This is a genomic window from uncultured Shewanella sp., from assembly GCF_947501665.1.
Lineage (GTDB): Bacteria > Pseudomonadota > Gammaproteobacteria > Enterobacterales > Shewanellaceae > Shewanella.
In genome coordinates this window covers 1-56,419 of sequence record NZ_CANMWS010000021.1, presented here as the reverse complement: position 1 = coordinate 56,419, position 56,419 = coordinate 1, and the positions used below count along the sequence as shown (strand labels likewise).

Here is a 56,419-nt window from a genome sequence, read left to right as displayed (position 1 = left end):
TCGTTAATACGATAAAAGCGCTCTGATTCGACTTTTTGTCCACCAAATGACAGCACATTTTTATGACCCTTGATCATTTGCTCCGTTGCTGCGGTCACGCCTCCCATTGCGGCTTGGATTTGTTTTGACACTTTTCGAAAACGTCGGCTCACCACAGTGATCACAAGACCAATTATGGGCCCTATGACTAAAATGCATAACGATAATTTCCAAGAATAATAGAACATCAAACACAGCATTCCTAAAACGGTGATACTGTCTCTCACAATCGTAATTAACGCACTGCCTGACGCGCGAGCAATTTGCTCTGTATCATAGGTCACTCGAGAAATTAAATTGCCGGTATTTTCTCTGTCCATGTAGCTTACAGGCAATTTCAAATAATGTTCAAATACCTCTTGGCGCATATCTTGAATGAGTCTTGCACTCATATAAGCCACACAATAGGTTGAAGCAAAGTTAGCCAAACCTCGTAACGTGAATAAACCAATAACCACCAATGGGGCTATCATTAACACGTCATTACTGGCATTAAAGCCACCGCTGGTACCAAAATCTAACTGGCTACCCGGCGTGCTGACATTACTGGCTGCTCCGCCAAATCCTTCATCAATAAAAGGTTTAATCACAGCAATAAAAGCGGCATCCACTAATGCATAAACCATTAGCGCAATAATGGCACAAACAAAGACGGTTTTTAATGGTTTTAAATAGCCTAATAATCTCTTAAAGACCACCCAAGTTTCATTTTTATTAGATGTTGTCATTGACCCAAGCTAGCAAATGGAAAAAGAGCATTCTACTCTGCTTTACTCGCTTCGCCAAATCCAAACAAGCGGTTATACCAAAAAGGGGCTAAATCTTGACGATATGTTACCCACTCCCATGACATTTGATGAAAAAGAATACTAATTTGCCCCATTTTCCCCGTTGTGGCCACTTGACTGCCTTGATCGATATAACGAGTAACAACGTCTGATTTTGGAAAGCCATAGCGATTATTTAGCCCAGCAGGAAAGATGGTTAATTGTGGTGACACCGCTTGAACAAACCCCTCAATCGATGAGGTTAAACTGCCATGATGAGGTGCGATAAGCACTGTGCTCTCCAACGCAGTCGAGCCCTTAAGCAGTAATCTTTCTCCACGACGTTCAATATCTCCAGTGAGTAACACACTCTGATAAGCATCACTGACTCTTATAACACAAGAGCCATTATTCCCTTTCATCTTTTGATTGGGGCCCAATATGTCAATTTGTAAACCTTGCCAATTTATCTTATCAGGGCGACAAGTCTGACCATCATAAGTCGATAGATCCGTAATGAGCCGTACATTGGGGTACGCATTCATTATATCCCTCGCACCACCAGCATGATCGTTATCCCCATGGCTTAAAATTAAATAATCCAATTGCCGAAGACCTTTAGCATCTAGAAAAGGGATAATCACTCTATTTGCATAACTAAAATGCTCACCATAAGCCGCACCGGTATCGTACAATAACCCACGGCCCGACTTTTCAATCACTACGGCTAACCCTTGTCCCACATCTAGAACATGGATACGCCAATCATTTGCTTTAGGCGGGAACAACCAAGTACTCACTTGCAAAATAAGTGGTAAGAACAATAATAAGCAGCAAATCTGCCACTTTTTATCTGTCACTCGAAAAAAAATGACACCGCCCAATAGCGCCACCATGGCGGCATAAATAACACGTTCAGGTAACACAATCCAACGTCCGATAAAGTGAAAACTTAACGCTAATAGCTCGCTAACAGGCCTTAAGCTCCAATCAAACAGTAAGAAAACAGCATTTAAATCAATATTAAATAATTGCCCTATTCCCCAAACCAGCACAGTCAATACCATAACGGGAATGACCACAAGACTAAACCAAGGAACCAAAATCAAATTAATCCAAAGACTGTGTAACGTAATCCCCCCGAAAAACAGGGCTTGCAATACCCCCAAACCTAAAGATAAACGCCATTGAATAGCCCAAAACAACACACACTTTGCTTTAACGCTCCCCAAAAGAATCGAATGAGATCTAACCTCAGCGTTAAAATCATGGTGCTCGGCTTGAATAACATAGCTTTGAATCGTTAATAAAATAATAGTTAACGCACTAAAAGATAGCCAGAAGCCTGCACTGAGCACCGATACAGGATCCACAAGGAGTACAAAAAACAGTGCATAAAGTAATCGTTCCCAAGCTGAGGAAAAACGCTTAAATAAAGCCAACCCCATAACCAGCAGTAACATGATAAGTGCACGCTGTGTCGAAATAGAAAAGCCTGCGAGATAAGCATAAAACACGACTGCAACAATACTAGAAAAAGTGGCCACATAAAGGTGACTACGGCCAAAAGGTGGACAACACTGCCTTAATAGCCAAAACACTGATATAAACACCCACATGCCAACAACACTTAAATGTAAGCCTGAAATCGCCATTAAATGCCCAGTGCCAGTTTGCCGTAATGCTTGCCAACGCTGAGCTGAAATGTCTTGTTTGTCGCCAGTGATTAACGCAAGCATAAAATCATTATTGTTAAAGTGCTCCAAAATAGGTTTGAGAGTATTAATCAATTGTGCCCTTAGCGGCACGCTTTCTTCCAATAAACGCCCAGAAAGCACTTTTCCTTTAGCTATGATATGCTTACTTAACAAATTTTTTTGCTGATTATAGCCACCTTGATTCAGCACACTCGATATCGACTTTGGTCTAACCTCAAGTTGCCAAGTTTGGCCTATTTGTAAAGGAGGCGGTTTCGACCAAGTTAATCTTAACTTTTTAGTTACCCAATGGAATGAATTTACACCTGTTAGCTCAATGTCTAAATTTATCCAGTCGCCGTTTGTGTGAACTAATGCTATTATTTCGCCCTCTAATTTAACAGACGTTGAGTGGGCAGGCACATTCCACGACATAAGTTGATGGTAAAATAAGCCCAACCAAGCCACCGCAAATACGCTGCCTGAAAAAAGTGGTGACAGACGAAAGATAAAACCTGACGCAAGCAGTAAGAAAAAGACATACGAAAAAGGTGGCAACGCAGGCCACACAATAGCTGAAATAATGGTTACACAAAAACCCAGTAGAAATCGATTCATCAAGAATAAGTTAAGGCTGTAAAGTACAGATATGCCAAAAAAATTAATAGAAAGGTTTATGCCAAAGCCTGAAGTGTTGCAAAATCATAAACATTTACGCATCTTTGGCAAATTGCTTCATAAAACCAATTTATGGGCATTAAATCGACGCTCAGCCCCGGGTGCATTTGCAGTGGGCCTTTTTGTCGGCTGGATCCCAATGCCTTTTCAAATGGTACTTGCAGCAGCACTGGCGATTGTATTCAATGTCAATATTCCGGTGGCGGTTGCACTGGTATGGATAACCAACCCGTTAACCATGCCCTTTATGTTTTATGGGGCCTATATTTTAGGCACAAAAATTTTAGGCTATCATGAACGCCCCTTTGCTTTTGAAGCCAGCTGGCATTGGATTGAATCGTCTCTGAGCACCATAGGCCCACCTTTCCTTGTGGGCTGTTTAACTTTGGGTATTATTTTTTCTGCTAGTAGCTATATATTGATCAAAGGCATGTGGCGTTATTCTATTATTTTGAAATGGAAAAGCCGCAACAGTAAAATTTTATATACGAGAAAATAAAGCACATAAAAAAACCAGCACAAATGTGCTGGTTTTTTTACTCTTTCTTTGCTAACACACTCGCCATTGAAGGGACAATCGTCGTGGGATCAAGCCGCATTTGATACCAATTGACTCGCCAATCTAAGTGTGGACCAGTGGCTCTACCTGTCGCCCCCACCTCTGCAATCGGTTGCCCTTGTTTGACCTTATCGCCCACCTTTACATACAGCTTACTTAAATGCAGAAAACTTGAACTGAGACCATAGCCATGATCAATAATTAAGGTCCCGCCAGAATAAAACATATCATTCACAGACAAGCTAATCTGGCCATCTGCAGGGGCTACGATAGGTGTGCCGGTTTTTGCAGCAACATCAACACCATAATGAGGTGTACCAGGTTTACCGTTGTACACTCGTTGGCTGCCATACACACCAGAAATACGCCCGGTTAAAGGCCAAATAAAATCTTGTGCAAATGCCCCGCTAGGAGTAAATATTGCTCTTGCCGCTCTCACCTCTTGGCTATCTTTAGCCGAACGGGCTTGGGCTTTAGGATTGGGCTTCATGATTTTCTTACTGATCCCGTTCACCTTTTGAATACGATACTCACGCTCATTCAAGGTAAAGGGCACTAATTGGGATAATCCATCTGGATAGACTAAACGTAAGGATTGGGATAACGCAGGCTCTCTTGCAAAACCAAAAACAAATTGCCCATCAGGCGTCACTTTAATCGCTTCATCATTTAAAAAAACCGCTGTGCCCGGTGTGGTTTTAGCGCGGATCACCGCGCCAGGTTGCATGTCGCCAAAAAATTGCACCCCAGCAAACACGGTTTGGATTAAGCACAGGTTCATCAGTATAAAAAAGCCCAATCGACGCATCCTATATCCCCTTATTATTTAAATCGACTATCAAACAGATTTTTTTTCAACAATCGCCCCTTTACCCACACCTTCAAATGCGACGACTTTAAAATGACTCGTCGGCACTTTATCACTGAGTGTATTCGCAATAAAATCCGCGAGTAACTCAACTGTCGTATCATGGGGGATCATGTCGCAACACGTTTTTGGCATCGCCAATTGAAAATCCCCTTGCGGCGCTTGGTAATGAAAACCAAAATGTGTTTTATCAGATACTTGTGTTTGTACTGACAAAGATAACGTTGCCACAGGGACAAGATCTTCTTCCGTGCCTAAATAGATATCCTGCCAACGATCGGCCCAATATTCATCCCATTGGGTTGCAGCAACACCATTTTCATAAATATGGATCGGGCTACGGTGCCCATGAGCGATACGCTGACAATTCCCATCATGTTTTTTAAGGCCATGGCTATAGTGATAAAAAGGAGTTGCATGCTCCTCGTTACGTAATACCAATGTGATCCCTTCGACATTGTCAGGCAAGACTTCAGTTAAGGCTTTCTTTAAAAAAGTATCAACACTCTCAAACGTAATGTTCTCCGCAGGAATAAGCGCGAAGGCCTGTGCGGGACACGCAAGATGAATATTTCCTTTTGAGCTTGAAAAGTCCATCCATACTCTGTCACCTTGTTGCTGCCAACGCACTTCACTGCATGCAGTAGGCACAAGCAAGCGATGATCAGCAATATCATCAATGGTATCTTTAATGGTGCGTTTGACTTTAGCGAAGTCTAACACCATATTTTGCTCATCGAGCCCACCACTGAGGATCACATCCACAATCCAACTTTCCCCAACCATGCCACGTTCTGCACACAAATACGAAAAATCGATGACGGTTAAATCTTTAACAAACAATTGCATTGAAACTCCCAGGCAGAAAAACAGTCTACCTATTCACGCCCATTCAGCAATGGCCGAAAGGCAAAAAAATGTTAATATACTGACCTCATCCTTGAAAAACACAGCATCATTGCAACAAATAATGCCATTGTTTTAGAGCACGAAGACGAATCCCCCATTTTAATATGATCCTCCCCTTCTTTTCGAGTATTATATGAATGTCTTAGACATAAAAATTAACTCTTCAACTCAGGTATCCTATGAAAACCCTTATTTGCAATGCTCAATTGGTTAACGAAGGTACAATCACAGCGCAAGATCTGTTAATTGAAAACGGTCGGATCAGCCAAATTGCCCCGCATATTTCACCGACAACAGAAATGAAAGTCATCGATGCAGCAGGCAAATACTTATTACCCGGCATGATTGACGATCAAGTTCACTTCAGAGAGCCCGGTTTCCCGAATAAAGGCACCATAGCCACAGAATCTAGAGCGGCTGTTGCTGGAGGGATCACCAGTTTTATGGAAATGCCTAACGTCAACCCACAAACAACCAATTATCAAGCCTTACAAGATAAGTATAATCGAGCTCAGCAAAGCTCACTTGCAAATTTTAGTTTTTATCTTGGGGCTACCAATGACAACTTAGATGAAATTAAAAACTTAGATCCTAATGAAGCCTGCGGGGTCAAAATTTTCATGGGGGCATCAACAGGGAACATGTTAGTCAACAACCCTGATACCTTGGAAGGCATTTTTGAACATTCGCCAGTGCTCATTGTCACTCACTGCGAAGACTCTCCGATGATAGCCGCCAATGAAGCCAAAGCTCGAGAGCAATATGGAGACAATATTCCCATGGCCCTTCACGGTGAAATACGCTCTCGTGAAGCCTGCTTAAAATCCTCTCAATTGGCCACAAAATTAGCCTTAAAACACAAAGCAAGGTTACATGTTCTGCATCTCACCACAGCCGATGAATTATATCAATTTAAAGCCGGTAAAACCTTAAGCGAACTCAAAGAAGCTAACATTACGGCAGAAGTCTGTGTGCATCATTTAACTTTTAATGATGGAGATTATGAACGTCTAGGGACGCAAATCAAATGTAACCCTGCGGTGAAAAAAAAGAGCGATCAAGATGCTTTGATCCAAGCCGTTAAAGATGATGTGATTGATATCATCGCTACCGATCACGCTCCACATACTTGGGATGAAAAACAAGCAGAAAGTTATTTTAAAGCTCCTGCTGGCGTACCTTTAGTGCAACATGCCCTATTATCTTTACTGGATTTACATGCTCAGGGTCATTTCAGCCTTGAAAAAATAGTACAAAAAACCAGTCACGCCGTCGCGGAGCGCTATCAGGTTAAAGATAGAGGTTATTTACGTGAAGGCTATTTTGCCGATTTAGTCTTAATTGATCTTAATAGCCCCTTTACCGCCACCAAAGAGAATACTCGATATCACTGTGGTTGGAGTCCTTTTGAGGGACATGCTTTTGCAGGGAGCATTGCCGGCACTTGGGTAAATGGTAACCATTTGTTTGATGGTGAAAAGTTTATCGACAACACCTTTGGCCAAAAGCTGACGTTTAATCGATAACACACAAGCTAAATCATAAAAAGCACTCAACGGAGTGCTTTTTATATCGATGTCAGTTAATTGCCCCCCGTAACCACTTACTCACCTTTTAAACGGCGGTCCAGCTGATCTTTTAAATTGGCAGGCACACCCTTTATCATAATGGTGTCAGAAATAGGGTCATATATTACCCGCTCCCCTAAATGTGTACCATCAAAACTCAAGGTCACACCGCCGCCGGTACCTGAGAATTTTTTCAATTGCCTTAAAGTCGGTTTATCAGCAGGAAATTCATCCTCTAGTGCATAATCCCCCCCTTGAGCAAAATCATAAAAAGACTCCATCCCTTGATCGGCTAATTCATCAGCTAAATCTTTAATTTCAATATCGGCGCCACTGTCACAACGCTCACTGCAATAATCAAAAACCCGCTCACGAGTTTGCTGACGCTCATCCTTTGTAAGCTCACTACTGGCCACAAAATCTTCAACCGCGGTTAATAAAGATTTATTTTGTGCTTTGGTGTTCACACCTTCAACACAACCCATAAAATCAAGAAAGAAGTCAGCAACTTTACGCCCTGCTCGTCCTCGCACAAAGGAAATATATTTACGTGAACTTTTATCCGCCTGCCACTCTGTTAAATCAATACGTGCCGCCAGCTGCACATTATTTAAATCTAAATGCGTATTTTCCGACAACTCCATATCATCTAACACTGTCATCGATGATTTAGCGTTAAGTAACGATACAAAAAGATAGTCACTGGTCATGTAGGTATAACAAGATAACAGTAAAAAGCCGCCTTGACTGAAATCGTATTTCGCGAGTTCTTCTTGTAGTAATTTACTGGCAAGACCAGAAAATTCAACAAAACCTAATTCACCACTGCGGTAATCCGTTAAGGCATTTTCAAAGGCGGGATTGGCTTCACCATCTTCCCCTGAAATGCCAAAATGCCCGAAACCTTTTCCTGCTTTACTGGTATAAGTTTGATGTAGCTCATCAAGCATGGTTTCAACCGCTTGACTGTTTAATAAAGGTTGTGGACGCAATCGACAACTGAGTTGTCCCTCAGTATTTTGAGAAATTGCGTGAATAATTGCTTGTTCGACGTGAATACTCATAAGCCTCGATAGTGATAATGGAAGAAATCCGTTATTATATGCCGCTAATTGAATTAAAAGTGAAACATTTTTATATTATGGCTATCCAATCAAAATATACTAACACGCAAGTTGAGTCGATTATTGCCGAATTATTAGCAGTACTTGATAAACATCAATCACCTACTGACTTGTCACTGATGGCTCTGGGAAATTGTGTAACCCACTTACTATCAAGTAAAGTCCCAGCTGAAGCAAGAGATGAAGTCGCAGAGCAATTTGCAAAGGCACTATCAAATTCAGTGAAAAATAACTAATATTAAGTACATATGTGAGACTGGGTAAGTTATTACCGTATCCGGTCCTCTCATTTTATATAACTTAAGCGGATGAATATGGTCGAGCGAGAAAAACAAATAGGACGTGATCGCGTCTCACATTTAGTCAACTGGGGACATTGGTTTGCTTTCTTTAATGGTTTTCTAGCCATGATAGTCGGCCTACGTTATCTTGACAGTGTCGGTTACCCAGAGACGATAATAGGATGGGGCTACTTATTCTTACTCACAGTAGGACAGTTTAGCTTTTTAGCCTTTATTGTGTATTTAGTGTGTTTATTTCCTATCACTTTATTGTTGCCCTATTCTAAAATCCTTCGAGGGCTGGCTGCCGTTCTTGCAACCTTAGGCCTTTGTCTACTGTTATATGATACTATTATTTATGATGACTATGGCTTGCATCTCAGTCCCTTCGTATTTGATTTAGCCTGGGCCAATCTGCACGCCTTGTTACGCGGCACCTCCTATATAGTGACTCCCATTGGCATATTAATTTTAGAGTTAGTCGCCGCTAACTATATTTGGAAACGCATTCACAAAATCAGTAAAAAGAATATGGGCAATAAAGTGGTTGCCTTTGTGGGGATTTGCTTTATTGGCAGTCACTTAATTCATATTTGGGGCGACGCTACCGATATCACTGAAATTACCCGTTTCGATGATGCCTATCCACTGTCATACCCTGCCACAGCGCGTTCTTTGATGGAAAGTTACGGTATTGAAAGTCGCTCAGTTCACAATTCTAAAAGTCCACGCCAAAGTAGTCTTGCCTACCCCATCAACCCATTACAGTGTCAAAGTGCTGGAGCAAATTACGGCCAAAAAAATGTACTATTTATTGCAATAGACAGTTTTAGAGCGGATATTGTCGATAAATACTCTATGCCTTTCTTTACCCAATATCGTCAAAACAACCAAAATTATACCCATCACTTAAGTGGCGGTAATCAATTTGACAGCGGAATGTTCTCACTGCTGTATGGTTTGCAAGGGAATTATATTACTGCCAATGATCTGCACTATCAAAGCCCGCTATTGACCCAGACCTTTAAAAAACAAGGCTACCAACTCGGCCTCTTTAGTGGGCGCTCTCTCAATATTCAGCCACAAGCTATTTTTGATGATTTTACTATCGTCCCCTCAAGTAGCATAAACGGCGCCGCTGAAGCCGATTTAAGCACCATAAAACACTTTAAACAATGGCAAGGTAAACAAACCCAACCTTGGTTTGCTTTAGTTAACTTAACTGCCCCCGATAGCTATGATACCCCCGTAGGGTTCTTAGGTATTAAAACAGTCAAATCAGATGTCGCACTGAAACCGGCTCAAAAAGTGCTATTTAATCAATACCGTCAATCTCTCAATTTTATTGACACTCAATTGACCGCATTACTGAGTAAGGTGCCCAAAGATACCTTAGTCGTCATTACTGGCGCCACGGGGAAAATGCTCACCAGTAACAGTAATGAAGCCAGAATGAACTTAATGCCACAAAGTGTTGAAGTGCCCTTCGTGATCCATTGGCCGGATCAAAAAATGCCAAACACCATACCCTACCGAACCAGCCATTATGGCCTTGCTCCCACACTCATGTCTCAAGTCTTAGGTTGCACTAACCCTGCCAGAGATTACAGCGCTGGTCGCACGTTAACACACCCCAGTAAAGAGCCTTGGGTATACGTCGGAGATAGCCGTATTTTTGCTATTTATCAAAAAAATGAAATCACAGTAATCAACCGTCATGGTAAATACCGTATTTATGACAAAAATTACCAATCAAGGCTGGATAAAAAAATGCAAGCACAAGACTTAATTCAAGTCATGAACGAAAGCCAACGTTTTCATAAGCACTAACCCTGCAATCATGACCGATTTATCATGACTAAGGACTAAAAATACGGCGTAAGATTACAAACTAAGCAATTGAATCGATAATTTACATTTATGACTTGCGCTACTATGCGGCTCTTGATAAAGTGCGTTTCACACCAACACAGCCCCCATTACTAGCAATAGTATCTGATGTGTTGGCAGTAAAATCGGTATGTAGCGCAGCCCGGTAGCGCACTGTCATGGGGTGTCAGGGGTCGGAGGTTCGAATCCTCTCATACCGACCACATTCAAATAAAAAAGCCTATCTTATGATAGGCTTTTTTATTGCCTCCTCGTCCTATTTTTCTGTAGCGGATCGCATGAAATGAGACGGAAGTTCGCATGAAATGAGACGGATTAAAAGCACCACTACATGCTTTATTTTTCTTACTAAACATAAACTTATCGTTTAAAGTAAACCAAAAAAATCTTGTATTTACTTTCTAGTTAAAAAATATCTCTCCACAACATAAATAAACATAACCACATGATTATTAAATACATTCCCTAACTAGAAAGTGGAAAGTTAAACTAGAAAGCTACTTTCTAGTTAGCGTGCTTAAACTAGAAAGTAATTTTCCCTCTTTGTTACAAATTTAAACACTTCTCCTTGAACTGTTTATCATCAAAAGCCGTTTAATGATGAATTAAACAGCTTTTAAATAATAATCAAATAGTGATTAAACAGGTTTAAATCGTAGTGATCTCCGTGCAATCAATGGCGGTGCTGTACTCGTCCAGCGTTTTTAAGTACGAATACGCTGCCTCTCTTGGCGTCATGTCGGTGTATAGCTCGTCCTCTAATCTAATTTGATAAATATGAATGTTATAGCCGTCACGCACCTGATCAATCGGTGGCCTGTCCTCACTAATCGCTTGCTCGCTGGCAAACACGCTTAACTGAAAGGTACATATGTGTGCCCCGCCTTCGACAACCGCTAACTCATTACTATTGTCGAGGGTTTCACTCAATGACAAATTATTGCTGGTTGATAACTGACTAATGACTAAACAAGGATCAGTGACCGTTATTCCACTGGCCATTTCAATACTGGGCATATTTAGCGCCATGTTGCTCTCCTTTTATTGCTCTATTGCTATGATGGTTAGATATTGCTTAGTGACACTGCTATCTCCGTGATGGCGAGCATAGCTGGTCACTTTGATTCGGTATGTAAAATCGCTAGTACTGGTACTGGTGTCTGTATAGGTGGTTGAACCGCTGCAAGACTCATATGTTCTGTATTTGCTAAATTCAGGCATATAAACTGACCCACTCGTACCATTAAAAGTGCCACTGGTTACCGTTGACCAGCCACCAGTACCTAGACGGCGTTGTAACTGCCAGCCTAATTTTGGCGTGGTCACACTGCTTGATGTGGAATACCCCGCCCCAGACATATCATAAGAAAACACCACCGATTTACGACTGCCCGATGTTGAGAACGGCCCCACAGTGAGCGGATATGAGTTCACTGTATAGCGGGTTTTAACGCTGGTTGTGCCTTCATTTTTCAATGTGCCTGACGACAAAGTGCCACCAAAGTGACAGTTGCCTCTGTCGTCTTTGTAATTAATGGCGTTGGATTTTTTAAGGGCATTCCAATTCGGGTTTGAGCCACTCATGAGCTTGGGGCCATACCATTGAATGAGATTATCTGGGCCAAACGAGTTCGCCGCTGTCACTTCCATGTGTGTACTGCCGATTAAGCGAATTTCCCCCCCTTCTAATATGGGACTGGTGAGTTTTTCACCCGCTTTGATGTGCTCACCCAATATAGCACCCGCTGAAATACTGTTGGCCGTGAGGCCGCCGAACGTGGCGAGGCGGGCTTGTAGACTATTAAATAAGGCACTACTGCCCACCAATTTATTGATGAGCGCACTGTCGGCTTGTATTTCGTTCGCCGTCAGACCGCCAAAGCTGGCCAATTTGGCTTTTAGGGTATTAAATAAACCTTCGTTTGCCAGTAATTGATTGGCGGATATCACTCCGCTACCCATTTCAGTGACTGACGGGTTCGCCCAAATATCGACGCTTTGAGTACCGTTATTACTCCAATTGAGCATACGAAGACACACTTGAGTTGTATCTGATTGTAACTGCACAATGTAAGTTGTATTTTCTGTATCTGGCACTGTCAATGGATCAACATTAGCTCCTACAAAGTACGACCTCATAACACGCCATTGTCCATCCTCAAGTTCACCATGCCAAAAATAGGGATATGTCGTTTCAGGATAAGGATCTCGACTAATAGCATAAAAACGCATGACCGTCTCTTTAACACCAGCATTTCCTCTTGCAAGCATACCAAAATAGCGCCGCCCAGCATCACCACCTGATTGGCGATAAAAACTAATATTCACTTCATAAATCTTGTTATGATCAATATCAAAATAATCTGAAAGTTCCTCTGTATTGCCATTAGAGACACTCTGTACTCCTTTTACCTCCCTCCCTAAATAGGTCACTGGCGTTAACGTACTATCATCAAATGACCACCCCTCACAATGCCCTGTCATGGTAAAGTTATTCACCAGATTTCGAGCCGTCACATGGAGCTTTTCAGTGGTAATGGCATTCGCCGCAATCGCCTGCGCAGCTAAGCCGCCAAACATGGCCAATTGCGCTTGTAATGTTAAAAAGAGGCCATTTTCAGCAATAAGCTTTTCAATCAACGCATTATTAACGTACAACTGCTCAGCCGCGATCACATTGGACTCAACCATACCCGCGCGAACAATATTAGTAGACACACAATCCCATTCCATCGCTACAGAAATTCGATACGTACTGTTATGCCAAGTAGCGACCACAGGCACCTCACTACCATTGACGATAATACGTGGATGATTTGAGGTCGAGCCTAACGCTGAAATCAATGTCCATTGCCACACCGTCCCCGTCCATGACAAAACGCCCACGGCTTTAGTAACAGTACCCGTTCCCATCGTCACTAAGGTGACTGAATATTGCGCCTTCACATTATTGGTATCAGGGTAAATGGTGGGCAAACTACTACCATCATGAAAAAGCAATGGATCATGGTTCGTTAAAGACGCACGATACTCTCGCGTCCATTTTTTTGTCATTTCATAGGTATTAGCAATCGCATTAGTTTGCGCTGTATCCGCTTTCTCTGTGGCATCTAAAGCAGCGGCTGTTATGGCCTGCGTTTTCGCCGCTTCCGCTTTAGCTGTCGCATCCGCTATCGCTCGAGCTTCTTCGGCATCCACTTTGCCGTCGGCATGGGCTTTTGCTGTGGTTTCAGCAAGTTCAGCTTTAGCTAAGGCATAACTTTCAGCGGCAGCTTGTGCAGCATTAGCCTTAGCGGCAGCATCTAACGCCGCAGTATCGATGGCGGCTTGTTTGGCCGCATCGGCCTTGGCGGTTGCATCGGCAATCGCTCGAGCTTCTTCGGCGTCCACTTTGCCGTCGGCATGGGCTTTAGCCGTCGTTTCGGCCAAGTTGGCTTTGGCAAGCGCATAGCTTTCAGCAGCGGTTTGCGCCGCTTGCGCTTTGGCCTCGGCATCTAACGCAGCAGCATTAATGGCGGCTTGTTTCGCCGCATCGGCCTTAGCTGTGGCATCGGCAATAGCCCTTTGCTCCTCGGCATCCACTCTGCCGTCGGCATGGGCCTTGGCTGTGGTTTCAGCAAGGGCCGTTTTTGCCAGTGCATATTCTTGGGCCTCAATTTTGGCCGTCTCCGCCTTAGCGCTAGCATCATCCTTAGCAGTACTAATCGCCGCTTGTTTTGCGGCCTCAGCCTTGGCTGTCGCATCGGCAATCGCCCTTTGCTCTTCGGCGTCCACAATGCCATCGGCGTGGGCTTTCGAGGTAATTTCAGCAAGTTCTGCTTTGGCAGCCGCGTAACTTTCTGCCGCACTTTGGGCTGCTTGGGCTTTAGCAGCTGAGCCGCTAACGGTCTCCATGCCAATATCAATGAGATCCCCTTGTGCCGTCATCTCATAAAAGCTCAGCTCGTCAATATCGGCGATGCCCGTCCCATTGCGATAATTCACTATCCCAACCAAGCGCACATACACAGTCCCTGCTCGAAAGTTATCCTGTGCATCTCCAATGCCCGTGATGCTGCCTTCAAAGGTGCGAAAGCCATCACTTTCATAAATCACACTGGATATGCCGCAATAGCGATGGGCACCACTGCCTCCCGATATAAATTCATAATTCGCATCCAGTGTTACCACACCCGCATAGATTTTACTTTGCTCACTGTCTTGATGCTGACGCACAGTGAATTTCACTTTATAGCGTTTAGCCGTATCCACAGGAAAAGTGCCAATGGTGAACACATACTGCTCTCCCGTTAAGCGCAATACATTACCCCCATATTGCCCAGCCTTTATCACTTGTGCGGTGTCAGACTCAGGGATCGACACTAACTCACTGGCTGGCCCTTCAAACTCATGGCTATAGCCCGTTAAACCAGACTCCATGTAAAAATCGGCTTGGGTGCGCATATACGCCACATTACTTAAAAGAGGGTTATCAAGGGCTGCTTGATAAACCGCATCCGCTTTCTCAGTGGCATCTAACGCCGCAGTATCAATGGCCGCTTGTTTCGCCGCTTCCGCCTTAGCCGTCGCATCGGCAATCGCTCGGGCTTCTTCGGCGTCCACTTTGCCGTCGGCATGGGCTTTTGCTGTGGTTTCGGCAAGTTCTGCTTTAGCTAACGCATAGCTTTCAGCCGCTGTTTGCGCAGCTTGGGCTTTAGCAGCAGCATCTAACGCCGCAGCATCAATGGCCGCTTGTTTGGCCGCCTCGGCCTTAGCCGTAGCATCGGCTATCGCGCGAGCTTCTTCTGCATCCACTCTGCCGTCGGCGTGAGCTTTTGCTGTAATTTCGGCAAGTTCGGCTTTGGCTAACGCATAGCTTTCAGCCGCTGTTTGTGCGACTTGAGCCTTGGCGGTGGCATCTAACTCAGCAGCATTAATGGCGGCTTGTTTCGCGGCTTCGGCCTTCGCGGTGGCATCTTCAATAGCCCGCAACTCCTCAGCGCTCACCAGCCCATCAGCATAAGCGGCGGCGGTAGTTTCAACCACATTGGCCTTGGCCAGTGCATAGCTTTCTGCGGCGGCTTGGGCGGCACTGGCTTTAAGCTGGGCCATGTCACTACCGATAATGTTATCTGTAGTGACATGCTGCACGTTATCAAACTCGCTCACTTGCGACACGCTCCAACCAGCTTGCCACCGTGTGATCTCATAGCTGGAATAACCCGCTTGCACATCACGCACTGTCACTTTAGGGTAATAAAACAGACTGGTCGTTTCGCCAATCCAAATGCAGCATTTATCCCCATCGTCACCAAAACGCACCGCATAATCACTTTGACTGTCGCCAATGATTTTTGCCGTGTGCTGCTTCCACGTCGGCGTGGCGGCATAGTTATAACCAGAGACATATAACGAAAAACTTTTACCTTCGCGATAATCGTACACGTCCACATAAAAGCTCAACATAGTATTACTGTAATACGCGGGTAAGGTGATCTTTAATGCCCCCACGGCATTATATTCATGGCGGCTATAAGTGCCGCCCTCGGGGCGAGCAATGCGAGTGACGTTATTTTCCGTCACGTTATTGCTTAATAGCGGATCGGTTTTGGCGCTTTCAAGTGCCGTATTAACAGCATTGGTTTCAGCATCTTGGGCTTTAAGCAGCGCCCCCGCTGGCGTTTCGCCGCCCAGCTCAAAGGCACTGATGCCTTGATTAAGTAATTGCTGAGCATTGAGTAAGTTATTAGATAAATTGCTGTTATTAAGCGCCGCTTGCAGGGCCAACAAGTCATCGCTGCCATCGGGCAAACGCCCGGCCATAATGTTATCCAGTTGAGTCTCTTCTTCGGGGGTAAAAACGGGGGGGATCTCAGTTTGAATTTTACTCCATGTGTAATCCTCCCAATTGCCAGACGGGGTAACTATTTCCTTATCTGTTGCTATGCCCATCCATGGCTTATTTTCACCTTGGGCCTCGTTAGTAGTAAAGCCTGTGCCCTGATTATCATCGGCCCATGCAAACCATGAGTAGCTTTTAAAACTGTCACCTAAGAGCGCCACTAACGAGGTGTTATCAGAACTGGTTTGCACATTTCGCGGGCCAAAGTAACTGCTCACCCCATAATTGTTTTTGCTGCGCGCCCACACAAAATAGGCGGTATTGGGGTGCAGAGTGGGCCAAATGATCTCTTTACCTGAGCCAATGTACATGGCCCCTGAAAAATCATTGCTAATAGAGCCAAGTAGCTCAAAGGTGGTGGTATTAGCAATGAGTACCGCCGTTTGCGGTTTAAGCACTAACTCCAGCGCCCCTGCAATCACTTCTATGCCCACCACGGGCGGCGGCGCATCGCTGCCAATACTCAGCTCGGCGGGCACATTGGAGCGATTAGAAAACAGATTGACCGCCCACACTTTGCAGGTATACGTCCCCACATCCAGCTTAGGCACATGGTGCTGATTAATGTCCGGGTTCGCTTGATAAACGAGTCTCTCACTCGTATCGATGATTTCTAATCGATAGCGATAACTGCTGTTGCCGCCGGGTGCATTCCAAGTTAACAACCCTTGCCAGTTGGCATCATCGCCCATGGCCTCCCAGCTTAAATTGGCCACCGTCGGCACATTGCTGGCATTGGGTAAATTCAGCGGCGGCGTGAGTTTACGGGTAGTATAACTGCCCTTGTCGTACACATATAAATCCGGGTGGGTCTCTTTTAATACCACTTTAACGGGCTTGCCAAAATCAAAGGCCCAATCCACCACCAAAAAGGCTTTGTTAATGCCCAAGCGGGGCAAATTGACGTTAACCACTTTACCCACGGCCAGCCCAAGGCCTATCATGTTGAGGCTCAAGGTTAACTGCTGGCCCGCACGATTCAGCTCTAAATACAGTTTCGCCAGACGTTGAGCAGTATAGACCGACTGAGTAAAAGCTAAATCCAAATCATGATCGATATACTCGCCATTATCTTGAGATTGATAATAAGACGACTCATAGGGCGGAAAATCCGTGGGCTGAAAATAATTATCAGGATCAACAAAGGTGCCGCGAACGGCATTACACAAAGACGCTCTAGGGGTAAATGAGCGAATAGACACCTCACCCGCAAGATCGGCTTCTGTAATGTCCATCACCGCAGGCCCTTGGTAGACGCCCGCATATAAATGGTATTGGCCGCTCACATAGGTTTGCATGCCTGCCCCTGCGATGAGTAATTTATCCAAAATCGATGCTGGGGTCATGGACTGAGTAAAAGTGCCGTTGCAGGTATAACGCGGCTCAGTATTGCCCTCATCGTCATACTCCACCAACTCATCGCTGTCATTGGCGGCCAGCGCATAAGCGGTTAAGTTTATCTCGTCAATATCCGCGCCAACGCCAGACTCAAACAAGGTAAAATCCAGCACGCACAGCGCCCAATTATTCGACCACTCCCACGTGCTGCTATCATTCCAGCGATGCGACCCCATGCCGCCCACGCTACTGTCTTTGCGGGGATCATAAATCGGCTTACCCCGAACTAACGCTTTGACATTGGGCACACCGTTGGAAAACACTTCTTGATCATGTTTTAAGCGCACCGTTAAATAAGTCATGCCTCGGCCCACATGACGCTCAGTCCAGTTGGCGCACTCCGCCACTAAATCACTGTCTGCGCTCATTTGATTGCCCAAATGCACATTAATCCGCGCATGCTCATTAAAGGGCGCTTTCATGACACCATTTTCAAACGCCAGCTCATCACCAAAATAAATGGCTTCTACCGCCTCACAGCCGTGGCTGGCCAGCGGCAACACGATATGCAAATACTCGTTATCGTTCCCCGTTTCTTCACTAAACACGATAGGGCCAGACACCATAGCTCGGCCATAAATACTGCGCCTCGCCTCGGTACTTGAACGCAGCATTTGTTGCTGTTGCATGGCCTCGTTTTCAAAATCATCGGGCATGGCGGGCATCATGGACTCGCGCAGGTATTTACCCACGCCCACCTCCCACCAAGCATCAATGCCTACCGCATCAAAGGCCACTTTCCCAAGCGGCGTGCCATCCACTAGCGCATCAACCACTTTACCCATGACGACCTCCTAAGTGTGATTGGACAAGCGGTGATGCAAGATGCAAGGGCCAGCCATATTGAATACTGTTTGCAGGTAAACTCACCACCCCGTTTTGACTTAAGGCCCACACACCATCACCACCTGCAATGCCTAGCGCAATCTCTTGAGTCAACTCAGGCTTGATTAACACCACATCGCCACGACGGCATAACAGCGGCGGAACATGTGGCCCTAACAGCGCATCAAACAACGCGGTTAAATCAGTAAACCCTGCGGCTTTAATGGCTCGCATTGCACCTAATGCATTAGTGTATTGGCCGCGATAATCGGCTCCGATATCGCCCAAATCCGCCCTGTCACCGCGCGCCATGATCCAGTCAGCAATAAACAGGCAGCAATCATGCTCGCCCCAGTTAAATTCACGGTGTCGATTGCTATCAATAAAGGTGATTAATCGATGGGTTAATTGATAACTTATATTTATACTCATACTCGATTCACCCGTCGCCCGCTGCTACTGCTGCCCCTGCCGCCGCCACTTGAAGTGGTAGATTTGCCACCGGGCACGCCCCACTGCAATTCCCGCTCTGTGCTTTCACTGACAAATTCAAAAAAATCATCCGCAGACTCGCGGGCTTGATGATCGGCGTGGGTATAACGACCATTGCGGGCATTTTTCCAATCCACACCACGAGAGTTAATTTCAAGCTTAATACTGGCCTTAGCACCGTCACTCACTGTCATCACATCCATGCGGCCTTGAAACAAAATGTCGGCGGTCTGAACCAGCCCTGTAGTCATATTCAGAGCGGCTAAATAAATGACACCGCTACGGTTTTGGTACTCTTCGGTAAGCGCCGTAGACACCAGTGAGGGCGGAATGCCCGATAAGGTAAGACTCAATTTATTGGGCTGCACTTTACCGTTTTGAGTCACATTGCCGATTTTACCCAATGCCCCCACGCCTAAGTACAAATGGCCGTCATACTCCACTTGCCCCACGCCGCTATGCACGCACACATCCCCCGATACAAAATCGAGTTTGGTTAATAGCAAGCCGCTAATGTGAGCCTGTCTCAAATAGGTTTTCATGGCCTCACTGGCAAAATTAATCATGTGCTCACATCCTCCACAAACTCCAAACTAAAGCCGGATAACACACGGCGCTGACTTGAACGCCGCAGGCCTTGATTGTCATCTTTAAACTGCATCACCGCGCACGGGCTTTGCACAATAATGGGGCTACCATTAGCGGGGGCGCGCCTGATCGCGGCTTGAAAGTTCAGTACACATTCACCACTACTGTTCGCAGTAGCATCAGAGGTTAAAATCACTAATTGCTCACCAATTTGACAATAATCGCCCGAACGTAGAAACAGCCCCGCCTCAACACCATCGATGCTCAATTGGTTGCCTGTTTGGTTACTCCCCTTCACGAACGGCGTGCCGCGTCCATGACCGCTGGGAGCGCTAAAGGCATGGTCAAACAATTTGACTCGCCCAGCCATGCCCTGCATGTTCGACACGAACCCATGCAGGGTTTGGCCTTGGGTACGAGTCAAGTTGGCAAACTGCAATTTGGCGTGCCAATAGGCACCGGGCAAACTTAAGGTTTGTGTTTGATTGCTATAAGGGTTGGTAAACACTTTCGTGCGATGCACTAAGCGCCAGTCACAAGATGTGGGGTAAATCCCCTCGGGAAAGGTCAACAAAAAAAAGCCCTCGCTGCTAATGGGTGAGGGCTTAGTGTGGCGTTATTTTACCGCCTTAAGGATATGAAAGGTTTCGGGATTACTCTTTTTCCCCTTTGATTAAACTCAAATCAATCCGATGATTAAAGGGAATGGATAGCACAGGGAGCTTAGACAATTTTATGATCTCGTTATTATCTAATTTATTCAAATCTGCCAACATCTCTTTCGAATAGTTTGCGTTTAATAACATCCAATCATTGAATGGAGCCATATCCTTTGTTTTTGCGGTATAGTTAATTAAAGCGGTATTGTAATCACCTTCTTCTTTTTCTACACATCGATCAAACGCAATATTACTCACGTTAAACAACACAATGCGTTGCTGTTGTTCTGTAAGAGACAATAACCAGTCACTATTAATCGCTGTAATTTCTCGCTGTCTCAAATCACCACAATACCCGGTTCTCGCTTCCAACTTAGCATAGGTCGATTTAAGCTCTTCTTGTAATACTTTTTCAGAATAAGGCCAGTTAGCTGAAAAAACAGAAAAAGACATAAAAAACAACAAAAAATTACAATAACGCATCAGTAACACACCCCCAAAACTTTCTCTCTTCACCTGTACTATATAGCTCCATAGAACCCGCTAAATTACGTAACCTGTCCCGCCTAATCTTAGGTATAGATTCCAATGACTCTGAAAAAGTTTTCCAATCACTATTGAGCACTTGCAACTTTTTAGTACTTCCATTACTCGCAAATGGAAAGGTTTTTCGCCCAGCAAAGATTTGAAATAGCGGAATGTAAGTCATAATCACACCAAGCACAGTGGCGAGATCTGAAATACGATTCATTTCTTTAATGGTTTCAAGCGTGCGGGGAGAAGGTTTAAAGCCTTTAACGGTACAAAAATTCCCTTTCATCATAGTTCCTATCAATATTAATAAAAAGTGATATATAATCAAATGATTACTTTCCTTAATAGCGACCCAAGCTTACCCTTTTTTAAATTTAATGAAAAGAAACTATTAACGCCTTATTCAATCAAACTCATCGCTGGGCCTGCCATACATCGCCGCGATTGTTCAAATCATCAATCACTGCCGCCTTGGTCATGGCAATGAGTTGCGGCAGTATGTCTTCTAAACTGTCAGCTTCGGTTTGATTATTCACTACTATAGTATTACTTTGCTGCATGTTCATGCCACGACGGTTGCCAGCACCGCCTCCACTGCTGGCTTGCATGGCGTTCATGAGCACGGCTTGCTGCTTACGGGTATAAACCGTTTCGCCGCCGTCCAATAAATAAGTGCCTTCTCTGGGGATAGTGCCGCCGCCATGAAACTGACCGATGATTGAAGGCAGCAGCGCCATGCCCGCCACCATGGCCGCCATTCCAACAATAGCCGCAGTACCAAAAGACGCAATGGATGAGGTGGCCGCCGCAGGTGCCATGGATGCTGCCATAGATGCGCCCGTCGTCGCAGCGGTCGTTTGGGCCACTGCCGCATTGGTGGTCATAATGCTTCTATCAAGTGCAGCCGCAGCCAGCTTTTGCACCCCATATTCCACCAACATTTGCACTACGGCTTTGGCTGCGCCCTTAGCCGCTTGCTGAACGCCATCGCTTAGGCTCTTGGCTTCAAACATGGCATCGGCGGTGGCACTGCCCACCCCTGCGCTAAATTGCTGAAAAGTGCGCGTCCACATTTCGTTATAGTCTAGTGTGAGACCGCCGTTTATCTCACGCATCGCCTCACTGTGCCTTTGCTGCTCAGCTTCAATCAATAAATTAATTTGATTACGTTTCGCCACATCACTTTCAGGAGTCAGGCTTAACTCATCGTTAAGAATGCCCATATTTTGACTGTGTTCGGTGTTCTCCGTAAAACCGGGATCAAGCTCAGTCCTAAGCTTGCCATACTCACTCTCTGTCGCATATTCATTACGTAATGCCGCCATCAATTCACGGCGCTTCTCTAATGGCACATTGGCCTGCTCAAAATAAGTTTTTAATAACTTTTCTTTATCGGCAAGCTCATTGGTGGCCGTGGTGACTGGATCAATAGCTGACAATAATTGCATGATGCTGTCTTGTTGATCCTTAATCGCATCGGCGGCGGTTTTACTGGCATCACTGGCTCTTTTTGTGGCGTCTATCTCTTTGGCAGTTTGCAAAATTTTGGCATTCACCACAGGATCTAACTCTTTTAATTTGCCATGCTCAATCTCATAGCGCACCTTGGCCGCTTCGCTCACTTCACCGTAAAGGGCTTTTTGTTTGGTCAGGCTTTCAAGTAGTTTTTGCTGCTCTTTTGTCGACTGAGGCTTAACTGACTTAGTGGCTTTATTATCGAGTTCAATGCCATTACGCTTATTTTGTAGCGCGATCAAATCACGTTTCGCAGCAACCAACTTTTGCGACAAAATCGCCGCTTGGGCCGCACTCTTTTTAATAGATGCACGTTCTTTCTCTCTTAGCTCTTCTTGACTATAAAATAACTGTTCAACAATGGAATAGCTTGCAGCAGGTGCATAGGCGGCTTTAATGGTTAAAGCTTCAAGCTCAGCAATGGCACGACTTTGTTTTGCAATCACATCATCCAAATTACGGTTTTCAATTTGTTTAGTGCGGCCTAATAATGCATCCACTTCATCATCTAAATCAGATAACTGCATCTTGGCGTCATTGGCACTCAGCGCTAATGAACCTAATGCCGCCGCGCTCATTAATAAAAATCCCGCTGGCCCTCCGGCTAATGACATAGTGCGATTAAGCGCACGAGTCGCCAGTGTCGTGCGGGCCGTGGCGGTGGTCACCGCATTACGTGCCGCCACTAAACGCTGCTCGGCAACCACAGCTTGCCCAGATGTCAGCACCGCACCCCGTTGTATAGTCGCTCTATGTAATTCGGCTTTTGCTGTGGTTATGGCAGCAGTCTGAGCGGCACGTTCGGCATTGGCCTTAGTGATGAGACTGGCGGTATGGGTGACCGCCGCTTGAGTGGCGCGGGTCAACGCTACCACCATACCAATTTGCATGAGTTGAATGAGGTTTTCGGCGTTCTCACCCGCCCACGCCATGGTGTCTGTCATAGTGCTTAATATGCCGCTAGCACCCGCATTGATAGGCTGCTCAAACGCCACCAGCATTTGCTCATAGCTGTTTTTCATGTCACGGGTTTGCGCGCTGATATTATCCGCCGTTGCCGCCGCTGCGCCGTCATACTCGTTTAATGCGTCAATTAATGTGGTACGTAAAAAGGTACTTGTCACCTTGCCATCAAGTACCATTTGTCTAAAGCCCCCTGCACTGAGTTTTGCAGCCTTATCCATTTTATTCAGCAGGCCCGGCAGCGGCTCAACTAACTGATTAAGCTCTTCGGCCCGCACTATGGGGGAGGCCAGCCCTTGTGACAGGCCATACATGGCTTGGCTCAACTGCACACTACTGGCCCCAAGCGCCGATTGCGCGTTGCTCATGCCCTCGGTAATGCTACGGGCTTGTTTCTGCGTCACTAAGCCCGCGTCTTGTAGGTTCAACATAGCGGCATAACTGCCTGCAAGCACGGTTAACTCTTTGTGATGCTCCTTGGATAACTCAATCAAATATTGCTCGTTATCGGCATAAGCTGAGGCCGAGCCAGACAGTTGCGTTAAGCGGGTGCGTACATCTTGAAAGGCGGCTAAATCACTGGCCATTTTTTTACTGAGATTAATCGCAGATAATCCCGCAAAGGCGCTGCCTGCATACACGCCTAGCCGTTTGAGTGACATGCCCGTTTGGTTGCTCTGGCGTTCAACCCTTGATAGCCCTTGGCTGGCATTACTGCCGCTGGTGCTTGTGGCGTTCAGCTTGGTATTAAGCTTAGCCACCGCTTTTTCACTGCCGTTGACGCTGGATATTAACTGGCGACCGTCGGCGGTGAGGGTCAGGGCTATCTGTAAATCACTCATGGCGTTTCCTTTGTTCACTTTATATAAAACTGCGCTCAAGGCTGGTTCATTAGCTGCTCATTATCTTTTCATTAACTGCTCATTAATGAGGCCTGTCACGGTATGGCCAATAAGGCGCAGCTTTTGATAATCCACTGCGTTAACTTTCCGGCCCGACATGGCCACATCTGCTTGCACTGCCATGACGTCTAAGCCTTCACAAACGGTCATTTGGTTGTGGCTGTAACGCATTAAGTCCTGCACTTGTAGCCACCACATAAGAGCGGTTTCATGTTCTGACCAAAATTCGATGGGGCCAATATTAACCGGTGCATCAGATGTGATATTCAGCAGGCGCATTTCATCATCCACTGCCTGCTGTTCTTTACTATTAAGTTGCGGGCGTGCATACAGCTCACGCACCCCCTCGATTAGTTTTTTCTTGCGGCTTCACCTGAGTTCGCGTGGCGATAGGCCGTCACCAGTGCTTCCGTAAAAGGCACATGCTGATACAACGCGGCGCGGTTATCAGACGTATCGGCAAGGGGCGAACCATCGGGGCCTTGAATGCCGCTAAAACCTGTCATAATGCGGTCAAACACCGCCGCATCGCCATTCTGCATGGTTTTAATGTACTCATCTTGGGGCAGTAACACCAAATCAAGAAAAATCTCATGTTCGATGACGTGCCCACCATCGCTGGCAATTTTAATCACGGCGGGCCACTGCTTAACGTGGCGCTCTGGCGTAAAAATAAACGCGGGCTGATCCGCTGAATGAGTAGAGGTGGTATTAGTAGTTTGGCTCATGGTTAACATCTCTTTTTAGCTATCGATTAAATGAAATTAAACGGGTATTAAATACAATTTAAATGGGCGTTAAACGTGTTTGACTCACATTTAAATCGGGTTTAACCAGGGTTTATCCTGGATAAAAATTAAGGGGCTTTTTTCTGGATTTTTATTTCACTCATTTGTGCAGCATTCACGCCTACCCAAATCAGCATTAACTGCTCTCGAGATACCTCTGGGCACATTTCTTCTACAACGCCAACGGCCTCTAACATAGTGTTAGTTTTTGAATGAACTTGAACCATTTTCATTGCAGCTATTATTTGCTCTTCCATGTTTGTCTCTTATTTAGTGATCAATAAATCGCTATTCCCGATGGGGCGAATGGGAATTTCATAGGTTAAAATGCCGTCTTGATCCCCGTACTCAGCGCGGCCCAATTGTAATTCGTCACAGCGAAAACTAATGGTATTACCCGCCACACCATGGGTCAGCGTAAACTCAAGTATTTTCGTATTGGCCGCAAACGGATCAAAATCACTGAGGCTCGCCGCTTCCAGCACAATTTTGCCGCTGGGGGCATAATCAGTGATGATCACTTCTTCATGGCCCACGTATTCGGTGTATTGCACCTCATTGCCTTGGTCATACTCAAAGCTAATGAGTTTGGCGGCGCTGCCATCCAGCAAGCAAGCGGTATTGGCCGCCCCGACTTTTAGCGGAGTTTGCCATGTGGCAAAGTTAGTGGCGGGAATGGCCGCTGCGGTAATGGCGACAAACAAGCCAGTAAAGGTAAAGCTAATGGTGGGGAAGGATTTCGCTTTTGCCTCCAATTTCATGTTACCCCGCGCCCCCGTTAATGCATGCAATGCATCGTCAAGGTAAAAATAGAAGGTCACGCTGTCACTACTATCATCATTAATACTGCGCTCAATTTGCCCTGTGCCTGCGCTGCTTTGACGTAAACACGCACTGAGTAGATTATCATAAGGCGCATTGGTGGTGGCTTCACCACTGCCCGCCCAATCAAGCCCAAATTCCAGCGTTACATAGGTCTCGGTGGCAATTTCGGCGCTATTGCCTAATAAGCCGTTGTCATAGTCCAGCGCGGTATTTTCCCCCGCCAGCGGCGTGATCTTCATCTCACGGCCCAGCACACTCATGGCGGTTTCGCCGCCATCAATGGCATCGATGCCGTATTGGGTCTCTTTGGCAAACACCAGCGCTTTTTTTCTAAATTTACGCATGTCTCTCTCCTTTTATTGCGCTGCTTGCGCAGTATATTCGGTCATGAATTTATCCAGCCATGCCACATGGCCCGCGTTGATTTTGAGTAAACCGCCGCCACCTAGCCATAAGGGTTCATAGTCATGACTGCTGTTACTGTCACTTTGCGGCACAAAACCAAACAAGCGCGAGCGCACAGCCTGCCTAATCGGCGTTAAACTGGGGCAAGCACCATTACGTTTTGACATCAAACAAATCACGCCAATTTCGGCTTGCACACTTTGCAGCGCCGGGCCTGAGCCGCGTACATCAGGCCGCGCGTGCTCAGTCAGTTCAATGACATACAATTTAGGGAACCGCTGCTGACTGCGGTTTTCAAGCTCGGACAAGTCCAGCAAGCCCTCCACTGACAACCAAGGATTTTTGCCTGTAGCATCCAAGCTAGCATCACTTAAACGGCTAATAATGGAGTCGATCATTTACTTTCCTTCATCTCTTCTCTAAAAAGCATTAGAGAAAGCCTGTGGACTTATCGCGAGCAAACACGCTGCCCGCGCTCACCACTTCGGGTAAATCATCCGCCTGCACTTCTCCTTCATCGCTCAGACCTAAGCTCACTTTTCCCGATGCCAGCAACTCCAAAAAGCGCATGGCGTGTTTATGGCGATTGCTCACTTGCTCGCTGGCCTGTTCGTCATAGAGCTGATAACGGGCCAAGTCACAACAAATAGGCACTAGTACTTGAGGGATTGAGGCCAGCGGCAGCGCATAACGCCCCGCCAGATAACCATCGATAGTGGCGCTAGCATCCGCCAACGCACCATCGAGTACGGTTTGCACCAACTCCCCCGCCTGCCCGTTTTTATCGGTCAATTCGATTAGCTCTTGCTCACCAAAACGGGTTATCATCTGCGATGCGTCGGCATACATCACTTAAGCGTCCTCGTCTTGATGATCTTGGATCTGATTGTCTTGGTAGGCTTGCCACATTCCGTCTCGCTCGCTAGCACTGACGCTGCGATTAAGGCGCTTTTCAAGCTCCGCCGCCTGCGGCTTACCGCTAACAGTGAAGTGATCTTTATTAGCGAGTTCAAGTGAGGCAATGGCCTCAAACACCTGCTCCATATCTTGCTCATTGCTACTCTTGACTGGCGCGGACGGCGTGTTATCAGCCGCGTTATCTGGCACTAGCGCGGCTGCACTTGCAAGATCATCCACGGCCCCGCTCGGCGTTTGGCTGTCATCGGTAACGGTCGACAACCCACCTTTTGACAGCAGCTTGAGGCGTGGATCCGCCTCAATTTGCGCCAACTGAGCCTTGTCCAGCTTGGACAATAAATTCTCACCTTTAGTAAAGGCCACGCCTGCCCGACGGTAGCCGTCGTGAGCCAGATTAATGACCTTAGCACTGGTATTAGTATCCATATGTTTCTCTCCATAACTTACTCATTCGTGATTTATTTAATGCTTGCTCATTCCGTTACAGCTCAGGCACAACTAACAGCTCAAACATGCCCTTAAGCTCATTGTTCACTGTGGTACCGCCTTCATCAATAAAGTCACGGGTCAGCAATTTAGTGGCCTTCTCTTCCTCGCTTGAAGAAACAACCAACAAGTTAGGCCTGACTTTGAGCTTCTTGCCACCATCGCGGGTGAAGTTCGACATGGCCTGCTTCGCCGCCCACAAATTAGTGGCATTAAGTTCAATCTTGCCCGCGAACGCCAACTGCCAAAAGCCAAAGCCCGATTCACAACGCAAGTCCGCACCAAACTGAAACTCATTTTTCACCCACACAGCTGGATCGGTGGGATTGAACAAGGTATTTAATGCCAGCTTACGCCGCTCTTGAAAAATGAGCGGTTTAAGTGGACGGGTGGTGTCCATCAAATACCAAGGGCTGCCCGTATAGGCAACATCGACCAACACGTTAGAGACTGAGCTGTCTGTACCTGTGCCGTCATGCTTGGTATTGACTGGGTGATCCGCATCAAAAAAGTTTTGCCCGTCGTAGCAGGCTGTACCAAAGCCATTGGCGAGCAGTTCATACACCAGCTCATTGGGGAACTCTTGCCCTTCTTGCGCCAGCGCTTGCACCATGGGCGCATAAATGCCTAAGGTGTCGTCTTCCACATCATCGCGATTGATACCTATGGTGTTCTCAAAGGTGCGGTTAGTGATGCTGTAACCGTGCTCTTTAATGGAGTTGATCACCCTATCGCCGATCCACTCACGAAATGACGGCATGCTGCCCAGCCAGCCATAAGTATTCGATTTAGTATTCGACGGCACCACAGTGGCAATTTTTTGATAGCTGGGATCGGTATTCACCAGTGCTTTTTGAAACTCACTGCGCACCATAGTGCGCAGAGCTTGCAAACTTGCGGCATTAATAATGGCCATTATTTGTCATCCTTTTTGGCTGTTTTGAAATCGTCATGTGACATGCCCCACGAGTCCGCCATTTGCCTCTCTTCGCTGGACAGCGCGGCCATGGCATCGGGTTTACCCTGATGATTTGACGCAGGTGGGGTCACTGTGGTGGTCTGCTTAGTGGTTAGCGCGGCGATGGGTTGGCGACTATCAAGGTGCGCACTCAGCGCGGCCATGCCTTGCTGCTTGCCCATGGCTAATAAATAGTCTTCTTCACAGGCCAACACTTTGCCAGCATCCAGCGCATCTTTAACCGCTTGCTCGATAGTGAGTTGGCCATTCTCGGCGCTGAGGCTCACCAGCTTTTCACGCAACGCATTAAAGGTCGCGATGGGCACATACTGAGTTAGATTGACTGTTTGGGTATGCGCGCCTGCGGCTTGAGTTTGTGCACTCAGCGCCGCCACTTGGGTTTTCAGTGGCTGCACCTCAGCCGCTTGAGTCACTAAGCTGTCCAATGCGCTGAGGGCGGCAGTGGCCTGCTCATCGGTCAAGGCGGCATTGGGATCGCCAATGTCTATGCCCAGTTTTTCGAGCAGCTTTTTTAGGGTTTCATTCACGGGAATATCTCCTTGTTGAGGGGTTGGATCAGTTGAATACGTTAAATGATGTATACGAGGGCTTATTTCCGCACTGAGGCTAGCGAGCGGCAACATGCCATCGACGCCGGGCCTGTTAGTGAGCGCGCCGCTATGAATGTACTGCGGGCGGCCCGTGTCGGTGTCGTAACCAAACACGAGGGAAAAATATTTGTATTCTCGGGCAGTGAGATGCGCCTGTGCCTTGTCGGTAAAGTCCGGCTTAATAAACAAGCCCTGACCTTCACGATACTGAATGTCTTTGATATTAAAAAAACCAGCAGCGGGGGCAGGCTGGCCGTTTTTCTCTTTATTCAGGGTTTGGTGTTCATAATCAATCACTAAGTCCCCAGCTTGGTGAGGCGTATTAGCTTGCATGGCGGCAAAGGCAGTGGCGTCCATTAACCATTTACCGCCTATCACATCTTGAGGGCGGCCATCCACGGCATTAAAGACTCCATCGGGCAAGGCTTGAATGTAGCCGTCGTCGGTGGGCTTAAGGGCAAAGGTGACGCTACTGGTGAGGGCGGCAAGTTGGAACATACACACACGGCAATGAAGAAATCATATTGCCATGATGCAAAAAAAACCATGGGGGATGGATTGGAAAGGTTTCAGGAGAGCACTTAAAAGGAGAAGACGCTCACGCGTCAAGAGCAAAAACTAACGCGGCTTAAAACAACATTAGTACAGCATAATCAAAATAAGTGAAAAGAGAGTCAGGGTCAAACACGCTAATAGTGTTTAAACCCTGTTTAAATCTCTCTGTATGCCACGAACGGGGACACTGGCATACCTTAGGGTGGGTTTTAGAGCTTGGGCCTTAAATAATGATTTTTAAGCGCACATTATATTAAGCCGCTTCTTTTGATGGTTCTGGCTCTAACATGTCATTAGGGGTATTCAATATATACTTCGTTAAATTTTTAAGCATAGTTTCCAATTTAGAAAGTATTTCATTTGAATGACTTGCTTTGTTTTCCAAACCAACAGGGTTAGCATCTATAAATATTATGATAGCCTTCAAAAGCTTTATCTCTGGTATTAGCTCCCCACATACTTTGATCATTTCCTCCTTATTCGAAAAAGGATACAGTTCTAATAAAGCACTTAAAATAAATACATCATCTATTAATAATTTATATTCATCGAAAAATTGCTCAGCCATTTTTTTATTCGAACTATTGATTTCTTCATTGGATTCTTTATCAGCACTACCAATTTCTTCAGATTTCTTGTTCAACTTATCACGTTCCAAACCTATTTTTCCATTAGCGATTATTTTCATCGTATCGACTTCCGACTTTACTTTTAATACCAGTTTGATCACTTCTTCTTGTTTTTCTAGTAGTTTAGCCTCTTTATCACGCTGCCAATCATGTTTATGCTGGTTTTCTTGCTTTTGTATTTCCAATTGATGATCTCGCCGTTGCCTTGAATCCATCCACACTTGAGCAAAAAAAATTGAGCTAAAAGCAATAAAGGCCGCAACTAAAGTAACAGTAGACCTCTGAGTCAATTCAAAATAAAACGTAGAAGTAATCAGTAGTAAAATAGCATCAAGCCCCATAAACACCCAAAAGGCTTTCCCAACTTTATCATCCATCCCTAACATTCTCTTCATCCCTCTAACGCTTACAAAAACATAAAAAAACAGGCTTAGATATTAATCTAAAACTGCTGATTTTTAAATATTTTTAAATAAACTTTAAAATCTACAACCCTTTAGCCTTACAGCGACTAGCTATAACTTGATTCGTACTTCCTTGCCTTTTTTGAATCCATTTTGCCCGTGTACACTCCCACTTTGAAACTGGCTCTTGTTTATCCCATACAAACTGGCATTTTTTCACTTTAGTACTAACATTAGGGTGTTCGTTTTCTAGCTGAATTTCGAACATCTCCAGAGAAGCCTCCGATACTACACGGGGGCTTTTCGCCATTTATAGATCAGGATTTTTTGCTGTCGCTAACGATCACAGTAAGTTATAAAGCTTCTGACAAATACTCATTCAACATCCCCATGATCTCCACTCGTTCGAACGGAGCGAGGCCCAAGAACGGGCGCTGTACGATATTGGCCTCATCGCGGCCCAATTGATGGGTGGCGGCATATTCAAGCGGACTGCCTAGGCGAAAGCTAGTGGCGGCTAATTGATAATTGAGCGTATCGGCCAGTGTGCCGGACTCCGTGAGAATCCTATCCACCCGCTTTTGTCGCAACTCTTTACTGAATAACGTATCCGGGCTGAGTGGCTGCCACGGCTTGCCATCGGGGGCTTGTTGATCGATAAAGCGTCCCTGCGTGCTCTCCAATAAATACTCGGCAATGTCCCCCAATATCGGATTAAGGTTCTGCCCTTGCCGAAGCAACTTATTGAGCGCCTTGGCCACGTTTACCTGACCTCTGGCGGTGATGTCTATGTGGGTGCCTGCCATGGAAAGTCCTTTAGGGTTATTTTTTATTATTAGAGGGAATATCAAGACCAATCGCTAAGTCTCGAATTCTTTGTTTAAAGTTATTATCTCTTTTTTGAATGTGATTAATGCATTCACTTGCAGATCGTATAAGGCTTTCAAAGTCATCTCTAACAAACAAATCACCCTTAAAATGTTTATACTTAACTTCTATGATTATTGGCTGCATGTGCTCTTTTGTAGTATTTTTAAACTTTGTATATTTACAATATAAATCTTGGTATTTACCAAAAACATCACTGCCACAATAACCTGATAAATACTCTATAAACATCAAATCACCATCTATAAGAATGAATTGATAATTGATAGCATTAATAGAGCTTTTTACATCTATTGATTTATTTTCCGTAACGTATTTTTTATATAAAACAAATAGAATCAAAATATCATCATATACTTTGGAGAATGCTTTTGAAGCGGCTATTAAACCTCTTATCATTTCCGCTTCTTTTTCCAAAACATTTTCTTCGGCCTTCATTTTATTATCAAGCATATGTTGCCGAGCAAAACGCTTTTCTGTTTTTCTTTGGGTATAAAGCACTGCTCCTATCGTTGCAGTAATCGTACAAACACTGACCCATATATTAACTGGTACTGCTTTAAAAAAAGTAAATATAATGTCTTGGTAATGTCCAAACAAAAAACACGCTATGAAAGCAACAATGACATAAACTGTAATCTGTATTTTCTCTTTATGCTGTCTCATATACATCCATATAACTGTTTATTTTTGCGGATTTTATCCTAACCACAACAATATTAACAACTTGAATACTCACCTTTGTGATCACACTTTCAATGCCCCATTTCAATGCCACCTTCACTCTACTTTCAGATCCCCCCGCTTGGGCGCATAGTCAAAGCTAGGATCGATGCCTTTAGGCACCTTATGTACCTCGCCTGTTTTTTTATTCAACCAGTCGCGATATTCGATCACTGGGGCGTCATTGACTTGCAAGCCTAAGCGCTTAAGGGCTTGACGACTGCGACCACGAACGCGGCACTTACAGCCCCAGCCATTGGAAGGAAAATGAGTAAGCCACCATGGGTCATCTTTAGGCAATACTGTGCCATGCCATTTGAGGTGCAGCTCTCTGGGGTAGCGGCTGTCGCCGTGCTGGTACTCCCAATAATCGAATGACTGCAACTGCTCATAGCGTCCGGCATTATAACTTTGCCGCACGTTAGTGGAGTAAATAATATTCGCCCGCCAGTCACTCTTGCCTGTGTGGCTCCAACCATTTTTGGCGACAATACTTTTAAACTCACGCTGAAACCATGAGATGGATTTGCCCTGACTGATGGCGCTGTCCACCGCTTCGCGTAAATCCGTTAATAGCGACGCTTCCATGGCCCCTGCCACCACAAAGGCACGGTTATGGGCGGCGCGCCAAAGGTCATCCCACTGGGCGGTGGGCAGGTTCAATTTGGCGCGAAAAAAGGCGATGGCTTGGATAAAAAACTGACTGCCATATTGCGCCTTTATGCCAACATCGGTTTCATTTTCAAACTCATTGGCCATGATCAAACTCACTCTCACTGTTCACATCACTCTCACTTAGTACATCATGCTGGCCCGCTAAATCGGCGCAGGCGATGGCGTATTGCATCACTGCCGTGGCATCATTTAACGGTAAGTTCATGGCGGCTAAGGCGGCTTGCAGTGCATCCAAGTCGGTAGCATTATCAACAAGCGTTTGTAACTCTTGTGTAAAGCCTCGCAGCACGGGCTGCATCTGCTGTTTAAGCTGCTCGGCGATGATATCGGCGTTATCTTGAGCCGCTATTCTCACTTTCTCATTGGCCGCCAGCGCAGCAAGGGAGGCATTATCCGCTGCTGCGTTGGTTGATTTATTCGTTTTAGTCTCTGGCTTACGATCTTGCTTATTGGCTGGCTCGCCCTCTTTTGTCGCCACGCTCAGCACCGCTTCCCCCTTGCTTGGCTCAGGAATGCGAGTTTTATCATGGAGCCACTTTTGTGGCACTTGCAGACCCATGTCCACAAAGGTTTTCAGCGGCGCGGCCAGTTTAGTGAAATCTTCCCCGTCCTGAGTATCGAACACAAACCGGGGGGCACGGCGCGGGCCGTCGTGACTCTTGCAATTGAGGGCGTACAGGGGGTAAACCAAATCGCGAGTCAAAGTTTCGGCCAGCTGGGCTAAATCACTGTTTCGCAGCTCTTCCCGCACTTCATTATGGACATTGCCCAATGCATTGGTGGAGCTTTTCCCGTCCGCCTGACTCGTGAGCGTGCCGCCCAGAATCACCTTAGACATGGTTTTTTCACCCCACTGGATCATCAAGTCAAAAGGATCGGAATGGCCGTTGGCGGCGGTGTGAAAGTCCATCACCATGCCTTTGGGCATAATGCCCCCCGCGTTATGGCCAATGCTGGTTACGGCTTGCAGTAAAGCACGCTTCTCGTTGTCCGTCGCGCCGCTGGGGTATTGCCCAATACGCAATGGCAAGCCGTAAATTTCTAAAAACTCGGCCAAATCCCGCACGCTATAGTTTTTAAAGATAAAGGGCCACACCAGTTGACGCACTAGACCTGCGCGGCCCACATAGCCGGACTTGGCCGCATGCACATGGTTGATCCAGCCAAAGGCTTGCAGCTCTGCCCCTTCATAGCTCGAATCGCGCAATCGCAACTCATTGCGGCGCTCCGGGTGGGTCATAAACCATGAGGGATCGCGATGTTCTGGCACATTAACAAACCACTCGCGACCTTCTCGGCTCCAGTTAAGCTCATGCTGGCTGAAACCTTTTAAAATCGCATCGGCCATGTTTTTAATGAGCGTGGGTAAAAAGTCGGTATCAAAGAGCATTTCGCTTAAGTATTCAGTATCTTTTATTTCTGCGGCGCTGGCGTTGCGGGGCGGTTTTAAATAGTGATCCACTTCCAACAAGGCACGTTTTCTTTTATCTAACTCTGCATACAAATGGCCGTCTTTTTCTTCTAGATCTTCCGCCAGCTCGCACTGGGCGATTAAGTCGCCTTGCTCGGCGGCCTGCAATATTTCCGCCGCCCGTGCAGGCGTCAAGCCGCTTGAGGGGTGTTCGCTAAAGGTGCGTTTAAGGCCCACCAAGCGCACATCATCGGTTTGATACTCTGTGGCGGCTTGTTGCTCAAAGGGCCTGCCGAATCGATCAACAATTTGTTTATCTTTATTCACTCGTTCTTGCATTTTCTTATCCTTTTACCAGCAGCCTTGGTGATTACTGAGTATGTCGTCTTCTTGTGCCTCATCGTCACGCACTTTAGCGTTGAGATCGCGATGATGACCGTAATGTTGATTTAGGGGAATGGCAGTAAACTCGATGGGGCCACCGTCAAAGCTGGCGGCGTAGATCATTAAAAATAAACTAATGGCCGCATCACCATGGCGCTGTTTCTTTTCTCCGGTGCGCACATCTCCCAAGCAGGGCGTGCCGCGCTGATTAATGGCCAGTGCCCGTAAATCTTGCATGGTGTCATCATCACGGGGCACGGTAATAAGGCCGTCTTCAAAATGGCTCTTAAAGCGCGGCATGTTCTCCCGGTAAAAGCGCTCGGTGAGCATGACGCATTCGATGATTTCTGAGCCGTATCTGTCTTTGGCGTATTCCGCCAGCGATTGACCATTGCCTCTGGCATCCAGCGCCGCGCCGCGAAAACGGGGCAGGCGGTCGAGAATAAAAAACAAAATTTGTTCTTGCTGGCGAAAGGGCATGTTTTTCAGCTCCACTTGCAGCTTCACCGCCACATGCAAGTCGCTGGCAATTTCCCCGATATCAAACACGGTTAAGTCCCCAGTGCGGGCAAAATCTTCCCCTAAGCAGTGGGCCAGCGCAGGATTAAGGCTATTCAAAATGGGGGCGAGCTGCTCGTTACACCAATCGTCAATTTCATCGAAACGCAAATGCTCGGGCCAGTGGCCGAACGCGTCGTCTTTTTTAAGGCGAATAATGGGCACAGGCTGCATGCAAGATTCAATCAGAGCGCGATTGAGATAGGCCCCGCCGCCAGATTTAGGCACGCAGTAATACTCTTCTTGGGCGTCCTCTTTTGAATGGGTGGCTTTAATTAACCCTGCTTTCCAATCATCCTCGGCCTGCTGACTCCACTCTATGCCGCGTATTTGACAGATACGTTTATATAAGCCCTCGGCGCAAGCATCATCTAAGGTGATACGGTGGACGCTATAATCTTTTTTACCCGCGCGGCTATCGTTAATAAGCTCATTAAAGACGTTATCGATGCCATTGTGAGTGCTAATGAGGCGCACCTTAGCGCCCCACATGGTCAGCGCTAACGCGGCTTTTAAAACTTCGGGCAGCTTTTCATGAAACGCCGCCTCATCGATGGTCACATTGCCTTGCATGCCGCGCAGGTTTGAGGGATTCGAGCTGAGGGCTTGAATTTTAAAGCCGCTGGCAAAGTAGATGGTAAAGATGAGAATTTCTTTGCCGTCTTGACCATCATCGATAAAGATGCTTTCTTCAATCTCTCCGGCGGCCTTGTTAAAGACCTTGGCCCACATGGCGGCGGCATCGATAAACTCCCGCGCCATCTCTTTATTTGAACCCACGTAAAAGTGGTTAGTACCCCCTTGACCGCGGGCGGCGCTGGCGCACAATACCGCGTCGGCGGCCTCGGCCCAAGTCAGGCCCGTTCGGCGGGATTTCTCTGCAATTTTGAGTTGCGAATCATCCGCAATCCAGCGCTTTTGATAACCAAGCAGCACCTCTTTTGAGTCAAACACACTCAACTCAATCGCGGACTCAATGGGGGTTTTGGTTTGACCAATAACAACGTCATTCATTAAAGGTACCTTTATTTGTTCCTTTATCTGTTTGGGGTATTAACATATGCTCAACCAACATGGCATTGAGTTGCTCTGGCTCACTACAGGTAATATCATCGAGTAGCTTGACCGCTTGGCCCAATAGCACGCATGAAGCCACTAAAAGCAGAAAAACACTAATGGCAATAAGCGCATAAATCATTGACGGTGAAAACAGGCTAAACAGCACAAAATACCAACTCATATCACAACCCATTCGGCTCATTCGGTAATAACGGCGAACATTGGGCAGGGCCACTAACTCGTCGATCAGCTTAAAATAGGGCGCTTTAACACACTGAGGTAACCATTGCATCCATTGCATCACATACTCCTTATCATTGGTTTAAAGGGTTTAGGGCTTAAGTTCTGGGTTCTGGCTTGAGCGCTTAGGCTATGCCTAAAATCTCGCGTTTCAGTTCGGCCACCGCCTTGGCAGTGAGGCCTTGGGTTTTCGCCACTTTCTCTGCCGTTTTGGCCGCCTCCTCGGCAAAGGCACTGCGTATTTCTTTCTCCCGTTTGTGGCTGGCCATGGCAGCAGATTCGAGACGCTGCACCGCCAGCATGGCATCTTTTATCATGCCCACATCGGCGGCCTCGCCGTCTTCATCTTGATTAAGCAGGGCTTTAAACAACTGAGAGCGGGCCATCTCTAAAATGAGTTTGGTGACTTCCCCTGTAGGCTTATCGCCTAGCTCCGCCGTCCACACTTGAGTGATTTCCCGCATCTCTCGCAAACTCTTGCCTACTGCCTCCATCTTGCTGGCGTAGCGGTTGAGACCAGCGCGGCTGAGCTTTTGGCTGTCGTCGAGTCCCGCAGCACTAATGAGGCCGTTAATTTCATCGAGTAAGTCCACTTGCAGAATCGAGCCATCCCGCAGGCCCGCATCCAAGCGGCGACGAATATCATCGGGCAGTAAATCGACTTTTGAGCGACGACCTCGTGTGGGGGTATGATTCAATTGTTCGCTCATTGGTGCTGTTCATCCTTGTTCGGTACCAATCGGGTGACCGCTAACACTTCACCGCTAGCAGCTTGCTGCTCAAACAGCCGCAGCACATTGAGCAGTAACAGCGAGTTATCAAACATGTTCTTTCTCCTATTGCTTACTTCTAAATAGCCCTGAGGCTCTTAATAACGCTGAGGCTCCTAATAACGCTGAGGCTCCTAAATAGCACTGGGGCGTTTAATGCCCGGCACATGTGCCCGCCCCTCAGCCACATCTTGACCACGGGCACTGAGCTTAGCGACTTGGGTATTACCCACTGTGCTTAGACTGAGTAAGCCTTGCTCTGCTAACCATGCCAATTGTGTGCGCAATGCATCGCGGCTCACATCTAGCCCATAAGCCGTGAGTGAGTCTTGCAAAATCGACTCATTTAAATCAAAGCCCGGCACCTCATGTAACAAGCGCAATATGACTAATCGTTGATGCTCACTAAGAATTTGTTGTATTGCCATTACTTCCTCTTAATTCATTTTCTAATAACAGATCGGTTTTGCGTTCAAGTCGTGAAATACTGGTTTCAATGCCCTTTTGTGATTCGGCTACCGTGGCATTCAGTGCGCTAATGGTATTGTCGAGTCGGCGCACATCTTCAATACTCGGTAAATGCTCTATATCCGTTTCAATGCGGGTAAATTTTTCACTGAGCGCATCAACTTTAATGGTTAATGCCTTATGCTCTTTACGAGTGGAAAAGTTCACCGTGAGCCACGCCACAAAGCCTGCAAACGCGAGCGCAGCAAGGACTGACAGCAACTTAAAGTTATTGTTAAAAAACAGACTGACTTCATCCATGAAATGCCTCATATTCTTGCCCCAAAGTTAATCGAGTTAATCGAGACAACGTGTTCATAGATGTGGCCCTTTAAAACGACTAAAGGCATCGGCAGTGCGTAGGCCCATGTAAGCTAACAGCGGGGTAAACAGGATGCTGGCCAGCTCCCAATTAGCGCCACCGCCTTTATCCAGCACCGCACACAGCTCGGTGATAATGATGTACAACGCGCCGCTGTAACCGCTAAAGCGCGCCATTTTCGGGCGGGTTTGGCGCACATATTCGCCGCTGGCGTTATCGCCATTTTGCACGGTTGCTTGGGTTTGTTGGTGCAAGGTTTCTGTTGATTGCAGGGTTCGGGCCGCTTTGTCGGCCTCAATACGCGCCTTGGCCACCTCCAGCTCTTTAGCGACATTTTGCAGCGTGAGCAAGCTTTCACTGGGCATGGTCTTGAGTGCCTGTTCCAGCTCCATTTGCGGGTGAGTGGTTTTGGTGACGCGCTCGGTCAGCTCCGCCACGCTATTGGCCACAGCGGCGGTGTTATCATCAAACAAACCACCAATGCCTCGAATAAGTGCGGGGCCAGATTGGATCAGAGTGGTGGCAAGAGCGGCGAGTGTTAGCATAATATCTTCCTTTTAATCGTTTAAAGAGCGTGCTGTTTAACACGTTGTTTAGCTTTTAAAATGTGCATACCTGTAACCGCATACCAACCCTTGTTAAAAAAGCTTTGCCGGGTGGCATGATGGCTATATAAAGGCGGCTCAAGGGGCTTGGTTAGCGCTTGCTCTTGAGTGAGAGTTGAGTCAATTTTCGCCAACTCGGCTTGAATACGCGCCTTGAAACCATCACAGCCACACGCACGATAGACACGGTTTTTAATCTCGCCTTTCATCACTCACCTCAGCAGCCGCTGATATCAAGCTTGCCCGTTTGCAAAATGTGCGCATGACGCTGGGCGCGCTTGGGGGTTTGCTTGGCCCAGCGGCTATCAAGTGCATGCTCTGCGGCCATGACATAATCGCCAATGCTGAGGGATGCCAGCATGTTTTTAAACAGGCTCAGTCCTTTGACGCCCAACTGATAGGCCATAGATAACAGCACCACTTGCCGAGGCGAATTTTGCGCCATGAACACACTGGCAAGGCTGGAATAGCTATCTAGTTCATTGAGGCGGTGGATAATGCCGTGTTTAAGCCACTCACGGGCGGCAGGCTCTGGCAGAGTGAATCTAAACTGGGTCAGTGGCTGGTTTTTCTTACCGATACGCTGGCCATAGCCCACTGTGGGGTAGCCCTCAGAGCAGTGATAGGGGCTATCACGAAAGCCCTCTTCGGCGGCGATAAAATCACAGGCGACGTTTAATAGTGACGGAATAGGCGTGTAAGGGTATTGCTGGGCGTGGCGTTGCTCGTCGTAATGCATACAATGACTCAGATGTGGAATGCTGAGTCTATGATGCAAAAATAAGCAGGCGCAATGGATAGGAAAGGTTTCGGGACTCCCTAACACGAGTAAAAGCATTTCGTGTTAGGGAGAAAATGACGCTGGCGCGTCAACGCATAAAACTGGGCTTAAAGCGGGTTTAACTTGGGTTTAAATGCGGTTTAAACCAAAATTAAGCCAAAGTTAAAACACTTTTAAACGCCGTGCCATCGCCACTATGACACGCACAAAAGTCCACCAACACAGGCTTATCAGTAACATGCCTGCGCTGTAAAATAAGATGATTGGATTAAACTGTCTTTCAGTCGTGCCAAGCTCTGACAAATATTCATTGGGTACTTCAACCCAGCCCAATTTGATAAACATGAACACGGCAATCACAATGCCCATCATCGCAGTCAACTGACCTAAGAAGCTAAAACAACCTAATGCAGTAAAACCACGGGTTTGAGATGAAACGGAAGTCTGTTCAGATGAGGTTTGAATGGGTTGTGACATGGGCCGTCCTTGACTTATAAAAATTATTTCATTTTATACTGAATTTTACTTAATTCGGTTCCTGAATGATTCACATAACACTTTTCTTCTTCAGTACCATCATAACCACCATAACCATTTCTAGCATTGATTTGAAGATATAATACTCTCCTTAAACCAGACTCGTCTTCTATCCACCCAAAATCATGGCCCTCAAGCCTTACTGACTCAGCATCTTTCCATTTTTTATTTTTCTTTAAAAAACTGAAGCAAGTTTGTACTACATCGGTATCAACTTCTGATTTTTCACTATCATCAGACCCACTATCACCAATCAACTTAGCATCCTTACCACAAGGTGATTGACTAAAAGACGTTACGCCATTCTCTGAGCATTGATAGATTGTTGCATGTGAAAAATAGGCAGAAAATAGTGAATATATAAGAATGATATATAGTAAATTTTTCATGTGATAATTCCCTTTATTCAATGACTTTAAAATAAAAGACCAATGTATTATATAAATACATTGGTCTTTATTAATGACTTAATTGTTAAACTTAAAAAGTAGTCTAACAGAATTAAAATAACTTGCGCTGTTTACGGGCGACGAACGCGGCCCGCTGCTCAGCGATAATTTGACTCACGCGGCGCTCGGTCAGGCCATAACTGCGAGACAATAACTCAAGGTTATTACCTCTAAACTCACGCCAGATTTGAATATCACGCAAGGCATCTTTAAGGCGCTCACCGTTGGGAATATACACATCACGGCCCCCTAAGTAAGTGCTTAAACTGGTGGCCAGCGCTTCGCTGAGCATAAGGGCATTAGTGACCTTGTAACCCTCAAGCGTCACTCGCATTAGCTCACACAGGCTTTGCAATGTAGACGGCCAGCGATGAATAAAATCTTTGCGCTCATCCTCGGTCAGGCTTTGCAATACAGCTAAGGTTTGCTCTAACTCCTCTGCGCTACTGGGCATTAACTCCAACTGCTTGTCTTGACTCTCGCTATTCTGACTCATTGGCCCCTCCCGTTGCGTTTTTCGTCTTGAATTGAGCCATGCGCGCCTCAAACTTGGCTTGAGTTTCGGCCAAGCTTTCAGGGCGGCTAAAGCTTTTCACCTCTACTGCGGGTTTTGCGGCGGATTTTGCTGCCGATGGCGCAGGCCCAATGACGCTATCATCGACACTGGATAGCACTTTTTTTAAATAATTGTGATTGGCCAGTGGCGTGGCGGTGCCTGCCACTCTGGCACTGCGAATTTGCATCACGGTATTTTCAAGGCCCACGGTAAGCACGTCCTGATTGGTGTTGATGGCCAAGGCTTCGTGAGTGATTTTTAAAGCGCGGCTAAAGCTTAAATCACTCTTTTGTGGCCTAAATAAGCCCACATACGCCACGACCGCACGAGCTAACCGTCCACCCATTGGGGCCAGTAAGCCCAATAACTCGCTGGCGGCTTGATCATTGACTAGGTTTTCAAGGTGCAATTGACTGTGGCACACAGGGCAACGGCTGAGTTTCATTGCTTAGCCTCCTGAACCATCTGATTAATCTGCTTTTCATTGACAAAATAACGTGTAAGCACCTTGTCATAACCTGTTAGCTCTGTTATGCCAAGCTGCTCAAGCCGAACTTGCATGGCTCTTTTATGCCAACTTTTAAGGCTTTCAAGCACTTTGTAAGCTTGCTTAGGAGTGAGCCACGTCACACTGTCTACGCCCTTGGCAATATCGTTAGTAATATTTAACCGGGCGCTCATGCGGCGCACATAGCTATCGAGTGCGGTTTCGCTGCCATCGCGGACGATATTTTGTTTAAACATGGTGATCCAAATGGCACGGATTTTATTGATTTCAGCCACCTTGGCTTTGCCGCCTTTGGGGCTTAAACGCCCTTTCGCGGTCTGTTTACTGCCTGTCTTTTTACTGGTTTTAAAACCCTTTTGTTTAAAGTGAGTTAGCACTTGCTCTAGCTCGCTCAAGCTCATGGCCCTGAGGGAATCTTTGCCAGCACAGCTTTTCAGCATGGCGCGGTACACATCTTCATCGATATTGAGCTGCTGCTTAGCGATGTTGATCAAAGTGATTAAACGCCGCTTGGCGGGGTTCTTCACTGTCACTTGTGGGGTGGAATGAGACGGTGATTGCATTATTGATATTCCTTATCTGTTCGAGTTTGCCAGCCAAAAGCCGCATGACGGTTTAAATAATCGATGGCCCAAGCGCGGCGGGTGGCTTGCGTTAATTTTTTAGTGCCTTTTGTTTCCCCTAAACCTAAGGTGCAAAAGGCGCTAACATAAGCAATTAAGGCCTCGGCGTAAGGTGTCGAACTGACACCCTCTACTTTGACCTGCGGCTTAGTCTTAACATCGGCCTTAGCCATGACTCGCGCGCTTTTCATGGTTATTTTCAGTATTCTTTTCAGCGCATTGACTTTGATAGCCCATACTCACCAGCTCTAATCCATCAAGCTTGCGGTACTGGCGTTTGATGGGGCCAAACTGAGTGAAATACGGCTCCAACCATTCACGTTTTTTATCGATATTAGGAAACCATTCCTTGGCTCTGCGCTTGCCGATCCCTTTGAGCAATTCGGCTTTTTGCTTGGCGCTGTACAGTGATTTACTGCGCTTACGCCAAACTTGCTGAGCAATCGGGGTTGGCTCATCGGCATGACTCCAGCTGTAATCGATTTTGCCGTCAATAAACACTAAAATGCCTAAGCGATTTTCCGCGATGAATCGTTTCTCTAAGTTGATTTTTGTGCCATTTAATATGAACTCGACGCGGCCATAACTGCCGCTCATCTCATTTTCGATTTGCTGCCACTGGCTAGCTGTGATACTGGCGTTAGTTGAAAGGGTCTTTGCCATGGTAGTGATCCTTACAGTGAGCTGATATCGAGGGGTAACTGCTGGTATTTACCGTTGTTTTTACGCTCATAGAGGCGTAGGTATTCACAAGTGCCCGTTACCTGAATAGCATCGGCAATGGCCTCCATGGCCGTTAACCACTTTGCATCATCAATATTAAGTTGGCGCAGGCTCAGCACTTGATTGACGTTAATTCGGCCTTGTTGATCCACTCTAAAGGCATGATCCACCATGGCCATGAGCCTATCATCGGCCCCACCCGACCATGAATGAATGCACTCATCGATTAGAGTTTTAGCCGTTTGAATACGCTCATCAAACACTCGATGCTCACCAATGGCACGGCGCACCTGATAACGGCCATCAAAAGACGTGAGCACCACATTGCCCTTACTGCCGCCATATTTGACGCCATATTCACTGGCAGAGAGATCAACAAAGTCGGTGATTTGCTGCTGGGCCTGCTGCTTAAAGGCTTGCATGGTTTCACGTAACGCTTGCGCTTGCTGCACGATATCCTGCACCACATCGTCGCGCACTAATTCGATGGCTTTAATTTGACTCTCAGGCACTAAGTGGCCAAGAGCATTCTTTCTAAAGCCACTGGGGGTTTGGGCCTCTTGTGTTGCTTGCTTATCAGTATTGTTCATTGTTTTTCCTTAAACTGTTTCGTTATGGCTTGATGCTAATTAGTGCAGCTGTGGGCGGGGTGGCGCGATATTGTGTGTCGGTGCGGGTTCTTCTTTTGCCCGCGCCAGCATTTCATCGCTTAAGCGCGGGATAATGGTATTGAGCATATCAAGCAATTTTAGCGCCATGGCATCGCTCAGTTCACGCTGGCTCTCATCATTGATCTCAAACGTGGTTTGCCCTTCTAATGCTGGGCCGTCAGTGGTGTACATGGTGTTAATTTCAAGAGTGATTTTGGCCATTAATATTTGCTCCAGCAGACTGTAATGCCGTTAAATTGGGTGGCTAAGCGAGTGCGTAAGCCTTGGCTGTCGCGCTCGGTGATTTCCACTGCGTTATCGATGAAGTCTTGGCTCGGGTGCTCAATGCAGATCACTCTGTCGCTATGACTGCTGAGGACTTTCATGCCCCTAAGCGCTAACGCCGCCACGATGTGAGCGCGTTCTGTTTCAACTGGCATCGGTTTCTCCTTTTGCTGCTCCTTTGGCGAGCAAGCGGTTGTAACGCATCGCAAGGCTTTGAAGCTCAGCTTTTAACAGCTGGACGAATTGCGCAAGGCCGCCATCGTCGCTGCGCACTTGCCGCTCAAGCCTGCCTATAGTGGCCTCGGCCTGATAAGCTGGAGTCATTTGAGCTTGAGGGGCCTTAGCCTCAAAGGGCTTAAAATGCTTATTTACAGGCTGAGACGAATGGGGGCAGCCCCCTCGACACGCTCGGTATAATTTCAACCGCGTTGGATGACTAGTAAGGGTATTACGCTGATATTTATCACACTGGTGTAGCGGAATGTCCCCGATTATCGGGCACTGAACCGTTTTGGCCATGTATGCCCCCTCAACCAGCGCTTGCATGCGGGTTAAGTCACCGGGGTACTTACCGTTAATGAGTTGACTCACTACGGTTTTTGACACCCCTAATTCATCCGCCACCGTCACTTGCCCATGGGTTTTGGCTTGCTCGGCTAAAATTGTTTTCCATGTCATTTCGCGGCTTCCTTATTATTGAAGGGGTAGAACACTTGCTGATTTTGATCGTACACACCGTTATTACGCACTTGGGGCGCTAATCGGCCTGAATTACGTATGAGTCGATAATGGATACACTGGCCGCGAGGCCGCCCTTTACGAGCATTGAGTGGCTTGAGATAACCCGATTTAACCAGCTGCAATAAATACCGATAAATGAGGCCTGACTTAACCGTTGTGGTGGTCATGATTAAGCGTTTATTGGCCTTGGTATGAATGCGCAACACATTCCAGACTTGCTGCCTGTCTGTGTGTAATTGGCTGTTTTGACGAGCAGCTTTAACGACATGTAACTTGTGTTTATTCGCTACTCGCTGCTTGGCTGTGGCTGTAGGCGCTTTTCTATTGGCTGTTAGCGCTTTATCCTTGGCTGTGGGCACCTCACACGCCGAAGCCAATACGTTTACATTGTTTCCCATAAACTAAAATTCCTTTTATTATTATAAAATTAACGCTTTCCTTGGTTCATCCCATGGTTAAGAAACAACTGCCCATCGCCCCAAATTTCTTTATCAATACACGCCTCATCATTGGCTTTTGCGAAACGTTCGATTTTCTCTAATGCGATCAGTATTCGCCGCACCTCCCCACCTGAGCGCACGCGAATGTAATCGAGCAAATCCTCACCCACTGTGATCCCATCTTCTAACAGCTCAGAGGCAAACATATGCACGTCTTCTGCATCGGCAGGCTGAAACTCGACCCACTCAGAGATACGGTTAAACAGCTGCTTACGATGGCTAATGCGCCGGGCAATTTCTTCCATGCCAATTAAGATCACAGGTTGCTCGGTGGCATCGTAAATATCGCGGATGGTTTCCATGGTTTTGGCCTGTCCTACAATGTGATCGGCCTCATCAACAAATAAGGAAATTTGCTGTTCATTCATAATATTGATAATAAAATCAACGGATTTACGCAGCGGGAACAAGGGTTCACTGCCTAGCTCTTTGGTCACACGGGCTAAGAATGAGCTCGGGGTATCAGTGGCATAACAACGCACATAAATGGGTAAGCTACCGCCGCCCGTTAATTGATTGATCATGTACGCCACTGTGGTGGTTTTACCATTTCCCGCAGGGCCGTGAATAAGTCCTAGACCGGGGGTGATCTGACTGCGCCCCAGTAGATTAGAGAACATGTCTTGAGTGCGTAAAACGTTTTTTACTTCTACGGTTTTATATTTCATAATAATCCCTCATGTTGTGAATAAGGCTATGTCTATAGCCCAATGTGATAGGCGGACTCAGCGAACTTGGCGGTGGGCTGAGTCTGCCGATTTTAAAACCCTGTCTAGACGACTTCTCTGTAATACATTGTTTAATCTGTATTGTTTAAGCCACTTCTCCTCTGTTTGAGTTAATGTTCGGTTTAATGAGTCTTTGGTTAAGATCATGGCTTTTTCATGATCTGTGCGTACGATGCGGCTTTCATGTTTGGCCGCCCGCTGCTTACGCTCAGCCATTTCAAGCCGTTGGCGTTCAATGACTGCTAATTCATTGGCACTCACAGGATTTTGCCTGCGCTGGCTGCCAGCCTCTAGCCCTTTGATGCTGGCATTATTGTGTTCTACGGGGCGTTCGATATGACGTAGGCTATCGTTCAGGGCCTTTTTCTGCGCCAGTTCATCGGCGTACAAATTGTTAATGCCAAACTCTTCTTGCAGCTTTTTGGCGGTTTTACGCATGACGGCCAAGTCTTTTTGCGCTTGCTTGCGGCGTTCGCGGTACAACACAGGTGAAATACCGTTATTGACGAGTTCGTGGTTCACCGCTTCAACATAAGTCTCGAACCCTTCAATGGGGTATAAGGTGGCGCGGCCAATATCATTAGGATCAACAAACACTCGCACTTTCTTACGCTGCCAGCTCACCTCCATGAGTTCAGGCGCGGTATATTTAACATTGCCTGCGCGGACTCCGCCCCGCGCCACTGTGCTGGTGCCGATGTAATTGAGTAGGTAATCAAGCACATGCTCATTAGTGATGGCGCGCTTTTTATAGCCACTTTGGGCATACAGCTCAAAAGGCGTTTTTTTGGTTTTATCGTGGGGGACGTGGTTATAATCAAACTCAAGGTAATTATTCAGCGCCTCTTGTAACTGGTGCGGCGTAAGAGCCAAGCCTAATCGCTCCGCCTGCACTTGCTTTTTACCGTCACCGATACGCATGGCAAAGGTGTACATAGCTTCGATTTGCTGACGATCATTCACGCTATGGCCGATATAACCGGGCATTTTTTCCATCAATACACGGCTCATGGTGCCAAAGAAACGCTCGATAAACGGTTTTTCCCAGCCTGAAAACGCCGCTGCCCGTGATTGCTTAAGCTCTAACATCTCAAAAATCGTGGTGGTGCGTTTTGACACATAATCGCTACCATTGTCCGTACGCATAATGGCCCCCTCTTCGGGTATGCCCCATTCCAGCAAGCACTTACGCAGCAACAAACAAATAGCTTCGCTGTGAGAGGCGGGCGATACAATGAGCTGCACCCGGCGGGTATACACATCAATAGCCGCCACAATGCAGTGGCGTTTGAGCTTACCGTCAACATTTAGCTCGACATCGGTAGGCGTAGAATCAAACTCCCAGACCTGATTAGGGCCATCAACCTGCGGGTACATGCTGCTAAATAGCGGACGGTATTTGTCGGTATATTTAGTGGGATTAGTGATATACGCCAGCGCCACCTCATTTTTAGTGGCATACTTCATTAACCAACGCTTAAACGAGCCGATAGACGGAATATCCCAGTTAAACTCAGCGGCCTTTACTAGCGCCATTTCCCGCACTTTTTTGGGTTGATTTAATAGATGGGGCTTAGCTGTGATCAGCGCATTGATAAACTCGTTGAGCCTATGCTGAGTGTCTATTTTGTTGGTGTTAGGACTCTTTCTTTTATCAACCAGTCCCATGATCCCCTCTTTCTTATAAGCCGCTTGCCAGCGGTAAAGAACAGGGCGAGTTACTTTAGAAATAATCGGATAAATTTCAGCTATACTGCTTAACTCATTATGATTAAAAGCATTAATAAATGCCTCAATCCCTAGTTTTTTATTTCCTGCGGCTTCATAAGGTATTAAATAAGAAGCTAAAGCCTGTACTATTTGTTCCTTAGCCTTGGCCTTGTTTTGCTGTTCCTCAGATAACCCCATAAAGCGCTGCATAGACGTAGTTTTAACCGCAACAGCTACTTTTCTTTTTCTCTCCTGTATTGCCACGTCTTTTTGTACGCAAACACCAACTGATACATTTGTTTTAAAATTGATAATTGAAGTACAATTAACACTCATAAATGCTTGAGTTTCAGCTGGTAGTGATTCAATATTATATTCTTTACCACCACCTTTACCCTGCCGTTGTCTACTTTCCCAACTTTCTTTCGATGCTTTATAACGCACCCCCTGCACTGTATTGGGCATATGTGGTTTACCCAATAATTCGCTCGGGGTAAACCATTTATGATTCATTGCTTTTACCCAACAAATCAAAATTGATAGTTTTACTTAAATCTTCAATGATTTGACGTGATAATGGACGTTTAGGTTTTCGCTTTTTAGAAGGCGCAAAGGTCTGAATAATATCGAGTACAGTCCTTGGGTGGTATCCATGTTCTATTGACCATTTTCGACTATTTGAGCCTTGCGCCCTAAGAGCTGCATGAATGTGATCTGGATCATGTATTTTCATTTTACTATTCCATGTTAATATATGTAACTTACGCAATGCGCAACTAACCATTTGCGCGTCTTATTAGAAAGATTACGATCTTATTAGGCGGATTTCAAGTTTTGACTGAAATTATTTACCCTAAAAAGACGACACAAAGTTAAGCGCTTGATAACAAAGTAAATAGGCAATCAGAAAAGTGAATAAAAAAACTGGAAAGCAGATATCGACGTCACAAAAAGAAGTCGAAAACTTCAATTTGCGTCTAAAAGAACTGATAGGCGCTCAAAGTATCAGCTCTTTTGGTCAATTAATTGATGCATCTGAGGGCGGTATCAGAAAGTGGCTGAATAACACATCTAAGCCATCTTTTGACAAAGTGGTTAGAATTGCAGATGAATGTAAAGTAAATCTTGAATGGCTCGCAACGGGAAAAGGTGCAAAAGACATTAGTAACAAAGAATTAATAAACTGTGATGAATATGCATATATTCCTGTCTACAACGTAACAGTCAGCACTGGTCATGGCATTACCAACAAAACTGAAACCATTAAACGCTATCTGGCCTTTAGAAAACGTTGGCTCCAATTTAGAAATCTAAACCCCTCTGAACTTGCTGTTGTTTACGCAAGCGGCGATTCTATGGAACCCACAATACATTCTAATAACTCTCTGTTAGTTGATACGAGTCAAACATCATTAAAAGATGGGTGTATCTACGTTCTAAGAATAAGCGATGATCTTTTTGCCAAACGCCTGCAAAAAGGTATTGATGGCTCTGTTATCTTAATCAGTGACAATAAAGAATATGAAACACAACGTATTGAAAAAAATAGAATAGAATTATTAAACATCATTGGAAAAGTGGTTTGGATGGGGAAAGATCTAAATTAGATATGACGCCAACTTGGATGGCATTAGATTTTAAACTCAAATAAGGTATTAATATTTTGATCATACATACCGACCTCTCTACGGAAAATCGGCGCTTTTCTGCCCGTATCAAAAGCAGGTTTTAAACGAAAATAGTCACGCTGCCCGCACCTTTTACTATTACTAACTGTTTTATCTAATTTTTTCCTTATCAAGTAGCCAGCTTTCTCTAAATGTCGCAAGTAAGCATTAATGCTTTTAATCGATGCCAATGTGGTTAATTCAATTTGTAAATTCGTAAAATGCCGATGTACACGAACCGCATTCCAAATGGTTTGCTGGCCCGGGGCTAATTGATTCGAGGTTTGATTATAATTGCCTTTCCCCACTCTAGCCTTTGACGTATCAACTACACGATACACATAGGGCCGTCGATACCAGCCTAAGCCGTCAATTATCGCCACAGCGTCTTGCTTAACAAGTTTATTGATAAAAGTACGGCATTGCTCCAAGGGCATAGTGGAGTCATTAGCAATCTCAGAGACTTCAAATGAATCTCTATCGAGCATCAAACTCCATGCGATTTGAGTTTTAGATAATTCAGACATTATGTTAACACCTCTATACTAAGAGTATAAATTATGAACATCATCATCTATAATCGCAACAACCTCTGAAATGAAATAAATCTCATTTCATCCGATCTCAATATGGTGAGGAAAATAACCTGTCTCATTTCATCCGATCTCAACAAAAGAGATAAAATTTCAATCTTCCTAGCTTCAAACCCGCATCAACACTGAAAAATCCCAGCAAATTTCATCTAATCTCACTTATTCTCGGTTTCTCATATCATGTGATCGGTTACATTTTCACCACAAGACAACCATTGATGACAAGGTCGTTAATGGTGCCTGCTCTAACAGACATTCCACCATCTGATGTTTACGGATGAATAAATGTCGTGCTCACAGGAATGTGAATGAACGACCTTGAGGTCTTATATCAAAAGTCACTCTCGCAGTGTAGCGTGGTTTGAAACCCGCACAGGTGAGTCTCTCAGGCATTCCACTTCTATGTTGCATCACTTCACAAAGATATAACCATTCTTTCATTCATGCGCCTTGAATTGAAACGCCTCAGTGGCTCTGAACTGATCATTTACTTACCTAGGTTGGTATGAATCCTCCTAGAAGAATTTGTCATCTAAAAGAAAGGCAATGGCATAATGATATAGCGATATTTATCATTTAATCACCTTTGGCGTTTGGAACAAATAAAGAACATATTAGAGAACTAAGTCTTCAATCCAGTCAATGCATTTCCAAAGCGACATAACAGGTAAATCAAACAATACATGCCCTAGCCAAACAAGCACTCTATTAACATAAAGTCGCCAGCCTTTCAAAACACGACCCTCCATTCCCTCTTCACACATTAACAGGCTATTTACACATCATTATTAGTTAGAGTACTAATTGTTTAAATTAAGGCTCTAATCATTTTCATTAGAGCCTAATTATATGAAATTATGTTTTCAGATTAAAAAACTGTTAAAAAACATTGTTCCGTGTTAGTTTACGCCATCGAATTTTTACACAATCCTCATTTTCAATATAAAAAAGAAGAATAAAATAGCCAACTAAAAACACCACAGAGTCACACTTAGTTTCAACTCTAATTATTGTTGAATCAAAAGCGGTTGGCCAACTGACTCTCACCTCTATTATGGAGCTCTTATGAAAAGTATCATTTTGATTAGCGGATTGCTGCTAAGTACCGCAACATCCCCTGCTTTTGCCGATGAACAGTGCGGTAGAGTTACTATCGCAGATATGAATTGGAGCTCAGCGTCTTTAATTGCCAATGTTGATCGCTTCATTTTAGAGGAAGGTTATGGCTGTGATGCACAATTAATTTCAGGTGATACGATGCCAACAGCCACTTCTATGGTTGAAAAAGGTGAGCCTGATATTGCCCCTGAACTTTGGAGTAATAATGTTCAGGAGCTTATTGATCGTGGCCTCAAAGAAAAACGTTTGGCCATTGCAGGTAAATCACTCTCAGATGGCGGTGAAGAAGGTTTTTGGGTTCCTCAATATATGGTTGATAAAGATCCTAGCCTCAAAACCATTAAAGGCATCATGGCTAACGTCAAACTTTTTGAAAACCATGAAGATCCTGACCGTGGTGCATTTTACGGCTGCCCGGCTGGTTGGGCATGTCAAATCACCACAGAGAATTTATATCGAGCGCTGAAACTCAATGAGGCTGGGTTTGACCTTGTCGATCCGGGATCGGGAGCAGGCTTGGCCGGCTCTATTGCACGAGCTTATGAGCATAGAGAGCCTTGGTTTGGGTATTATTGGGCACCCACCGCCATATTAGGTCAATACAAAATGGTTAAAATTGATTTTGGCAGTGGGATCAATGTAGAAGAATACCAAGACTGCATTTCAAAACCTGACTGTAAGGATCCTAAAGTCACCATGTACCCCCCTTCACTCGTACAGACCGTCACGACCAGTGATTTTGCAAAACAATCGCCTCAAGCTTTCAGCTATCTATCAAAACGCTCCATGACCAACACGCAAATGAACAATTTGCTCGCTTGGATGGGAGACAATCAAGCCGACGGTAAAACGGCTGCTGAAAACTTTTTAATCGAACATGAAGAGGTTTGGTCTCAGTGGTTACCCGCTAATATAGCCGCCAAAGTCAAAACTGCCGTAAAAAAACTATAAACAATAAGATAAAACATGAGGCCAATTGGGCCTCATGATTTTTAATGCAATACATTTAATTCAATTACCCCCCTATAAAAACAACAATAGAGGTAACAATGGCTGATTTTTCTTGGCTTGATACATTTCCCAAAATGGGCCGCGACAGCTTATTGGCAATACGTAAATATTTAGACAGTAGCTTTCGCGATTTTTCACGTGAATATGGTGATGCCATTGAATCTTTTTTCGATCCCCTACTGAGTTTTCTCATTTGGTTTGAAAAGCTATTAGTCGAGTCACCTTGGTGGGCGGTATTACTCTGCATTACGGCATTTGTCTATCTCACAGGCCGTTCATGGAAACTGGCCCTAGGTGTCGTGGTGTCATTTCTCCTTATCGGTTATTTCGGTATGTGGGAAAATACGATGCGCACCTTAAGCATTATTACCGTTTGTACCCTTATTGCCATTGCCTTAGGCGTGCCCATTGGTATTCTAATGGCCCGCAGTAATCGCACTCAAACCATTGTCACCCCCATTTTAGATGTGATGCAAACCATGCCCGCCTTTGTCTACTTAATTCCCGTGGTCATGCTACTAGGTATTGGCAAGGTACCCGGAGTCATTGCCGTGGTGGTATATGCTATCCCTCCCGTTATAAGATTGACCAACCTTGGGATCCGCCTTGTCGATAAAGAAGTCCTTGAAGCAGCAACAGCCTATGGGGCAAATCCAATACAACGCTTGATGGGTGTCCAGCTCCCATTAGCCTCTCCCACGATTATGGCGGGGATCAACCAAACCATTATGATGGCATTGGGGATGGTCGTCATCGCTTCCATGATTGGCGTTAAAGGATTAGGTCAACCCGTACTCAAGTCAATCACGAACCAATACTTCACACTAGGCCTTTTCAATGGCTTAGCCATCGTCGCTTTAGCGATTATTTTTGATCGCACTTCTCAGGCCTACGCCAAGCGTTCACAGAAACACATTCAAGGCGCACATCATGACTGAACAATCACAACATTCAGACGCCCAGACTCAGCAAACTTTAAGCCAAACTACAATGAGTCAGCCCCTCATTCAAATTAAAGCACTGTATAAAGTCTTTGGTAAAAAAACCGCTAAAGTGATGCCTATGGTGAAAGAGGGATTATCAAAAGAGGATATCCTCGCAAAAACAAGCCATACCCTCGGCCTCAAAGACATCAATCTTGATATTCACAAAGGTGAAATCTTTGTCATTATGGGGCTTTCAGGCTCAGGAAAATCGACCTTGATCCGCCACTTTAATCGGCTTATCGATCCCACTGAAGGCCAAATATTGGTCGAAGGGGTGGATATAATGCAGTTTAATCATAAAAAATTAGAGCAATTTCGTCGCCATAAAATGGCCATGGTTTTTCAACGCTTTGGTTTAATGCCCCATCGAAACGTACTGGACAATGTCGCCTATGGACTCAGTGTTCAAAAGGTAGACAAAGCCACTCGACATGCCAAAGCCTCCCAGTGGCTCGACACTGTGGGACTGTCTGGATACGAAGCACAATTTCCCGCCCAACTCTCGGGTGGGCAGCAGCAACGGGTCGGGCTTGCCAGAGCCTTGTGCACCGATGCCGAAATCCTGCTTATGGATGAAGCGTTTTCAGCCCTCGATCCTTTGATCCGCAGTGAAATGCAAGATCAACTTATTGAGCTGCAAAAAGAGCTTCATAAAACCATTATTTTTATCACACACGACCTTGATGAAGCCCTGCGCATTGGCGATAGGATTGCCATTCTAAAAGATGGATGTCTAGTACAAGTCGGTGAACCTGTGGATATTCTCATCAACCCTGCAGATGACTATGTTGAAGCCTTTATCAAAGATGTTAACCGGCCTCGAGCACTCACGGTCGAAACGGTCATGAAACCACCCGCCTTTCGCCTTACTGCCGATACCATAGGTGAAGCCCTCAAACAAATGAAGCAAATTCCAGCAAATTATGCTTACTATGTCACCGATGAAGGCTTTCAAGGTGTGGTGTGTCAAAAAGCATTGGAGCATGCGGTAAAAACCGATGAAGATGCACCGATGGAAGACTTCAAAGTAGAAGCAATCACCCCCATATTGCAGGATGCTCAACTAGAAAGCATCATCCCCGCCACCATGGAGTCAAATTTACCCCTCCCAGTTGTCGATGCCGAAGGTGACTTACAAGGCGAACTTTGCCGTACTCACCTCGCCGGTGTGCTCTCGGATTTTTACAATGATGATGAACCCGGTATTGATGGTACTGACGACGACATCAATACAGAAAAATAAAAAAGTCAAAAAATAAATAAAAACACTCAAATTTAATCAGCTGATAAAAAGAAAAGGATAAATGATGATCCGTTACCCTGTTGCGGCTTTTTGCACCGCTCTCACACTATCGACTAATGTCTGTGCCAATACCACAGAGGAAGAAATTAAAGAGCTAAAAGCACGTATCGAGAAACTCGAGTCCGGTAATGAAGAAGTCGATCCAGACAAAGGAAGCTTTGTTGAATTTGGCGGCGCTGCACGCTTTCAATATTCTTATGAAAATTATAACGATGAAAATAAAGATCGGGGTGGAGACATGGATTTTGATTCTTTTCGCCTCGACGTTGATGGCAGTGTCGATGATATGATTTTTTCTGCCCAATACCGCTGGTATCAATATATGAATGTGGTTCATCATGCATGGGTCGGCTATAACTTCGATGAAAACCAACAAGGTAAAATCGGGGTGACTCAAGTGCCTTTTGGTATATTAACTTGGGCCTCAAATAGCTTTTTCTTTAGCTCTAACTTCTATGTTGGACTGGAAGATGATTATGATATAGGGCTCAATTACACTTATAAAAATGATAAAAACCGCTTTGATTTGGCCTTTTTTAAAAATGATGAACTGGGTGGACTCGATGGCTACGTATCAGATCGCACTGACAGCTATTCTTACAATATTGTCGGCGTTCGTTTACCGGGTGAAGGTATTTATGATGCGCCCAGTGCGGGTTATGAAGCAGGTGAAACCAACACCTTCAACTTAAGGTATACTCGCGATTTTACCTTTGATGAAGTGATGTTAGAACTGGGGGGATCATTGCAAGCAGGTCAATTAGCCATCGAAAATGGCAAAGATGGACAAAATATGGCCGGAGCACTCCATGGCGTCATTAACTACGACCGCTGGAATATTAAGCTGCAATTCACTGAATATAAGTTCGATGTTGATGGCATGGATACAGAGCGAATGATCGTCGCGGCCTATGGCTTCTATGATACTATCGCAGCAGAAGCCACCAGCTATATGGCCAATATCGCCTACAGTCTACCGGTGGATATCGGCCCTATCTCTAATCTCACTTTTTACAATGATTACTCGCTGGTGACAAATAAGTCTGCCGATCTGGATGATACCTTTATGAACGTTACTGGCGTCGCCATTACTTCCGGTGGCCTATACACGTATGTTGACTTTGTTGTAGCCGAGAACCAACCTTTTGTTGGCGGTTCAATGGCCGGAGATGGCGGCGTTAATCAACGCGTCAATATTAACTTTGGCTATTATTTTTAATCATTGATCCAAGTATTAGCCAAACATGACTCACAAGGCTGATCTCAAGATTAATCATAAATGGGCATCGACCGTTACATACAATTCGATGCCCTTTTTATTAAGCTCACCAAATAAAAAATCGTAGGGGGTGGATTGGAAACATTTCAGGAGAACACTTAAAAAAGAGCTGGCACTAACTCATCAACAAGATAACATTAATCTAAAATGTAATTTTATCGAATTTAAATTTTCATATTGAAGATATCAAAACTAAAATCTATTGTTAATACTGACACTAATATTATCAATCAACAGAGTAGTCCCAATAAATGGAATACCATAAAAATACGTATAAGAATATTACTTACACTATCACACCTTCAGAATCAAAAGATGGCTATATTGTAAGTTACAGCCTTCAATATACAAGAAATGGGAGCACATATAATCCACCCTATATTTATTTAAAAAACCAAGGTACAACGTCGGATGCCCTATTTAATACAGAGCAAGAAGCCATTTTAGCAGCAGAGCAACATATTAGATTAAAAATCGATAAAGGAGAAATTTAGTTCTTCTACATTCTCACTCTAATAGGAAAATTACCTTACCTTTTTTAGATTTCCTCGTTTTAGTGTGATTATTGACGCTTTAAATTGTTTTGAATTTACTCTTAAGAATTTCATTGGTTTTTTCTAACTCTGTTTTCCATAAGTTATTTTCACCTTTAATTCCTAATTCTTCACGGACTAAATTAATACACTCCATTCTAAATATATTAAACTCCGGTAAATAAACATCCGCTAATTCTGCTAAGTGCTTAACTAAAAGTTATCGTATATTTTGATGGGTAATTATCCATGATGCTTTTTACACTCTTTTTAAGCGCA

62 protein-coding genes, 1 tRNA gene and 1 pseudogene (1 of these 64 cut by a window edge) are annotated in these 56,419 nt (G+C 45.5%); 11 read left to right on the top strand and 53 right to left on the bottom strand.

The genetic code is table 11. The annotated features are described in order from the left end of the window. Window positions 1–767 carry the 5' end (the start) of a lipid A export permease/ATP-binding protein MsbA gene (gene msbA / locus Q0976_RS16515; RefSeq protein WP_299494968.1) on the bottom strand. It extends 1,048 nt beyond the left edge of the window, so the window shows 767 of its 1,815 coding nt (coding positions 1–767); it begins with the start codon at window positions 765–767; the stop codon falls past the left edge of the window. Between the two features lie 32 nt (window positions 768–799). Continuing rightward, window positions 800–3,121, bottom strand: a complete 2,322-nt coding sequence (locus Q0976_RS16510; protein WP_299494967.1) for a DNA internalization-related competence protein ComEC/Rec2 — start codon at window positions 3,119–3,121, stop codon at window positions 800–802. A 31-nt stretch (window positions 3,122–3,152) separates the two neighbouring features. Here Q0976_RS16510 and Q0976_RS16505 point away from each other — a divergent pair, with 31 nt between their 5' ends. Further along, window positions 3,153–3,680: a DUF2062 domain-containing protein gene (locus tag Q0976_RS16505; protein WP_299494966.1), complete on the top strand. Its 528-nt coding sequence runs from the start codon at window positions 3,153–3,155 to the stop codon at window positions 3,678–3,680. A 37-nt stretch (window positions 3,681–3,717) separates the two neighbouring features. Here Q0976_RS16505 and Q0976_RS16500 read toward each other — a convergent pair whose 3' ends face one another. Together Q0976_RS16500 and Q0976_RS16495 are read right to left on the bottom strand one after the other, a co-directional pair. Next, window positions 3,718–4,521 carry a M23 family metallopeptidase gene (locus Q0976_RS16500; protein WP_299495009.1) on the bottom strand — a complete coding sequence of 268 codons (804 nt, stop codon included), beginning with the start codon at window positions 4,519–4,521 and terminating at the stop codon, window positions 3,718–3,720. Window positions 4,522–4,578: 57 nt separating this feature from the next. Continuing rightward, window positions 4,579–5,457: a 6-carboxytetrahydropterin synthase gene (locus tag Q0976_RS16495; protein WP_299494965.1), complete on the bottom strand. Its 879-nt coding sequence runs from the start codon at window positions 5,455–5,457 to the stop codon at window positions 4,579–4,581. Between the two features lie 239 nt (window positions 5,458–5,696). Between Q0976_RS16495 and Q0976_RS16490 the strand changes: the two genes are divergently transcribed. Then, window positions 5,697–7,043: a dihydroorotase gene (locus Q0976_RS16490; RefSeq protein WP_299494964.1), complete on the top strand. Its 1,347-nt coding sequence runs from the start codon at window positions 5,697–5,699 to the stop codon at window positions 7,041–7,043. A 77-nt stretch (window positions 7,044–7,120) separates the two neighbouring features. Here the strand turns inward: Q0976_RS16490 and yejK are convergent, their stop codons facing one another. Continuing rightward, window positions 7,121–8,149 (bottom strand): nucleoid-associated protein YejK, encoded by a 1,029-nt coding sequence (gene yejK / locus Q0976_RS16485; RefSeq protein WP_299494963.1) that lies wholly within the window; start codon window positions 8,147–8,149, stop codon window positions 7,121–7,123. A 77-nt stretch (window positions 8,150–8,226) separates the two neighbouring features. On the opposite strand from yejK, the gene Q0976_RS16480 reads away from it, so the two are divergent. The 3 genes from Q0976_RS16480 (at window position 8,227) to Q0976_RS16470 (ending at window position 10,583) form a co-directional block, all read left to right on the top strand. After that, entirely contained in the window at window positions 8,227–8,445 is a 219-nt protein-coding gene (locus tag Q0976_RS16480) for a YejL family protein (RefSeq protein ID WP_299495008.1), read from the top strand. A gap of 78 nt (window positions 8,446–8,523) precedes the next feature. Then, the gene (locus tag Q0976_RS16475) at window positions 8,524–10,320 is read left to right on the top strand and encodes a DUF3413 domain-containing protein (RefSeq protein ID WP_299494962.1); all 1,797 of its coding nucleotides are present in this window, start codon (window positions 8,524–8,526) and stop codon (window positions 10,318–10,320) included. A 186-nt stretch (window positions 10,321–10,506) separates the two neighbouring features. Continuing rightward, window positions 10,507–10,583, top strand: a tRNA-Pro gene (locus Q0976_RS16470). A gap of 445 nt (window positions 10,584–11,028) precedes the next feature. Here Q0976_RS16470 and Q0976_RS16465 read toward each other — a convergent pair. The 47 genes and pseudogenes from Q0976_RS16465 to Q0976_RS16235 form a co-directional block, all read right to left on the bottom strand. Next, a complete protein-coding gene (locus Q0976_RS16465; RefSeq protein WP_299494961.1) occupies window positions 11,029–11,409 on the bottom strand; it encodes a hypothetical protein in 381 nt (126 codons plus the stop codon). A gap of 12 nt (window positions 11,410–11,421) precedes the next feature. Continuing rightward, window positions 11,422–18,444 carry a hypothetical protein gene (locus Q0976_RS16460; RefSeq protein WP_299494960.1) on the bottom strand — a complete coding sequence of 2,341 codons (7,023 nt, stop codon included), beginning with the start codon at window positions 18,442–18,444 and terminating at the stop codon, window positions 11,422–11,424. Further along, window positions 18,437–18,916, bottom strand: a complete 480-nt coding sequence (locus tag Q0976_RS16455; protein ID WP_299494959.1) for a hypothetical protein — start codon at window positions 18,914–18,916, stop codon at window positions 18,437–18,439. The genes Q0976_RS16460 and Q0976_RS16455 overlap by 8 nt, the downstream gene beginning before the upstream one ends. Continuing rightward, on the bottom strand, window positions 18,913–19,542 hold the full coding sequence (locus tag Q0976_RS16450; RefSeq protein WP_299494958.1) for a hypothetical protein: 630 nt from the start codon (window positions 19,540–19,542) through the stop codon (window positions 18,913–18,915). The genes Q0976_RS16455 and Q0976_RS16450 overlap by 4 nt, the downstream gene beginning before the upstream one ends. Next, window positions 19,539–20,138 carry a hypothetical protein gene (locus tag Q0976_RS16445; protein WP_299494957.1) on the bottom strand — a complete coding sequence of 200 codons (600 nt, stop codon included), beginning with the start codon at window positions 20,136–20,138 and terminating at the stop codon, window positions 19,539–19,541. The genes Q0976_RS16450 and Q0976_RS16445 overlap by 4 nt, the downstream gene beginning before the upstream one ends. Window positions 20,139–20,217: 79 nt before the next feature. Then, window positions 20,218–20,706: a hypothetical protein gene (locus Q0976_RS16440; RefSeq protein ID WP_299494956.1), complete on the bottom strand. Its 489-nt coding sequence runs from the start codon at window positions 20,704–20,706 to the stop codon at window positions 20,218–20,220. Next, a complete protein-coding gene (locus tag Q0976_RS16435; protein ID WP_299494955.1) occupies window positions 20,693–21,046 on the bottom strand; it encodes a hypothetical protein in 354 nt (117 codons plus the stop codon). The genes Q0976_RS16440 and Q0976_RS16435 overlap by 14 nt, the downstream gene beginning before the upstream one ends. A 124-nt stretch (window positions 21,047–21,170) precedes the next feature. Then, complete coding sequence (locus Q0976_RS16430; protein ID WP_299494954.1) at window positions 21,171–24,077, bottom strand: tape measure protein; 2,907 nt, start codon at window positions 24,075–24,077, stop codon at window positions 21,171–21,173. A 60-nt stretch (window positions 24,078–24,137) separates the two neighbouring features. Further along, entirely contained in the window at window positions 24,138–24,479 is a 342-nt protein-coding gene (locus tag Q0976_RS16425) for a hypothetical protein (RefSeq protein WP_299494953.1), read from the bottom strand. 8 nt (window positions 24,480–24,487) lie between these two features. Next, window positions 24,488–24,865 carry a hypothetical protein gene (locus Q0976_RS16420; protein ID WP_299494952.1) on the bottom strand — a complete coding sequence of 126 codons (378 nt, stop codon included), beginning with the start codon at window positions 24,863–24,865 and terminating at the stop codon, window positions 24,488–24,490. A gap of 128 nt (window positions 24,866–24,993) precedes the next feature. Beyond that, the gene (locus Q0976_RS16415; RefSeq protein WP_299494951.1) at window positions 24,994–25,182 is read right to left on the bottom strand and encodes a hypothetical protein; all 189 of its coding nucleotides are present in this window, start codon (window positions 25,180–25,182) and stop codon (window positions 24,994–24,996) included. A gap of 9 nt (window positions 25,183–25,191) precedes the next feature. Beyond that, window positions 25,192–26,094, bottom strand: coding sequence for a phage tail tube protein (locus tag Q0976_RS16410; RefSeq protein WP_299494950.1), 903 nt, complete (start codon window positions 26,092–26,094; stop codon window positions 25,192–25,194). 12 nt (window positions 26,095–26,106) lie between these two features. Continuing rightward, window positions 26,107–26,553 carry a hypothetical protein gene (locus Q0976_RS16405; protein WP_299494949.1) on the bottom strand — a complete coding sequence of 149 codons (447 nt, stop codon included), beginning with the start codon at window positions 26,551–26,553 and terminating at the stop codon, window positions 26,107–26,109. A 31-nt stretch (window positions 26,554–26,584) separates the two neighbouring features. Next, entirely contained in the window at window positions 26,585–27,004 is a 420-nt protein-coding gene (locus Q0976_RS16400; protein ID WP_299495007.1) for a phage protein Gp36 family protein, read from the bottom strand. 3 nt (window positions 27,005–27,007) lie between these two features. Further along, window positions 27,008–27,334, bottom strand: coding sequence for a hypothetical protein (locus Q0976_RS16395; protein WP_299495014.1), 327 nt, complete (start codon window positions 27,332–27,334; stop codon window positions 27,008–27,010). A gap of 30 nt (window positions 27,335–27,364) precedes the next feature. Beyond that, window positions 27,365–27,499, bottom strand: a pseudogene (locus Q0976_RS16390) (HI1506-related protein); the annotation flags it as partial. A gap of 55 nt (window positions 27,500–27,554) precedes the next feature. Continuing rightward, window positions 27,555–28,475 carry a Mu-like prophage major head subunit gpT family protein gene (locus Q0976_RS16385; RefSeq protein WP_299494948.1) on the bottom strand — a complete coding sequence of 307 codons (921 nt, stop codon included), beginning with the start codon at window positions 28,473–28,475 and terminating at the stop codon, window positions 27,555–27,557. Continuing rightward, window positions 28,475–29,551: a phage protease gene (locus tag Q0976_RS16380; RefSeq protein ID WP_299494947.1), complete on the bottom strand. Its 1,077-nt coding sequence runs from the start codon at window positions 29,549–29,551 to the stop codon at window positions 28,475–28,477. The genes Q0976_RS16385 and Q0976_RS16380 overlap by 1 nt, the downstream gene beginning before the upstream one ends. Window positions 29,552–29,936: 385 nt before the next feature. Beyond that, window positions 29,937–30,698: a hypothetical protein gene (locus tag Q0976_RS16375; protein WP_299494946.1), complete on the bottom strand. Its 762-nt coding sequence runs from the start codon at window positions 30,696–30,698 to the stop codon at window positions 29,937–29,939. 100 nt (window positions 30,699–30,798) lie between these two features. Then, window positions 30,799–30,984 (bottom strand): endonuclease, encoded by a 186-nt coding sequence (locus Q0976_RS16370; protein ID WP_299494945.1) that lies wholly within the window; start codon window positions 30,982–30,984, stop codon window positions 30,799–30,801. 85 nt (window positions 30,985–31,069) lie between these two features. Then, entirely contained in the window at window positions 31,070–31,522 is a 453-nt protein-coding gene (locus Q0976_RS16365) for a phage virion morphogenesis protein (RefSeq protein WP_299494944.1), read from the bottom strand. Window positions 31,523–31,538: 16 nt separating this feature from the next. Next, window positions 31,539–32,270: a hypothetical protein gene (locus tag Q0976_RS16360; protein ID WP_299494943.1), complete on the bottom strand. Its 732-nt coding sequence runs from the start codon at window positions 32,268–32,270 to the stop codon at window positions 31,539–31,541. Window positions 32,271–32,384: 114 nt separating this feature from the next. Then, window positions 32,385–33,086: a phage minor head protein gene (locus Q0976_RS16355; protein WP_299494942.1), complete on the bottom strand. Its 702-nt coding sequence runs from the start codon at window positions 33,084–33,086 to the stop codon at window positions 32,385–32,387. Further along, window positions 33,076–34,752 (bottom strand): DUF935 domain-containing protein, encoded by a 1,677-nt coding sequence (locus Q0976_RS16350; protein ID WP_299494941.1) that lies wholly within the window; start codon window positions 34,750–34,752, stop codon window positions 33,076–33,078. The genes Q0976_RS16355 and Q0976_RS16350 overlap by 11 nt, the downstream gene beginning before the upstream one ends. A 12-nt stretch (window positions 34,753–34,764) precedes the next feature. Then, complete coding sequence (locus Q0976_RS16345) at window positions 34,765–36,369, bottom strand: terminase family protein (RefSeq protein WP_299494940.1); 1,605 nt, start codon at window positions 36,367–36,369, stop codon at window positions 34,765–34,767. Further along, a complete protein-coding gene (locus Q0976_RS16340) occupies window positions 36,362–36,715 on the bottom strand; it encodes a hypothetical protein (RefSeq protein WP_299494939.1) in 354 nt (117 codons plus the stop codon). The genes Q0976_RS16345 and Q0976_RS16340 overlap by 8 nt, the downstream gene beginning before the upstream one ends. Window positions 36,716–36,779: 64 nt before the next feature. Continuing rightward, the gene (locus tag Q0976_RS16335; protein WP_299494938.1) at window positions 36,780–37,364 is read right to left on the bottom strand and encodes a DUF3486 family protein; all 585 of its coding nucleotides are present in this window, start codon (window positions 37,362–37,364) and stop codon (window positions 36,780–36,782) included. 194 nt (window positions 37,365–37,558) lie between these two features. After that, window positions 37,559–37,852: an ArsR family transcriptional regulator gene (locus tag Q0976_RS16330; protein ID WP_299494937.1), complete on the bottom strand. Its 294-nt coding sequence runs from the start codon at window positions 37,850–37,852 to the stop codon at window positions 37,559–37,561. Then, on the bottom strand, window positions 37,830–38,192 hold the full coding sequence (locus tag Q0976_RS16325; RefSeq protein WP_299494936.1) for a DUF2730 family protein: 363 nt from the start codon (window positions 38,190–38,192) through the stop codon (window positions 37,830–37,832). Before Q0976_RS16325 ends, Q0976_RS16330 begins: the two co-directional genes overlap by 23 nt. 54 nt (window positions 38,193–38,246) lie before the next feature. Then, window positions 38,247–38,798 carry a hypothetical protein gene (locus tag Q0976_RS16320; protein WP_299494935.1) on the bottom strand — a complete coding sequence of 184 codons (552 nt, stop codon included), beginning with the start codon at window positions 38,796–38,798 and terminating at the stop codon, window positions 38,247–38,249. A gap of 20 nt (window positions 38,799–38,818) precedes the next feature. Continuing rightward, window positions 38,819–39,067: a hypothetical protein gene (locus Q0976_RS16315; RefSeq protein WP_299494934.1), complete on the bottom strand. Its 249-nt coding sequence runs from the start codon at window positions 39,065–39,067 to the stop codon at window positions 38,819–38,821. 8 nt (window positions 39,068–39,075) lie between these two features. Next, window positions 39,076–39,597: a lysozyme gene (locus Q0976_RS16310; protein WP_299494933.1), complete on the bottom strand. Its 522-nt coding sequence runs from the start codon at window positions 39,595–39,597 to the stop codon at window positions 39,076–39,078. 204 nt (window positions 39,598–39,801) lie between these two features. After that, window positions 39,802–40,116 carry a hypothetical protein gene (locus Q0976_RS16305; protein ID WP_299494932.1) on the bottom strand — a complete coding sequence of 105 codons (315 nt, stop codon included), beginning with the start codon at window positions 40,114–40,116 and terminating at the stop codon, window positions 39,802–39,804. A 23-nt stretch (window positions 40,117–40,139) separates the two neighbouring features. Next, window positions 40,140–40,565, bottom strand: a complete 426-nt coding sequence (locus Q0976_RS16300) for a hypothetical protein (RefSeq protein ID WP_299494931.1) — start codon at window positions 40,563–40,565, stop codon at window positions 40,140–40,142. Between the two features lie 112 nt (window positions 40,566–40,677). After that, window positions 40,678–41,121, bottom strand: coding sequence for a Mor transcription activator family protein (locus tag Q0976_RS16295; RefSeq protein ID WP_299494930.1), 444 nt, complete (start codon window positions 41,119–41,121; stop codon window positions 40,678–40,680). Further along, complete coding sequence (locus Q0976_RS16290) at window positions 41,108–41,626, bottom strand: hypothetical protein (RefSeq protein WP_299494929.1); 519 nt, start codon at window positions 41,624–41,626, stop codon at window positions 41,108–41,110. The genes Q0976_RS16295 and Q0976_RS16290 overlap by 14 nt, the downstream gene beginning before the upstream one ends. Further along, window positions 41,623–42,252 (bottom strand): regulatory protein GemA, encoded by a 630-nt coding sequence (locus Q0976_RS16285; protein ID WP_299494928.1) that lies wholly within the window; start codon window positions 42,250–42,252, stop codon window positions 41,623–41,625. The genes Q0976_RS16290 and Q0976_RS16285 overlap by 4 nt, the downstream gene beginning before the upstream one ends. Beyond that, entirely contained in the window at window positions 42,252–42,485 is a 234-nt protein-coding gene (locus tag Q0976_RS16280) for a hypothetical protein (protein ID WP_299494927.1), read from the bottom strand. The genes Q0976_RS16285 and Q0976_RS16280 overlap by 1 nt, the downstream gene beginning before the upstream one ends. After that, window positions 42,478–42,975 carry a hypothetical protein gene (locus tag Q0976_RS16275; RefSeq protein ID WP_299494926.1) on the bottom strand — a complete coding sequence of 166 codons (498 nt, stop codon included), beginning with the start codon at window positions 42,973–42,975 and terminating at the stop codon, window positions 42,478–42,480. Before Q0976_RS16275 ends, Q0976_RS16280 begins: the two co-directional genes overlap by 8 nt. A gap of 11 nt (window positions 42,976–42,986) precedes the next feature. After that, window positions 42,987–43,625 carry a DUF3164 family protein gene (locus Q0976_RS16270; protein ID WP_299494925.1) on the bottom strand — a complete coding sequence of 213 codons (639 nt, stop codon included), beginning with the start codon at window positions 43,623–43,625 and terminating at the stop codon, window positions 42,987–42,989. 39 nt (window positions 43,626–43,664) lie between these two features. Then, window positions 43,665–43,907, bottom strand: coding sequence for a hypothetical protein (locus tag Q0976_RS16265; RefSeq protein WP_299494924.1), 243 nt, complete (start codon window positions 43,905–43,907; stop codon window positions 43,665–43,667). Beyond that, window positions 43,907–44,125: a hypothetical protein gene (locus Q0976_RS16260; protein ID WP_299494923.1), complete on the bottom strand. Its 219-nt coding sequence runs from the start codon at window positions 44,123–44,125 to the stop codon at window positions 43,907–43,909. The genes Q0976_RS16265 and Q0976_RS16260 overlap by 1 nt, the downstream gene beginning before the upstream one ends. Then, window positions 44,115–44,648 carry a helix-turn-helix transcriptional regulator gene (locus tag Q0976_RS16255; RefSeq protein ID WP_299494922.1) on the bottom strand — a complete coding sequence of 178 codons (534 nt, stop codon included), beginning with the start codon at window positions 44,646–44,648 and terminating at the stop codon, window positions 44,115–44,117. Before Q0976_RS16255 ends, Q0976_RS16260 begins: the two co-directional genes overlap by 11 nt. Continuing rightward, on the bottom strand, window positions 44,645–45,109 hold the full coding sequence (locus tag Q0976_RS16250; protein ID WP_299494921.1) for a hypothetical protein: 465 nt from the start codon (window positions 45,107–45,109) through the stop codon (window positions 44,645–44,647). The genes Q0976_RS16255 and Q0976_RS16250 overlap by 4 nt, the downstream gene beginning before the upstream one ends. A 29-nt stretch (window positions 45,110–45,138) precedes the next feature. Then, on the bottom strand, window positions 45,139–45,879 hold the full coding sequence (locus tag Q0976_RS16245) for an ATP-binding protein (protein WP_299494920.1): 741 nt from the start codon (window positions 45,877–45,879) through the stop codon (window positions 45,139–45,141). 57 nt (window positions 45,880–45,936) lie between these two features. Further along, window positions 45,937–48,162, bottom strand: coding sequence for a DNA-binding protein (locus tag Q0976_RS16240; RefSeq protein ID WP_299494919.1), 2,226 nt, complete (start codon window positions 48,160–48,162; stop codon window positions 45,937–45,939). Continuing rightward, on the bottom strand, window positions 48,152–48,382 hold the full coding sequence (locus Q0976_RS16235; RefSeq protein WP_299494918.1) for a hypothetical protein: 231 nt from the start codon (window positions 48,380–48,382) through the stop codon (window positions 48,152–48,154). Before Q0976_RS16235 ends, Q0976_RS16240 begins: the two co-directional genes overlap by 11 nt. A gap of 178 nt (window positions 48,383–48,560) precedes the next feature. Here Q0976_RS16235 and Q0976_RS16230 point away from each other — a divergent pair, with 178 nt between their 5' ends. Beyond that, window positions 48,561–49,256 carry a S24 family peptidase gene (locus tag Q0976_RS16230; protein ID WP_299494917.1) on the top strand — a complete coding sequence of 232 codons (696 nt, stop codon included), beginning with the start codon at window positions 48,561–48,563 and terminating at the stop codon, window positions 49,254–49,256. A 23-nt stretch (window positions 49,257–49,279) separates the two neighbouring features. Here the strand turns inward: Q0976_RS16230 and Q0976_RS16225 are convergent, their stop codons facing one another. Next, on the bottom strand, window positions 49,280–49,843 hold the full coding sequence (locus tag Q0976_RS16225) for a hypothetical protein (RefSeq protein WP_299494916.1): 564 nt from the start codon (window positions 49,841–49,843) through the stop codon (window positions 49,280–49,282). 1,131 nt (window positions 49,844–50,974) lie between these two features. Here Q0976_RS16225 and Q0976_RS16220 point away from each other — a divergent pair. The 5 genes from Q0976_RS16220 (at window position 50,975) to Q0976_RS16200 (ending at window position 56,101) form a co-directional block, all read left to right on the top strand. Then, entirely contained in the window at window positions 50,975–51,979 is a 1,005-nt protein-coding gene (locus Q0976_RS16220) for an ABC transporter substrate-binding protein (protein WP_299494915.1), read from the top strand. Between the two features lie 98 nt (window positions 51,980–52,077). Then, complete coding sequence (locus Q0976_RS16215; protein ID WP_299494914.1) at window positions 52,078–52,977, top strand: proline/glycine betaine ABC transporter permease; 900 nt, start codon at window positions 52,078–52,080, stop codon at window positions 52,975–52,977. Between the two features lie 52 nt (window positions 52,978–53,029). Further along, complete coding sequence (locus Q0976_RS16210) at window positions 53,030–54,268, top strand: glycine betaine/L-proline ABC transporter ATP-binding protein (protein WP_299495006.1); 1,239 nt, start codon at window positions 53,030–53,032, stop codon at window positions 54,266–54,268. A 61-nt stretch (window positions 54,269–54,329) separates the two neighbouring features. Next, window positions 54,330–55,547 (top strand): carbohydrate porin, encoded by a 1,218-nt coding sequence (locus Q0976_RS16205; RefSeq protein ID WP_299494913.1) that lies wholly within the window; start codon window positions 54,330–54,332, stop codon window positions 55,545–55,547. 311 nt (window positions 55,548–55,858) lie between these two features. Then, window positions 55,859–56,101: a hypothetical protein gene (locus Q0976_RS16200; protein WP_299494912.1), complete on the top strand. Its 243-nt coding sequence runs from the start codon at window positions 55,859–55,861 to the stop codon at window positions 56,099–56,101. The last annotated feature ends 318 nt before the right edge of the window (window positions 56,102–56,419 follow it).

What these genes read in the sequence shown, in the direction of transcription:
- Q0976_RS16510 (WP_299494967.1), bottom strand. Translation starts at nt 3,121, where the DNA reads ATGAATCGATTTCTACTGGGTTTTTGTGTAACCATTATTTCAGCTATT.
- Q0976_RS16505 (WP_299494966.1), top strand. Translation starts at nt 3,153, where the DNA reads ATGCCAAAAAAATTAATAGAAAGGTTTATGCCAAAGCCTGAAGTGTTG.
- Q0976_RS16500 (WP_299495009.1), bottom strand. Translation starts at nt 4,521, where the DNA reads ATGAACCTGTGCTTAATCCAAACCGTGTTTGCTGGGGTGCAATTTTTT.
- Q0976_RS16495 (WP_299494965.1), bottom strand. Translation starts at nt 5,457, where the DNA reads ATGCAATTGTTTGTTAAAGATTTAACCGTCATCGATTTTTCGTATTTG.
- Q0976_RS16490 (WP_299494964.1), top strand. Translation starts at nt 5,697, where the DNA reads ATGAAAACCCTTATTTGCAATGCTCAATTGGTTAACGAAGGTACAATC.
- yejK (WP_299494963.1), bottom strand. Translation starts at nt 8,149, where the DNA reads ATGAGTATTCACGTCGAACAAGCAATTATTCACGCAATTTCTCAAAAT.
- Q0976_RS16480 (WP_299495008.1), top strand. Translation starts at nt 8,227, where the DNA reads ATGGCTATCCAATCAAAATATACTAACACGCAAGTTGAGTCGATTATT.
- Q0976_RS16475 (WP_299494962.1), top strand. Translation starts at nt 8,524, where the DNA reads ATGGTCGAGCGAGAAAAACAAATAGGACGTGATCGCGTCTCACATTTA.
- Q0976_RS16465 (WP_299494961.1), bottom strand. Translation starts at nt 11,409, where the DNA reads ATGGCGCTAAATATGCCCAGTATTGAAATGGCCAGTGGAATAACGGTC.
- Q0976_RS16460 (WP_299494960.1), bottom strand. Translation starts at nt 18,444, where the DNA reads ATGGGTAAAGTGGTTGATGCGCTAGTGGATGGCACGCCGCTTGGGAAA.
- Q0976_RS16455 (WP_299494959.1), bottom strand. Translation starts at nt 18,916, where the DNA reads ATGAGTATAAATATAAGTTATCAATTAACCCATCGATTAATCACCTTT.
- Q0976_RS16450 (WP_299494958.1), bottom strand. Translation starts at nt 19,542, where the DNA reads ATGATTAATTTTGCCAGTGAGGCCATGAAAACCTATTTGAGACAGGCT.
- Q0976_RS16440 (WP_299494956.1), bottom strand. Translation starts at nt 20,706, where the DNA reads ATGCGTTATTGTAATTTTTTGTTGTTTTTTATGTCTTTTTCTGTTTTT.
- Q0976_RS16435 (WP_299494955.1), bottom strand. Translation starts at nt 21,046, where the DNA reads ATGATGAAAGGGAATTTTTGTACCGTTAAAGGCTTTAAACCTTCTCCC.
- Q0976_RS16430 (WP_299494954.1), bottom strand. Translation starts at nt 24,077, where the DNA reads ATGAGTGATTTACAGATAGCCCTGACCCTCACCGCCGACGGTCGCCAG.
- Q0976_RS16420 (WP_299494952.1), bottom strand. Translation starts at nt 24,865, where the DNA reads ATGAGCCAAACTACTAATACCACCTCTACTCATTCAGCGGATCAGCCC.
- Q0976_RS16415 (WP_299494951.1), bottom strand. Translation starts at nt 25,182, where the DNA reads ATGGAAGAGCAAATAATAGCTGCAATGAAAATGGTTCAAGTTCATTCA.
- Q0976_RS16410 (WP_299494950.1), bottom strand. Translation starts at nt 26,094, where the DNA reads ATGCGTAAATTTAGAAAAAAAGCGCTGGTGTTTGCCAAAGAGACCCAA.
- Q0976_RS16405 (WP_299494949.1), bottom strand. Translation starts at nt 26,553, where the DNA reads ATGATCGACTCCATTATTAGCCGTTTAAGTGATGCTAGCTTGGATGCT.
- Q0976_RS16400 (WP_299495007.1), bottom strand. Translation starts at nt 27,004, where the DNA reads ATGTATGCCGACGCATCGCAGATGATAACCCGTTTTGGTGAGCAAGAG.
- Q0976_RS16385 (WP_299494948.1), bottom strand. Translation starts at nt 28,475, where the DNA reads ATGGCCATTATTAATGCCGCAAGTTTGCAAGCTCTGCGCACTATGGTG.
- Q0976_RS16375 (WP_299494946.1), bottom strand. Translation starts at nt 30,698, where the DNA reads ATGTTAGGGATGGATGATAAAGTTGGGAAAGCCTTTTGGGTGTTTATG.
- Q0976_RS16370 (WP_299494945.1), bottom strand. Translation starts at nt 30,984, where the DNA reads ATGTTCGAAATTCAGCTAGAAAACGAACACCCTAATGTTAGTACTAAA.
- Q0976_RS16365 (WP_299494944.1), bottom strand. Translation starts at nt 31,522, where the DNA reads ATGGCAGGCACCCACATAGACATCACCGCCAGAGGTCAGGTAAACGTG.
- Q0976_RS16360 (WP_299494943.1), bottom strand. Translation starts at nt 32,270, where the DNA reads ATGAGACAGCATAAAGAGAAAATACAGATTACAGTTTATGTCATTGTT.
- Q0976_RS16355 (WP_299494942.1), bottom strand. Translation starts at nt 33,086, where the DNA reads ATGGCCAATGAGTTTGAAAATGAAACCGATGTTGGCATAAAGGCGCAA.
- Q0976_RS16350 (WP_299494941.1), bottom strand. Translation starts at nt 34,752, where the DNA reads ATGCAAGAACGAGTGAATAAAGATAAACAAATTGTTGATCGATTCGGC.
- Q0976_RS16345 (WP_299494940.1), bottom strand. Translation starts at nt 36,369, where the DNA reads ATGAATGACGTTGTTATTGGTCAAACCAAAACCCCCATTGAGTCCGCG.
- Q0976_RS16340 (WP_299494939.1), bottom strand. Translation starts at nt 36,715, where the DNA reads ATGCAATGGATGCAATGGTTACCTCAGTGTGTTAAAGCGCCCTATTTT.
- Q0976_RS16335 (WP_299494938.1), bottom strand. Translation starts at nt 37,364, where the DNA reads ATGAGCGAACAATTGAATCATACCCCCACACGAGGTCGTCGCTCAAAA.
- Q0976_RS16330 (WP_299494937.1), bottom strand. Translation starts at nt 37,852, where the DNA reads ATGGCAATACAACAAATTCTTAGTGAGCATCAACGATTAGTCATATTG.
- Q0976_RS16325 (WP_299494936.1), bottom strand. Translation starts at nt 38,192, where the DNA reads ATGGATGAAGTCAGTCTGTTTTTTAACAATAACTTTAAGTTGCTGTCA.
- Q0976_RS16320 (WP_299494935.1), bottom strand. Translation starts at nt 38,798, where the DNA reads ATGCTAACACTCGCCGCTCTTGCCACCACTCTGATCCAATCTGGCCCC.
- Q0976_RS16315 (WP_299494934.1), bottom strand. Translation starts at nt 39,067, where the DNA reads ATGAAAGGCGAGATTAAAAACCGTGTCTATCGTGCGTGTGGCTGTGAT.
- Q0976_RS16310 (WP_299494933.1), bottom strand. Translation starts at nt 39,597, where the DNA reads ATGCATTACGACGAGCAACGCCACGCCCAGCAATACCCTTACACGCCT.
- Q0976_RS16305 (WP_299494932.1), bottom strand. Translation starts at nt 40,116, where the DNA reads ATGTCACAACCCATTCAAACCTCATCTGAACAGACTTCCGTTTCATCT.
- Q0976_RS16300 (WP_299494931.1), bottom strand. Translation starts at nt 40,565, where the DNA reads ATGAAAAATTTACTATATATCATTCTTATATATTCACTATTTTCTGCC.
- Q0976_RS16295 (WP_299494930.1), bottom strand. Translation starts at nt 41,121, where the DNA reads ATGAGTCAGAATAGCGAGAGTCAAGACAAGCAGTTGGAGTTAATGCCC.
- Q0976_RS16290 (WP_299494929.1), bottom strand. Translation starts at nt 41,626, where the DNA reads ATGAAACTCAGCCGTTGCCCTGTGTGCCACAGTCAATTGCACCTTGAA.
- Q0976_RS16285 (WP_299494928.1), bottom strand. Translation starts at nt 42,252, where the DNA reads ATGCAATCACCGTCTCATTCCACCCCACAAGTGACAGTGAAGAACCCC.
- Q0976_RS16280 (WP_299494927.1), bottom strand. Translation starts at nt 42,485, where the DNA reads ATGGCTAAGGCCGATGTTAAGACTAAGCCGCAGGTCAAAGTAGAGGGT.
- Q0976_RS16275 (WP_299494926.1), bottom strand. Translation starts at nt 42,975, where the DNA reads ATGGCAAAGACCCTTTCAACTAACGCCAGTATCACAGCTAGCCAGTGG.
- Q0976_RS16270 (WP_299494925.1), bottom strand. Translation starts at nt 43,625, where the DNA reads ATGAACAATACTGATAAGCAAGCAACACAAGAGGCCCAAACCCCCAGT.
- Q0976_RS16265 (WP_299494924.1), bottom strand. Translation starts at nt 43,907, where the DNA reads ATGGCCAAAATCACTCTTGAAATTAACACCATGTACACCACTGACGGC.
- Q0976_RS16260 (WP_299494923.1), bottom strand. Translation starts at nt 44,125, where the DNA reads ATGCCAGTTGAAACAGAACGCGCTCACATCGTGGCGGCGTTAGCGCTT.
- Q0976_RS16255 (WP_299494922.1), bottom strand. Translation starts at nt 44,648, where the DNA reads ATGACATGGAAAACAATTTTAGCCGAGCAAGCCAAAACCCATGGGCAA.
- Q0976_RS16250 (WP_299494921.1), bottom strand. Translation starts at nt 45,109, where the DNA reads ATGGGAAACAATGTAAACGTATTGGCTTCGGCGTGTGAGGTGCCCACA.
- Q0976_RS16245 (WP_299494920.1), bottom strand. Translation starts at nt 45,879, where the DNA reads ATGAAATATAAAACCGTAGAAGTAAAAAACGTTTTACGCACTCAAGAC.
- Q0976_RS16240 (WP_299494919.1), bottom strand. Translation starts at nt 48,162, where the DNA reads ATGAATCATAAATGGTTTACCCCGAGCGAATTATTGGGTAAACCACAT.
- Q0976_RS16235 (WP_299494918.1), bottom strand. Translation starts at nt 48,382, where the DNA reads ATGAAAATACATGATCCAGATCACATTCATGCAGCTCTTAGGGCGCAA.
- Q0976_RS16225 (WP_299494916.1), bottom strand. Translation starts at nt 49,843, where the DNA reads ATGTCTGAATTATCTAAAACTCAAATCGCATGGAGTTTGATGCTCGAT.
- Q0976_RS16220 (WP_299494915.1), top strand. Translation starts at nt 50,975, where the DNA reads ATGAAAAGTATCATTTTGATTAGCGGATTGCTGCTAAGTACCGCAACA.
- Q0976_RS16215 (WP_299494914.1), top strand. Translation starts at nt 52,078, where the DNA reads ATGGCTGATTTTTCTTGGCTTGATACATTTCCCAAAATGGGCCGCGAC.
- Q0976_RS16210 (WP_299495006.1), top strand. Translation starts at nt 53,030, where the DNA reads ATGAGTCAGCCCCTCATTCAAATTAAAGCACTGTATAAAGTCTTTGGT.
- Q0976_RS16205 (WP_299494913.1), top strand. Translation starts at nt 54,330, where the DNA reads ATGATGATCCGTTACCCTGTTGCGGCTTTTTGCACCGCTCTCACACTA.
- Q0976_RS16200 (WP_299494912.1), top strand. Translation starts at nt 55,859, where the DNA reads ATGGAATACCATAAAAATACGTATAAGAATATTACTTACACTATCACA.